The sequence below is a fragment of the Vibrio splendidus genome (genome assembly GCF_003345295.1).
Taxonomy (GTDB): Bacteria; Pseudomonadota; Gammaproteobacteria; order Enterobacterales; family Vibrionaceae; genus Vibrio; species Vibrio splendidus_K.
In genome coordinates this window covers 1901267-1958753 of record NZ_CP031056.1, presented here as the reverse complement: position 1 = coordinate 1958753, position 57487 = coordinate 1901267, and the positions used below count along the sequence as shown (strand labels likewise).

Below are 57487 nucleotides of genomic sequence, written 5' to 3'. Positions count from 1 at the left end.
CGAACTGCTCCGTGTTGGCAGGGGAGTCTCCGACCCAATTCATGGCAACCGGTAAAATGGTTAAGCCGATTAAGGTAACCACCACACCACTTACCACGGTCGGGAACAGTTTCCGAACCTTGTCCATATAGAAGCTGGCACCAATTACCACAAATGAGCCGATCAACGCCGAGCCCATAATGGCAGCGACGCCACCTTCGTTACCGATCGAAATCGCCACACCCAAAAAGGCAAAGCTTGAACCCATCACAACGGGCAGTCGAATGCCGACAGGGCCGAAACCAAGACATTGAGCGACGGTCACAATACCTGACGCCAGCAGCGCAGCATTGATCAGCGAGACGATCTCTGTGTTAGGTAGGCCGATAGAAGCGCCGACAATGAGGGGAACAGCCACAATGCCACCAATCGAGGCGAGCATGTGCTGTAATGCGAGTAGGAAGGTTAAGCCGTGAGGCGGTCTTTCATTTAGGGTGTACAGAAGTTTCATTTGATATTCCTCTGCCTGCGTTTCCGTTTACAGGCGATTGGCGGTCAAATAATGACTTCTACAAACTGCGTAGGGTCATAAAAAAGGTGCACTAACCGAGCGGAATGCGTCTGCACTCCGCTGATTAGCACTATTAGCTTTTTCTTAAAAATGTTGTTCTAGCATGTGTATTAATAGCTTGGCTTGTGAACAAACCAAGCACTCATTCTTGAGCCATCTCTAAATGACCGAATGTCTAAGCGACGGCTCAAGAACGATTTAATTAACCGATGAACACGAGCTTCGCGACAAAAATCGCGGCTAGGAAGTACATCGAAATTGATACGTCTTTTGTTTTGCCTGTCGCTAATTTCAATACCGTGTAGGTAATGAAACCCAGTGCGATACCATTTGCGATAGAGAATGTCAGTGGCATCATCAGGGCAGTAATAGCTGCAGGTGCACCGTTGGTGAAGTCTTTCCAATCAACGTGTTGCATGCTGCTCATCATTACGAACGCTACGTAAATCAGCGCGCCAGAGGTTGCGTAAGCGGGGATCATGCCTGCAAGTGGCGATAGGAAAATCGCCGCTAAGAACAACACGCCAACCACAATCGCTGATAAGCCAGTTCGCGCGCCTGCTGCAACGCCTGCGGCACTTTCTACGTAACTGGTGACTGGCGGACAACCCACACACGCACCTGCCACGCTTGAGATACTGTCGGCTTTCAGCGCTTTGCTTAGTCCTTCGATCTTGCCTGTCTCAGGGTTCGTCAGATTTGCACGCTCAGCCACGCCCATCAAAGTACCTGCGGTATCGAACATGTTGACGAAAAGGAAAGCCAAGATAACGCTGATCATCGAAACATCAAGCGCACCCATAATGTCCATTTTAAGGAACGTAGGCGCTAAGCTTGGTGGCGCTGCGAAGAAGCCGTTGTAATGAACTAAGCCAAGCATCATGCCGACCAGAGTCACACTCAAAATTCCGATTAACACGGCACCAAATATTTTACGCTCACTGAGTACCGCGATGATCAAGAAGGCGATAGCGGCCAGTAGAGCTTCAGGTTTAGTAAAATCCCCTAAAGAAACCAAAGTCGCTGGGTTTTCGACGACGATGCCCGCTGTTTTAAGGCCAATTAGACCTAAAAATAGGCCAACGCCCGCTGTCATGGCATAGCGCAGACTCACCGGAATACTTTCGATTATCCATTGTCGAACCTTGTAGAAACTCATCCCGACAAACAAGATGCCGGAGATAAACACCGCACCCAACGCCACTTCCCAGGTGTAGCCCATTTCGCTTACTACCGTGAATGAGAAGAAGGCATTCAAGCCCATGCCTGGTGCAAGGCCGACAGGCCAGTTCGCAAATAACCCCATTAACAAACAACCGATCGCAGCACCAATACAGGTTGCGACGAATACCGCCCCTGCATCCATACCCGATGCGGCCATAATTTGTGGGTTAACGAAGATAATGTAAGCCATAGTGGCGAAGGTAGTCACACCCCCCATTAATTCATCTTTCACGCTGCTTCCGTGGGCCTTAATTTTAAAGAGTTTCTCTAAAATTCCGTTATTCGCGTCTTGGTTGAGTATTTCTGTTTTACTCTCACTCATGTCAGCAAGTCCTTTTATGTTGTGATCCATTTATTGAATACAGCGAGATTTCAATATTAAGTTTTAAGGTTTTTTCCTAGCCGTTATTTCTTTAGTTATCTGTTGTTTAGTCATCAACTCTCTAACTAATAACGTTGTTAGTATTTTTATATGAGCGTGTTTAGTGAGCGCGCATCATTTAGATACACGCACGAATCTGTTTATTATTCGACGGTTGAGCCTAGTTCGAAGTTCTAGGTCACGGGACTAACTGCCCCGATAGGTGGAGAAACTGTACGGCGAGACGAGAAGAGGAACGTGATAATGCGCTTCTGGATCATCTAAGCCGAAACGAATCACCACATCGTCTAGGAAAGGCACGCCATCCAATTCCACACCCTTGCTTTTGTAGTAATCCGCTACGTAGAACACCAATTGATACTTCCCCGGACGGAAATCATTCCCTGCCAGAATCGGCGCATCGGTTCGGCCATCGGAGTTGGTGATCACCGTCGCCAGCTTTTCTGTTGAGTCTTCATTGACCTTATAAAGCTCTACTTTGATCTCTGTGCCCGGTAAGCCGTGCGTGGTGTCTAATACGTGTGTTGTTAATCTTCCCATAGTCCCTTAATAGCGCTTTTGGCGCTCCTCTGTTCCGTGGTTTATCTGTCTGCTTCGACCTTGCAAAGAATGCAACTGGTCACTTTGTTATCACTAACTATGTACGAACTGTACACAATTAGTAAAGCGAATTGTTGGAAAAATGTTAACCATTGTGTCGTTTTGTCTGACTTTATAGATCTTGATTATCGTTTTTTGGTGAGCTTGTGTTTTGTTAAGTTATTGTTTTTAAATGAATGAAGGGCGTAAATTTAACTTGAATAACAAAATCTTTACATTGAGATAAATAATTGTATACAATAAATGTACAGGGATAAGGTTGCTCTGTTTATCGATAATCCATTTGGTTGAATCATTTGGTGACTCACTTGAAGAGCGACTAAGCCAACCACTTATGTTAGGAGTACTTGGATGAATAAGGATTATTCAAGAAATTTGATCGGTTACGGAGCTAACCCTCCAAACCCTCAATGGCCAGGTAATGCGCGCGTCGCGGTTTCTTTTGTATTGAACTATGAAGAGGGCGGTGAGCGTTGTTTGTTACATGGAGACGACGAGTCTGAAGCTTTTCTTTCAGAGATCCCGTCCGCACAGCCGATCAAAGGCGAACGTCACATCAGCATGGAATCTATCTATGAATATGGTAGCCGTGTAGGTGTGTGGCGTGTTCTTCGCTTGTTCGATGAATATGAAATCCCACTGACCGTATTTGCTGTCGCAATGGCGATTGAGCGTCACCCAGACGTTGCCAAAGCCATGGTCGAAGCCGGTCACGAAATCTGTAGCCACGGTTATCGCTGGATAGACTATCAATACATTGATGAGTCTGAAGAGCGCGACCACATGACCAAAGCGATTGAAATCATCCAACAAGTGACGGGGCAACGCCCGCAAGGTTGGTACACAGGTCGAACGGGTCCAAATACGCGTCGTTTGGTTGCAGAAGAGGGCGGTTTTCTTTACGACTCGGATGCCTATGATGATGACCTGCCTTATTGGCACACCGAGACCGGTCATCCGCAACTGGTGATCCCTTACACACTCGATGTGAACGACATGCGTTTTTCAACCGCGCAAGGCTTCAACTCGGGTGAGCAGTTCTTCCTGTATCTGAAAGACACGTTTGACACCCTTTATATGGAAGGTGAAACCGCACCGAAAATGATGTCGGTTGGGCTTCACTGTCGTTTGATTGGTCGCCCCGGTCGTATTGCTGCATTAAGACGTTTCTTAGATTACGTCAAACAGCACGACAGAGTGTGGTTGTGTCGTCGAATTGATATTGCTAACCATTGGCACCAACATCATCCATATCAACCAAATAACGCTAATCATCAACCGCAAAAGTAGCAGTGAAGCAAGGAGGCTTAACGTGACTGAATTTCGATCATGCCGACCAACAACCATGGACCGCGATGCCTTTGTCGCTCATTTTGCTGATGTCTACGAACACAGCCCGTGGGTTGCAGAACTGGTGTATGACCAAGGTTTGAATGCCGAAGACGATCATATCGAGAATCTTCATCTGAAAATGGCATCGACCTTGTTAAGTGCAGACCAAGGCAAACAGTTGGCTTTGATCAACGCTCACCCGGATTTAGCCGGTCGAGCAGCCGTAAACGGCGAACTCACAGAGTCGTCGACCAAAGAACAAGCGGGGGCGGGCATCGACCAATGCAACGCCGAAGAATTTAAAAAATTCACTTCTTACAACAACAGCTACAAAAGTCGCTTCAATTTCCCTTTTATCATGGCGGTGAAGGGAGCCAATCGTTACCAAATTCTTGAGTCGTTCGAGATGCGATTAGGAAATGATAGTGAAACTGAGTTTGCTACGGCGATTCAAGAGATCAACAAGATCGCGATGTTTCGTCTCTGGGATATGTAAGTTAACGGAGTTAACAGCTATCTCAGCCCAGTCTTAGTGAGCTAACGGTTTGATTTGTAAAAGCATAAGCCACTAAGTTCTCATTTTATTATTACTTTATTAATTTCATAGGATTACACGGACATGACCCATAAATTTGAACAGTACATAAACCTTGCAGACGAAAAACTCGGCGCAGAAGCTACCTTCGCAACCGACGATTTTTTCGCGGATAAAAGCCGTCTACTCAGCCATGCGGCACCAGAGTGGAAAGACGACTTATACGATAATAACGGCAAGTGGATGGACGGCTGGGAAAGCAGACGTAAACGTGGTGAAGGTTATGATTACTGTGTCGTTCGCCTTGGCCTAGCTGGCACCATTGCTGGCGTTGATATTGATACCTCATTCTTCACAGGTAACTTCCCACCTTCGGCATCAATTGACGCGTGTTATTCACCACAAGGTGAGCCAACTGATTCAACAGAGTGGCAAGAAATTCTGCCTTCAATGGCATTACAGGGTGATCATCATCATCTTGAAGCAATCGAAAGTGACCAAGTATTTACGCACCTACGTTTGAACATCTATCCAGACGGCGGTGTCGCGCGCTTACGTGTTTATGGCCGACCAAGTGTCGATTGGGACGCAATAGATTCTCAGCAACAAGTTGACCTAGCATCTGTTGAACACGGTGGCCGAGCTCTGGCATGTAGCGACGAGCACTACGGCAACAAAGCCAACATTTTAGGCCCAGGTCGCGGTGAAAACATGGGTGATGGCTGGGAAACAGCACGTCGTCGAACACCGGGTAACGACTGGGTTATCGTGGCACTAGGCCACCCAGGTAACATCGAACGTATCGTAGTTGATACTGCCCACTTCAAAGGTAACTACCCTGACAGCTGCTCAATTCAAGCCGCTTATGTGAAAGGCGGTACCGACGATCAAGTAGAAACACAAAGCCTGTTCTGGCGTGAACTGTTGCCTGCACAAAAGCTGCAAGCGCACGAGATTCACGAATTCATTTCTGAGGTAAACGACCTTGGAGCGATTACTCACGTACGTGCAAACATATTCCCAGATGGTGGTATCAGCCGTTTGCGTCTGTTTGGTACGAAGGCGAAATAGGTAAGGAAGTCAGATATGAGTAATGGAATACGTCGTTTATCCATCGAACCGTTAACCAAGCAGGCTTTTGCAGAGTTTGGCGATGTTATCGAGTCCGATAATAGTGATTTCTTCATGATCAACAGTGGATCAACACGTCGCTACCACAAGCTAGCGACAACGGATGTGCAAGACCAAGACGGAGAAGCGATCATCAGCATCTTCCAAGCCACACCGTTGAGCTACCCACTGACCATCAAAATGTTAGAGCGTCATCCACTTGGATCTCAGGCATTCATTCCATTACTTGGTCAACCCTATTTAATTGTTGTTGCGCCAAAAGGCGATGATCCAACATTAGCCAATAGCCGAGCTTTCTTGAGCAACGGCCGTCAAGGAGTGAACTATCACAAAGGGGTGTGGCATCACCCAGTTCTTGCGCTTACTGATCAAGACCAGTTCTTGATCGTCGATAGAGGCGGCGAAGGGCACAATTGTGACGAAGTTTATTTCGACAGCGACCGAGTGGCATTGCATTTGGAAGACTTGCCAACGGACGACAACAAGGAAGAGCAACGCTTAGCTAAAGCGTTGTGATACAGGAGTTTATTATGGATCCGCATATTACAGAATGGTTGAATTTAGCAATACGCTGGGCTCACATGATTGTTGGTGTTGCGTGGATAGGCGCATCATTTTACTTTGTTTGGTTAGAGAACAACCTTAATCGAGTAAACCCAAAAACGGGCCTTTCAGGCGACTTGTGGGCGATTCACGGTGGTGGTATTTATCACCTAGAGAAGTACAAACTTGCGCCCCCAGAGATGCCAGAGCACCTGCACTGGTTCAAATGGGAAGCCTACTTCACGTGGATCACCGGTGTGTGTCTACTGGGTGTGGTTTACTACCTTAACGCTGAGATTTACCTGATCGCACCGGGCTCTGGCCTTGATTCAACAACGGCAATCGCGATTGGTATTGGGTCATTTGTTGCTGGTTGGTTTATCTACGACTTACTGTGTGACTCACCATTAGGTAAAACCCCCGTGTTGCTTGGTGTTGTGCTGTTTGTGCTGCTCGTCGCTGCGACATATGGCTTAACCCAAGTGTTCAGTGGCCGTGGTGCTTACATCCACGTGGGTGCCATCATTGGTACCATCATGGTGGGTAACGTATTCCGCGTTATCATGCCTGCACAGCGCAACTTGGTGAAAGCGATTGAAGAGAAGCGTGAACCGGATCCGGCATTGCCAGCGAAAGGTTTACTACGTTCTCGTCACAACAACTACATGACACTGCCAGTGCTGTTCATCATGATCAGTAACCACTTCCCAAGCACTTATGGCTCGGAATACAACTGGTTGATTCTTGCTGGCCTAGCGATCTTTAGCATCTTGGTGCGTCACTACTTCAACACCCGTCACGGTAGTCAGAAGTTTGCATGGACAGTACCTGTAGCGGCATTGGGTATGATCACGCTTGCGTTTGTGACCTCACCTTATGCGAAAAAGCAGATGACTCCGGTTGTGCAAGCACCTGTGGTTCAAGAAGTGCAAGTAAGCGCGACGGAATCGGCGACAGAAGAGGCTGTTTCGAACAGCACAGCTTCAACGACAGCTAGTTCTCAAGTTGCACCTGCAGATCACGCAATGCAAACGGCTAGCGCAGGTGTAAGCTTTGAAACCATTAACAAAGTCATTCAAGAGCGCTGTTCTGTGTGTCATTCATCAACCCCAAGCCACGCCGCTTTTGCTGCTGCGCCAGCCGGTGTGATGTTTGATACGCCAGAAGAGATCAAAGCCAACGTACCTAGGATTGTTGCTCAAACCGTAACAACTAAGGTGATGCCGCTCGGCAACATGACTCAAATGACCGACGAAGAACGCGCACTCATCGGCACTTGGGTTGAGCAAGGCGCTACGCTTCAATAGCAGTACTTTGTAATAACAGTACTCAGTATCCTTTACCTAAGAGCATGAGTCTTAGGTGAGGCTTAGGGAGAGTTTGGTTTCGGGCACGCGCCAAACTCATCCCACCCTGTTTCCCCGGTTCCTATAACCGGGGCTTTTTGTTTTTGGACAATCGGCAATAGGAAAGAGAAAACAGGTAACGTGGAGCTGAATATCGGTCGCTTTATTCGTTAAATCTGCGGAATGAAGATAGGCGAATTAAGCGGATTGGCGAGATTGAATATTACAAACCGCATAGCCGATACAGTGATAGATACAGTCGAGCACTTCTTGCTCTTCGCCTTGGATCTTGGATTGCAGCCCTTTGATGCCTTTCTCAGTTGGCATAATAGGACCAAATGCAATAATGGCTGCTACAAAATTCGGTTCGCTATCAATGGCTTTCTGCCAAGTCTTCGAAAACGCCGCGGTCGACTCGTAATTTAAGTGCTCATTGATGATCTTTGCAAACAGAGGCTCAAGCTCTTTGGCAATATCGGCTTTTCTGTCGAAGTGAGCATTAATCCCTGATTTAGACACACCAGCTTTTTTAGCGATATAAGCAAAGGTTGCCTTGTCGAAGCCTTCATTTAATGCGATATCAAATGCAGCATCGATGATCTTTTGTCGTGTAATAATCGCTTGTGCAGCGCTTGCTCTTCCCACTCTTGCCTCCGAACGTTGGATGATGGTTGTATTTTATGTGCCATCGATAATAAGCAGTCACAGGCCGTAGAATAAAGGCACATAGCTTGCGATACAATCGATCGTTGAGTAACTGAACATTAATGGGCCCAAACAGGCCTCATCGAGTTCATGCTATTGAAATTATACATTTAGCATACAAAATAGAGGTTGTTAACCTTTATTATTAAAAGGCTCGAAATGATGAGCAACTTGATACATTCCCCATTAAGCAGTCACAAACTGACTAGCGCCACTGATTACATCAACACGACGTTTTCAGCGAACAAGGCCGACCTGTCAGCCAAGCTAGATAGCCATAAGCAAATTGTTATCTCATCGTCGAATGGAACGGTATAAAAAAGGATTCAAGGGGAAGGGGTGGCCCTATGTTCAAATTTAGGAACCCAACTCCAATAGAGTTGAGCGGTTATTCTGACTTTTGGTTACGAAGTAGCTTGACGATAAGTGCGACTAAACGTAGACTGCAAAAATAAAGGGTGACACCCCTTATTTTGAGCGGATATAACAACAGCTCGTTGGCTTTGGCTAATTAATAATTAGCGATAAAACAAAAATTACGACCAAATAAAGGGTGTTAACCTTTAAATTATCATTGAATATTAGTGTGTTACTGATGATGTCAGAGTCGTCGAGGCTTATTTCTGGAGATAGTGATGGGAGAAGAAGTGGAACCAATTTACGTTTTTCTTGGTATTAGCAGCATCGTGATGACTGTTCTATGCATTGTCGCTGCATTTCTGGTCTATCGCATGATCAAAGGAGATATTGAGGATAGATGGTGATTTTCTCAGATTGAATCGTTGCCAAAGTAAGACACGACATTTCAACAACCATTTGCCAGCCCTCAACTAGGACATCAGCTTTAGATGAGGTTTCGGGGGAGTTTGATCGCAGGCATACGTCAGACTCATTTTCCCCATCTTCCCCCGGCTCCTATCGCCGGGGATTTTTTGCCAAAAAAGGGCGATACCCTTTAAGTCGAAAGGCCAACCGGAAACTAACAATGAAAACTACGTTAATCGCTGCAATGATCGCGGCACTATCAATTCCATCGATTGCTAACGCTAAAGGCTCAGAGTTTGGTTTAGGCCTTACTGCTGCTTACTCACCTAACGTTTACAAAGGTGGCGACACGGAAGTAACACCGTTCCCACTTCTGAGCTATGACAATGGCCATTTCTTCATTGAGGGTGTTCAAGCTGGCTACCGTTTGGCGCCAAAAGGTTCAGTGAGCAACATTGTGTTTTTCGCCGCGTATGACCCACGAACGCTTGAGGCTAGTGAATCTGACGATGCAGATATCAAAAAGCTCGATGATCGCGATTCTACCTTTATGGGGGGGCGGCCTACGTGCTTACTACCAATATTGGCGAGTTCCGTGTAGGCGCTGGCACTGACATTGGTAGTGTTCACAATGGCTTGTATGTAGAGACTCGATACAGCTATCACATGAACTTTGGCGCGTTTGGCCTTATTCCTGCGATTGGTTACTCGCTTAACAGTGACAAGCTTAACGAACATTTATACGGCGTATCTGCTGCTGAAGCGTCCAGAACTCGCTTCGATGAATTTAAGCCTGATTGGTCTGGCCGTTACTTCGTAGGCCTGTCTGGTTACATGTACTTATCTAAGCACTTGCGTCTAACTGGCGGTGTTCGCTACGAGAACCTGGACAGTGAAATTGAGAAGAGCCCTATCCTTGATAACACCACTTCAGTTATGGGTAATGTTGGCATTACCTACCTGTTTTAAATAATCCGATTACCAATGCAGGAACGAGTCCGTTGTTCCTGCCATTAGTTTCGTTCACTCAGCTAATCTTTTGATTGATCTATTCTGGATGAAAAAGCATTAACTACAAATTCAGTCACTGTGCTGATTTTTTCAATGCTGCATTGGCAAGATTTATATGCGTACTAAAGTTATATTCGCTGGTGTTACTTACTCCAGCAAGACAGAAATGATAACCACCAATATGGCCGCTGGGCTTAATTGTGATTTGGTTCTCTCTCGGCTCAGAAATGACTGGTCACTTGAGAACGCGCTTACTAAAAAGCATGGCAGTAACAACCCAGACCGAAGTCAATACAGATACAAAGGTAAGTATTACGATACACAAGAAGAGCTGATTGTAGCGAACAAGAACCCTCTCATTAGTTATCGTGGCGTCCTTAACAGGGTTAACCGTAATTGGAGCTTTGAAGACGCTTTGAACCTTCCAAGTGGTTCGAGAAAACCTAAATATTGATATGAAGAACTAAAACTAGCCAGATGCTGGTTTTTTATTAGGTACAGCAATGACTTTATTCAACGAACGCGGTAGCGCCATGAGACACGTATTAAGAACTCGCAACCTTGAAGACGCCCAACTAATGGTTGATGCGTTAAGTTCATTTGTTGAACACAAGAAAGCTCAAGGTGGCAAATAATGAAAAAGCTAACTACATGCTTAGTTGCTTCAGCGTTATTAGCTGGTTGCTCTATTGCTCCAAAAGATAATCTAGACGCCCTTTGTAGAGATAAGGTCATTGAAGTGGCTAGCGACTTCTTTGGTGGTGCAGATATCGACTTGCATGGTTCCCTAGTAACTCTATTGAACCACCAGTCAATCTCATACGATGGTATTGAGTATAACTATGACTCCAAGCGCAATGGTAAACCTGAAATCTTAAAAAAATCGGTTATCTGTTCGTACAACTATCGTAAGAACACCGTGTCTATTGTGATTGAGAAGAACGGCCGAGCTGGGAACGAGTTTAAGTTGTACAAGAACATTAAGGTGAATGGCTAAACATGTTTATCCTTACTTAAAGACAACATCACCAAACTATAACGCCACCACGAAACCTAACCATACCACCGTAAACACAAAACCCAACGATGAAATGAAAAATGTCATGCGTTGGGGAGCACTCTTAAATTTCTTGTTATGTAAATCCTAAAGTTGAACGACTGCCGTTCCGATACCTGTACTTCTAGCATTAGTAAATAGTTTATTATGATCACCTATATACAGGTTTGCGACTGCATCATATGTGGATTTACTCTCAATCGTCAGTGGTTCTAGGACTACTGTATAGTCATAACTATTGCGCCCAGAAATAACTTCATATTCATCACCATTGGTTATCAATTGAGAAATAAGGAAGTTATTTGAGTTCAGTCGAATTTTACCTTTGAACTGCGGGTCTGAGTGATAATAAATTTTGACCGTTAATTTACGATCCAACTTAGCATTTAACAATTCGATTGACTTAATAATGTGCTCTTGCTGTGTTTTCATAAGAGCGAGTTTCTTTGATTGTTTAGTCATTAAACTTTGGTTTCGTTTCTCGCTGGCTGTAGATCGTAAACTGTTTTCATTCTCGAACTCATCTAACTGAGAGCTCAATACGTATTCTTGAGCTTTAAGCTTAAGTAAGACTTCTGCTTCAACAACATGATTTGAATTAAAGGATTTCTCTGTTGTTACAACGTACTGTCCCAGCCTCAAATCTTCACTGAGGTGACCTTGTTCTTTTATTTGAGTTATTACAGTCGGTGTAATAAGTGACCCAATAATGGCATCCTTAAAAAACGCAGCAACGCCTATAATTGCTGACATGACTAAGCCAACGATTACTTCTTTCGGAATATCTTTCATTTTTCACCATTTACATAACGCCGCGCTCACCGGCAATTTTGGAACACAGCGCAAAAATTGTCCGAGTGCAGCGCCTTGTTAGCTTCACAGACCACCAGATACAATATCCCGTAGTGATTTTATTTGCCTTAAATGTTGCTATGCAGCCGCTACGGAAGAAATAGCAGCGAGTAGCGGGGATATTGCAGTTATTAAACTCGTAAATTCACACATTTTCAGTTTACTTGCCTCAAGTACGACCCAAGAACAGAGTTACCCTTAAAGTGCACCGTTTTGACCATATTCAAAAACTGCCCAAATTGATCTATATCTTCGTTTTGTGAAGAGTTGTTCTGCATAAAATCGAGCATTACAATATAAGCCTGCTGCTCTTCGATTGATATCGGTGACATAGCTCCACCCGACTCGTAAAGATTGTGAATATTTTCCATTCTCTTTAAGGCCGCTAATTGGTGTATTTTGGCAGCAATTTCAGGGTCATTTTCTGCTTTACTGACAAGAGTGTCTAAACCCGATTTCTTTTCGCTTATAGCAGCACGCATAAATAGGCCGCGAATGATTCCGTGAAGAATTGCCGTAATGAAAAAGCCAGCAATAGCTCCCCCAATACCTCCTGTTACTCCGCCAATTACAACTCCAAGAAATGGAAAAACTGATTTTGAGAACATCCCTATACCCCTAGTCCTTGTTTTTTATAAATGGAGAAATAATCAATACCCCAAGAAAAAACACGACCATTAAAGGCCACAACAAGGCTGAAATAGCAGGTGCCTCAGCAGTGGCAACCCATTTTCGGAATGGCCAATACAAAAATGCAGCGATTGCAAAATATACAGCAACCATAATTTTAATCTCCTTAATGATAATTCTTCGCCCAAAACTGAGAGGCTCGCAAGGAAAGCTAACGCCGCACTAAGCGGCCTAAATTGTGGGTTATAATGTGTAGCGAATCGAAATGTAACCTACTGTTTTAATTTAGTTTAAGTGCCTGGTTAGGAGAATGACGTATACGTTTGCCTAGATACAAGTGAGCCATCATTATGTATCGAAATCATTTCTTCGTTTTCAGTATCATAATCATTTTGTGTCAATTCATATGCGCTAAATAGGTCTTTATCAAGAGGAACCTCTGCAAATGGATTATAGTAAATATGTAAGCCATCTAAATGGCTTTCTTGATGCTTTGATGAGTGATACAAATGCATGTCTGAACCACAAATATAATCACCTGATGGAAAACGCATTGTAAAAAGGTCATTGCCTTTTCCTAACTGCGTATGTGAAGTTCCAAGCTTTTCTATACCTTCTTTTTCAAGAAAGACTGAACGCTCCATCTGCCTATACTTTGTAGCCCTAATGAAATTGCTTATACCACTTTGAACAACTGCCTTTCCAAACATTCCTGTAGTAGAGAAGATAACTGCACTTATCTCTTTATAAGAGTCATTTGTAAATATACCAAGTTCAATACGATTATCGTTATGGTTCATAATATGAGTTATTTTCTCACTTACCATTTCACTAATACTATTGCCTTTTGGAGGATTAATTCCATAAAGAACGCGATTGATCGCCATGTTGTTTTGTGTAAAAGATAAGTGGTTATCAAAAGGAGCGACAGCAACTACAAATGGATTACCTTTAACATGTTCAAGTGATGAATAAGGATGCTTTTTATCATTAGCACCTATAAACAAAGATTTTTTATCTTTTAGTTTTCCGATCAATTTTATAGTTGATTTATCTAAGAAATCTCCATTATCAGTATGAATAGATTCACTAAATGACTTAGTAGTGTAATACTCATCACTTTCGTTTAATTGATTATTTGCGGTGACAGCTTCAACACACACATGTCTTCCAGATGGGTGAGTCAAATTAAAATCTGGACTTTCTTTCGAATAATCAATGTCGAAGCCTAATTCCAAAAATGATTTGTTTAGATACAGTTCCCAAAGCGATGAATTAAAAGTAGTTTGAAACTCCTTAATAAATTTTTCAGACTCTCCTTTCCTGCCTAAAAGTCCATTTGACCACTCATTAATAACAGCTATTGCAGGTTGGTAAGTTTTATCTTGAATTACCCTTTTAAACAATGGGTGCAATCTTTTTTCTTTTACAATGGGAGTGAATAGATCCATATAGAACTCTTAGTTAATTGGATGATAAATTTTAAATTCGACTAATGCCCAATTAAGGTGCGACAACGCTATAACACCCAAACTAAACCATTGCGCCGTAGACACAATTTTCAAATCGGAGTGAAATCGCCAAGCGTTAGGAGTCACTCTTAAATTGTTTGTTAAATGGTGATAAGTTTAGCGATTTATTTTATAAAACAACCACGTATCACAAAATTACATTAATATCTCAAAGACTTTATCGACACTGCTCGGATTTATTTCTATTCCAAGTTCCTGCTGAAATATTTCCATATTCACAATAATGATCGGTTATAGATTTATTATTTAAATAGGTCGTTTTCCAATCTATTTCCCCATTTATGCTGTAATGATATATAACACCATCCACAACTTTCCCTTTAGCATATGGAGTCTCCATAGCTAACTGCCCATTGTGATGCCAAATAGTATGTGTCCCATCTAATCTTCCGTTTTTAAATTTGGCTTCGAACCACATTACGCCAGACTCATTCCATTTTGCTCGAACACCTTCGATTTTCCCTTTTTTATATACCGTTGTAGACCGTTTAATGCCAGAATCCCACCATTGAGTCTCAACCCCATCAGGAATACCCTGTTTGAGGAAAGCGATAGCTTTCTTTTTTCCATTACTGTGGAAGTCAATAACACCACCTGTATATAACTGATTTGTTTTTATTCGGTAAAAAAAACCATCTCGTTTTTCAATATCAGCTATTTTTACAATTTGACCTGCATTACTTACAGTAGGAAGTAATACGGTAAATATAAATATAAATATAAATATAAATATAAATATTAATTTTTTCATTTTTATCCTTTACTCATAGCTAACACTTCAACGGTGTTAGTAATCTGTTATTTTAGAACATTTCACTATGGAAATGTAATAACGCCATTTAACGATTTTAATATCGTGCCAGCACGAATTGGTGCATTCAGAACACCTAAAGAACTATATTTAACCAACTGAAACATATACATATAATTCATTTTAGACCCTGTTTCTAGTTGAAAAGCGTGCAAGCACACATTGCTTCCGGTTCTAGGCACATTATCAATAAAAAATTCCCTTAAGTTCTCTATTATTCAACAACTTAGAAATAGTTGAACAACATATTCGTGCGTAAGTGTGATTGAAGGGCTTGAAACTGAGTCCCTCTCTGGCTCACTTTGGGCATAAATAAGTCAACGTTGATCACGCTGATTCCAAGCATTGGTCTAATCATTTATAAGGTGCAGTGCACTTTATATTGAATTCTACACTTACTAACCAATTTAGGTCAAGGTGGCTGGTAGGAAAAAATCATATGTAGAAGATGTAAATTCGGTCTAACGTTGGCTATGAGAGCGTGTAGATCGCGTATCCGATACATTTGAAAACACACTATTCAGTCTCATTCTTCAGCGTTTTTATTTTGTTCATTAGTCCATCTAGCCCTTTGCGGGATGGAGTGATAGTCCCGCACGCTTTAACTGCTGCTTCAGTTTGAGTAGATTTGGCCAAGATTCGACATTATTAAGGAATGATATCTACACTAGATCAAAGATATAAATGGGGTCAGGTCCCTTTTTTTCTCTGACACGAAAGGGGCATTTATAATGCTAAGGATTAGCAACTGTCTCGATAAGTAATCACAAGTTCAAGACTCTGACTTAAGCTGATTTTCGGCATTTACTGGCGACATCGCAACTTGCGATGCGCAGGTTGCGATGTTAGTTAATGCCTTGTTTTAAAATGGAGACTCGATCTTTTCAGGCTCATTTCTTCCTAACCCTCCAGTAACAAATAACAATTTAAAACGCCCTCCACAGTACAGAATGCCATGGAAGGCTTTTCATCTTAGCGTTAGGTTAGATGTTGTCAGATAAGAACTGAATGACTCTGTCGCTGGCAGCTTTGTTGTCTGGACAGTGACCAAATTCATCAGATATATAGACTTCTCCCTTGCTAGATAGTGCAGCGGTTTTCTTCACATCGTCTGGCATCGCAACAGGGTCTTTTTTTGTGTTGATAGCAAGAAGAGGCACATCAATTCTCGCCTTTCCATCAAACAGCCCTTTGTTGTTGAGAGAAAACTGAGGAGCCATCAGTTCGAAATAAGACATATCTGAAACATCGCCACCAATTCTCGCAATGAAAGAATCTGATGACATTCGAGGGATAAACTTAAGTGTTTCAGTTTTGCCGATTGGTCCATCGACTAATGCGCATCGAGCAACAACGGCCTTTAAGCCTTCCTGATTAAGCGCAAAATCCAAAAGAGATGGGCCAGCGCCAGAGGAGCCTAAAACTCCGATACGAGTGCTATCCACAATTTTATTTGAACTAAGGAAGTTAAATGCCGCGACATGAGAAGCCCGCTCATAACCTACTTCTATATGGTTTTTATAATCTAGGCCTGCACCTGGGATATCAAACGTTAATACGGCATAACCTTTGTCGATTAACGGTTTAATACTGTGTTTGTGTTCGATTAGTGTTTTATCAACGCCGCCCGACCACATTATTGCAGGCAAGTTATTGGACCTTGTCGTTGGAAGGTGTAAAAGACCAACGATGCTTCGTCCGTCCTCTCTCTTCATCATAACCTTGTGCACCTTTTCACCGCGTATTGCTGCAGCTGTTAGGTACATTTCGACCGCTTTTTCCATTGCGACAATTTCATTAGGGCGTTGAAGGTTTGGGTAAGCAGCAACCAGATAAGCCGTTGATGCTCGATCGTAACTCTCCGCTAGATTATCCAGACGAGCTTGGACTTCAATGGCTTCTGCCGACTGGGTAAATTCGTAAGTCCAGAAACCTTGTCTATTCTCATTGTTACTGTCTAGCAATCCATCTGCTGTGCTCGATTTAAGGCGCTTCACAGTAGAAGTAAAGTCGGCCTTTTCTAATCCCATTTTTTCCCATTCATCAACACGAAGAGAACGGTAGAAATGGTCTTGGTTTTGCGCTAAATCCGATTTAAAAGCGGTATGCGCTGTCATATTGTCATCTTCCGCAAACACCGGTGCCGCTGCCGCGCAAGAGATAAGGCTCGCGAGTAGAATTTTCTTCATATCGATCTCCTAGAACTTATATGTCGCGCCAACACCAATAATGAGCTCAGATTTCTCGTAAAACTCGATGTTTGATGTTGTCACGTCGTAGCCTGTAAGCGCGTTGAATGAAACATTCTCCCAGCCCATTAATTTGTCAAACTCGTATGCAGCAAAAGCCCCAATTTTGCTGTCTTTTTGTTTTTTATTAAAAAAGGCGTGCGTACCATCGAAGCTGACTGAACTGTATTTTCCTGATAGAGCGAAAGCGTGGCGACCATAGAATGCTTTGTACGTTAGCTCAGTGCCAAACTCGGTATTAGACATCGCGTCGCCATCGGCAGAGAATGTTTTATACAATAGAGAAGGTTCAAGGATCGAATTAGAACTTAACTGATGAGTGTATGAAATCTTTGAGTAGATGCCATCGCCATTTCTATCCAAGGATTTAATGGCTGAGCCAGTTTGGAAAGAACCTGAACTTTCTTCATCAAGTTCAATTGTGTAATAGGCAAAGTCCGCAGAAAAATTTGAATCTAAAATGTTGTCGTACTTTGCGCGATAAGCACTACTTGAGAAATCGGTCACCTCGCGGTCATCACCAACAATAAATGGGTCTGCCCATGTTTCGCCACCTAAAGATGGTAGATAAGAAAATGCAATAGATGAGTTTTCACCAAAGCCGTGCTTGTAGCCTAGCTCTAAAACGAAATCACCGACTGCCACATCTTCTCTAGATGTACCAGCAAACACTTGGTGATTGTTGTCCAAACCGAATGTGTAACGAATTTGCCCAAGAGGAGCGGCAGCCAACCCCGACTCCGATTCCCCTTTGGTATTCAAGTCGCCCGTTTTTTTCTTTGTATCAGTATTGAAGTTTGATGTCTCAGAGGTCATTCCAATTAGACCTGACACCTCGCCACTGAACCCAGATTCACCAAGCTCGTTTGCGTTAACCGCAAAAGATACTGACAGTGCAATAGTCGTCAAAATTAGTTTTTTCATACGTTCTTTTCTATCCCCTTTAAAGTAAAGTGCAATGCATTTTAAGTTGGTAATGATAGGCAACGTGTTGTGAAAAATAAGTGAAATTAAGCGCATCTGATGACTCATTAAAAGTGACATCACCATAAAAATGTCCATCGCAACTTTTCGGATAAATGGCACCTAGTTAACTGCGTTATATCAAAACAACCTCCATTGTCCCCATAAGTGGGCAGTTATGTTTCTATTGCTTCTTCGGTTTAGTTGTCTAACTGTTGAGGCCAATTAGGCAACTTTCATTCTGACTAACCTCGTACTTCCAGTTGAGACAGCTAAAACGACTAAGCAATTTTCTTGACTTAGGTTGTCTCGATTTACCATTTTTCCCCTCTGGGATTTTTATTTAGTTGCATGTTTTTTAAATACGCCTTGCTCTAAAAAAAACATTATTATAAGGTGCGATGCACTTTATGTTGGTGGGGGATTATAGTTGAACGAGCTTAATGAATTATTAGAATCACTGAAGCCCTTCAATACAGGAACCTCTGAAGCGCACGAAGAATTTCAGGCGAACAGAGTACTTTCACCGGAGGAGCTCCTGTGTTTGATTTATCACGATTTGAAATCTTGGACTAAGGTCGAGCCTAATTCGGCCTCTGAAAAGTTACGAGATGCGCTTTACGTGCAGCTTAAACAAGTGCTTCCCGGTATTGAAAAAACTGAAAAGCCTAAAGATGTTGATATTGGTTGGATAATACAAGAGCACATCTGCGCAGAAACGGAAGATTACTCTTTTGGTGTTTACGAAGAGCCTGCTCTACTGCGTGTTCTTGTTCAACCGGGTCAGCCGATCCTCCCTTGCTTGGAAGATGAAGCTGTAGATTGTCAAACAGAGCCAGAACTATTGTTGTCGAAGTGCCCAGCTTTTGATCTAACGGATTCCAACAATAACGTTGAGCAGTGCTTATTGACGTTCTTTGATTATTACGCCTCGGCGCCGAAGGGAACCTTTCACTTAGGCTCCAAGCTCATCGATGATGTGGAACATTACATTACCGGTGACCTGGGGGGAGGGCGTTTATTCACTACGCCAGATGGTGAAGGTGGAATATCTGACAGTGGTGTGGTTATTGCGACCTTGATCATGTTTGATTTAGCCAAGCTCACAGGCGTGAGTGTGGTTGACAGTGATGATGCCTGCTCGTTTGAATGTATAGAGACCGAAGTAGGCAGTTACTACGAATGCACAACTATTGGTGATATAGCGTGCATATTGAATGACGTAAAATATAGAGTAATGAAAAATGATGAAAACGACCGCAGATGTTAAGCAAGCAGGTCATTGCCTATTTAGCATCCCACATGACGATACCTATCAGTTGGAGTACCCATACTTTGTTGACTTCTTCGCCAACAAGTCAAACATAGGCTTACCAGAGTTAATTGTTGGCAGCAACATGGTTTATGGATGGATGCCAACCATACTGAAAATCAAGTCAACTAATTTTGAACCTGCACTTAAGGCTTTGAATAAAGCAAAAGGTGGAGAAGTTCTAACTGATGAGGACTTCAAAGCCATTGTTGCGGTTGTAAACAACTCTTTAGTTGGTACTTCTAAGTTACTGCACTTTGTAAATCCAACCATTTATCCGATATGGGATAGTCGTGTCAGTCTTTGGCTTTTAGGCTCTAAAAGTAGCTCTCAACTTAACAGTATTCCCAATTACCGGAGTTACATGAGTTTGTGTGAACAATTGACTCGTGATGATGAATTCCTGAAATTAACCAGTCAGTTTGAACAACATATTGGTTATGCCGTTACGCCTGTTCGTGTTGCTGAGTTAATCATGTTTACCTCTGGCAGAGTGTAGGCGGCACTTTTTTGCGTGTCTGGACTTTAGACGCTGTTTGCGACAATTTTCCGAGTATTCAAGGGGAAGATGTCAGAGACGATTGAATCTAAGCTTTCAAAAGGGAAGGCTTAGATCTCTTGGGAAACTGAAGCGCCAGCGTCGTTTGATGACGAGAACCAATACGCAAAAGTCTCTCGTAGCAGCGATAAGCGAGGACTTATGGTTGAGCTAAGTCGATTGCCTGTCGAGGTGTACGATGAAATCGTCCAATTTATCTAAGTTTTATGGGTTGTGCCATTAAGTGAGATTTACAGGCGACGAGATGATGCAACAGAACCTATTACAATAAATATACATATAAATGCTTATAATTTGTTGGCTTTTTCATAATCTATCGCTTAGTGGTCATGAACATTTAACCATCGTACTAACCAATTTTTCCTTCAATCACTTGGTGTCAAAATAAATTTGAGTCAACGAAAATAAGTTTGACCGTTTATGGTTTAAGGGTTTATTATCGCCCACAAATAAAGTGCAGTGCACTTTATTTGGATCTAGCACGATATAAGCCATTTAAACTAATAAAAAATAGTGAATGAAAATATCTAACGGCGGGATCAAAACACGTTTTTTGTGCTATTGCGACCTCGTAGATTCCGTTTGCACTATCTGGCAGTAATTACATTCCATTACAAGTAGTTACATGAAAGTCGTGCTAGATGAAGCCAGCAGTGAATAACTATTAATTCAACTAGAAACTATCGGAATACACACGGTAAAACGAGAAGAAAAGCAATGTTAAGACTCACTCGAAAGGTTGGCCAATCTCTAACCATCACTGACGAAAACGGCACAATCGTAATGGAAGTAACAGTGTGCAAGATGAGCAGTGGACAGGTTGGCCTTGGTATCAGCAGTGACCGCGAAAAAAGCAAGATCTATCGCACCGAAACCATGACGTCAGAACAAACGGAAGCATTAAATAATAACGCTTTCCCCAATAGAGACTCCGGCCCTTTGGCTATTAAATCAAAGAGATGAAAAATGAAAAAGCTACTTATCGCACTTGCCATTATGGCGCCAATGTCTGCTAATGCTGGTGCACCAGCAAACGCAGGTAAAACATTCGCTCAAATAACAGCCTGTCACTTGGCTGGAGAGCTTGATGGCGGTGAAAAAGCTGGAGCTAACTTTGCAGTTATTGAAAAGTACAAAGTTGGTAAAAAAGGCGAGTGGTGGAAAAACCAAATGAAAAAGGCTCAAAAGAAGGAATTTCGCCGCTTGGATGACACCAACAAGTTAGAGCTAGCGATTATGTGCGGCATCATCAGGGATAAGTACCTTTAATGACACTATATGAATGCTTATTAGCGCTAAACATGACAGTGGGCGTAATCGTTATCTTATCTATCGTAGCGCTTTACCGATTTATCAAATTAAACATTGAGAACAGCAACAGACACTAGAATGGAAAAAGCGCTTATGTGAGTTGCAACAATTCCTTAAGTGGCCGGTAACTCCTTTTTTATTTGGTCATTTAAAGTGCGTCAAACCTTAAGTTTGGGTTTATGTAAAAATGACCGTATTTATCACTAGCGCTTTATCTACTCCAATCTCAACAGAGAGTTATCTGGTTAGTGGCAGTCACAAGAACGCAGACGTGAGCAAGGTTAGCTTCGATGTCGACGACTGCTGGTAACAACAGGATGGTAAGGGAACACCATTCACCAAAATTATTATCAAGTTGGCAAGTTCACAAATGAAAAAACTAACAGTCGCAATCACCGTTCCTTTTCTTTGCCTGGTAGCAAGCCAAGTACATGCAAAATCTAACAAAGGTGTGAGCATCTATGACGACACTTACGTCATGCAGACGTACACCACGGATATAAACCAAGCAGTTTATGACGAGGCCTATGGTAGCGATATGGATGAGCTTAAGGAAATGGAGATCAAATACCAATTCTCACTATCTATACCTGTAGTGCAACTAAAGTACAGTTCGCTAATGGCTAGCTATACACAATTGTCATTATGGCAACTTGGTAACAAAGAAGCTTCAGCGCCGTTTCGTGAAACCAATTACAAGCCCCAACTATTCATGATGCACCAGGGGAACTACGGTCCATTCAATAGCATCGAGTATGGATACCGCCATCAATCCAACGGCAAGGATGAGGGTACAAGCCGTTCCTGGGATATGGGTTTCTTAGCTCTAGAGCGAGTGAATACAAAGCTCGAATACGGATTACAAGGTTGGTATGCGGCAAGTCTTAGTGATAACCCGGATATTAAAGACTTCATACCTCCCTATGAGATTTGGGCGAAATACCACTCAGGCATTGGTTACATAAAGATCAAGTCGGCGTACAACTTCACTACTGATAAGGGCCATGTTGAATTGGGGTACACACTTCCTCTTAACAAGTTCATTGGCCTATATGCGCAAGTGTTCGAAGGTTATGGCGAGTCGCTTATCGATTACAACCACCGTCAAACAAGAATTGGATTAGGTGTGACCATAGCGCCAGATCTCAAGATTTTGTAAACACACAAAGTAACGGAATGGCTTCACCCCGCTATGGTCGATAGACCAAGCAATTGACTACTTACAGAACGGGAAGATCCACGAGTTTGTATCCAACCGTGACGACCAAAGGTTTGAGAAACGTTGAGCATTGAACGAATACACCGAAATTGGTGGGAGCGCATTCTTTTGACTGCGAAATTTAAAAACTCCCAAACGGGGGAAGTAATAAGGATTTGGCGCTTTTGAAATTAAATATCCATAAACCGAGCATTCAGCAAGACATTAAGAACGCAACCAGCTTTATGAACGGCGCTCTTAAAAATCAAGGCTTAACAGCGAGGGTTAACGGGCAAAGCCAGATTGAGGTTAAGACCAACAACGGCGTAGTTCTGAAGCGCATCGAGGGCGCGGAAGTGGCTAAGAAAATGAATGGGGTTAACATTTATGTTTAGACAAAAAAATAATGGCTTCACGTTAATCGAATTGATTGTAGTAATCGTAGTTCTTGCAGTGCTAGCCGTGTCAGCTCTGCCGCGTTTTCTAAATATTCAAGATGATGCGAAAGTCGCTGTCATGGATGGCGTTAAAGGTTCATTGAGTGGTGGAGTAGGCATAGCTTACGGAAAATTGGCAGCGAATGGACTGGAAACCAAAACTTATACAGGACAGCCAAGTGGTCTCGATCCAAACTATCCAGACCTAACTGATATATTCCCCGACTGCACTACCGCTAAATGTGCATTTTATCGTGGCTACCCAAGTGCAAGCCGGGAGTCTCTCGCTATTGTGATTAGTGGTGTTGGTGAGGGGGAAGAATTGAATTTTGCTGATCTCGATGAACAGTTAGTCAATATCGATGGTAAATGGGCAACGCAGATAGCGCTCACTGACACAAAAAACATCAATGGCAACATGTTGGTGAGTGGGAGCTGTCACGTGCTATACGCAATGTGGCTTAATGCTAATGAGCCACCAATAATCGAATTGGTGGGGTGCGAGTAATGTACTTGTTGTGATATGTCACTATTTTTACTAGAAAAACCGCTCTTAGGATTAGAAAGCCCAACACTCAACCATTATAACGGACGATCCTGTTGAACAAGTTTTTATTCACAACTCCCTGTCGCCCCATACGCACTAGACAATACAACAGAACCATCGGTTGTCATCAAATATTATGAAGAGTATTACATCACCTTCAATACCTAGCACACCTGACGATCACGATATCAAACACGACTAAGTACCCTAAGCCAAGTATGTATCGAGCTCTAAGGTAGTTGTTTTTGCTTAATTTAATCATTTATAACTCAGAAAATGAATAGGTAAGGTTAGCTAACCAATCTAAGAAAATTCATGGTAATTGCTAAAATAAAGTACGGCGCCCTTTATTTTAAGGTAAGATGTACTCTTACAAACATGTATTACTCGCAAAACCAAAAGAAACATAAAAATGAACAAGACAATTTTATCCGTAATGCTTACCACAGCCCTCGTTGGCTGTGGCTCTAGCGATGAGAAGCACTCGACCCCTCCAACTCCAACTCCAACGATTGTAACTGGCGTTGCGGCTACCGGTGCGCCTATCTATGGTGAGATAACAGTTTTAGATACGAATGGAACAACGCAAGAATACGCGGCAGTAGAAGGCGGTAATTTTAAGTTTGAGAAAAGCAGCATCGCAGCCCCTGCCATTGTTAAAGCTGTGGGAGCCGCTGGAGGAGGCAGTCATGAGATCTACTCTCTTATCTTAACTAATCATCAAGAGATTGGCGTATCGAACATTACCCCTTTCACACACATCTTGATCTCGAAGATGACAGGTAAACCCGCAGATGAAGTTTACTCTGATTTCAACACATACAAAGCAGAGCTAACTATTGAAGCTCTCCAATCTGCACAGCAAGAACTGAAACAAGTTCTCAAACCGCTTCTTGATGGTGCGAATATTGCTGACGATTTTGATCTTATAAGTTCAGAGTTTGAGGCTAACTACCAAGATATCGATGCTATTTTGGATTTAGTCGACATTACGATTTCTAATATCGGAGCAACGCTGACCTATAAAGGCGATACAGACTACTCAGTAACGCTGGCTTGGAATGAAAGCTGGAGCAATAAATCTTTTCATAACGGCGCAGTCGAATTAGGGCCTGAAGATGTCAAAGAGCCGCTTACCTACATCGTTGCAGCTGACAGTATTCTTGAATCTATGGTTATGCAAGAGACAAAGGATGAGTACTTAAAGTACGTTCACGAGGATGCGTTTTGGTTTGGGCAACCAAAGGGAGGTATGTTTGAGCAGCTTAAATCTATGCTCCCTAATGAAACGGACCCTATGAACCGCTATCGTGACTTTGTGATACAAGAAGTTGCCGATGATGACTCTTATCAACTGGCTTACACTGAGTGCTATCAAGACTCTCCTTTTGCAACATGTGGTCGCGCAAAAGCATGGTTTGCTAAGAATAGTGATGGTCAGATTCAGTTTATGGGTCGTAAAGATAAGCTACCTGTAAGCGTATCAGCAATCATTAAAGCGGGATTCTTTAATCCACACGACCGTACTCAAGGTAACTGGGCGATTGAAGTAGATGCCTTTCCGGATGCAAACACCATTTGCGGCAAGATTCCGTCTAATTATGACAATACTTCGTGGTTTGCGGGTATTCCAAAACTCGCAAAGATTTCGGATTACATGGAATTGGAAACGGTCACTGTTGCTGGGGATGGCATTGATGGCAACATTAACTTGGATAGTATTTATAAAGAAGTGACCGACGGAAAAATCACTGGATGTCACCTTGTTGATAGTAATTACGGTGAGCCACGAGGGGGTAATTCGTTTATGCCATACAGTTTAGTGATTGATGGCTATCAAGTTGACCCGAACTCAGTGATTAATGACAACGCGAAATACGAAGTCACATACAAATATAAAGACGGCTCGCCAGACACTAACGAACAAATCTCTATTGGTAAGGGAAAGCAATCGAGTGATGATATGAGCAAATACATTGCTGAGCTGACCGACAGCCGTACGAGTAGCGGTGATTTCTATATGAACTGGACTCGAGAATCTAAACTAGCGACGGATATTGATGTATGGGTTCAAGAGGTTGGTCAACCTGGGACTCAACGCGTGGCAGTTCCTGAAGGAAAGACATCTGTCAGTGCGACAACCTTCAATGAGATTAAGCAAGCTACATTAGTTACGTTTGACGAATATGGTCGAAGTATTAGTGTTGGGTATACGTTTGAAGAATAACACGTTATTCAATTAGGATAAGACGACTGTTGCTCACACCGACAGCATCTTGATTAAAGAAGCCTCCAATACCGGAGGCTTCTTTGTGTGCAAATGCGGCAGAGAACTTGATGTAACAGACAATCACAAGGAAAAAAGTCAGATGCCTTGTCGTTGTCTTTGATGGATAGCTTGTTTGGGGAATTAAATTTTTTCTCTCTAGCCTAAACAACAATATCTATTTGATGTAGCATAGATATCATTTCTTAAAAATGTCTAATCATGGCCAAATCTACCCAAGCAGAAGCAGCAATTACCCGCCAGAAAATAATAGATGCCGCTTTTAAAATATCAATCGAGAAAAGTTTTGACTTCGTCACATTGGGTGAACTTGCCAAGGTCGTTGGCATTACTCGCTCAGGGGTAAATTGCCACTTTAAAAAGAAAGAAGATCTTATAAAAGTTCTCGAACCTATTTTTGCGAAAATGCTAATAACACCACTAGATTTTAGTTCGACCGACGCATTTTATAAGTCATGGACGCAAACTCTAGATAGTGACCCTAATTTTAAAGCAGCAGTTAAAGCGTGCGGGCCTATCATTCCATCTCGTAAAGGGATTGATGGGTTAATAAATAAAATTGAAGCGCCAAAAATAGAAGCAGAAGAGTGCGTTTTTAAATGTATAGGGTACGCAACCTATACGCTCTCATAATATTTGTCATTGGTTGCGTTCTCTAGTCGCAACGGTGAACGTAAAACGTTTCGTCACTCGCTGTTTTCATCGTTATACTTTCCAAGTAACTCTCGAGCTTCTCGTATCTATGCTTATGGGCCGCAGAGTCCTTGATTATCTTTATGACCTGTTCTAAGGCTTTGATTAGATAGTCTTTGTTGAGCGTAATCCCCACTTGACCATCTTTGATTCCGTGAGTGTCAGCCATGAAAGTCAATACTTCTGCAGAGACACCTCCAATTCTCGCAAAATAGTGAAGTAAATGCTGACATGAGCTGTCACAAATCGAAAAGCTCAAGAACTCAGGGGGGCCAGAGTTTAGGTCAAACATCGATTAGGCAGCCTTTGTTGCATTAAATTTTTTACCAGTTGTTGATGGCCACTTTTAGCTATCTCCCAGGTTGGGTAACGGTTATGTAATTTGATTTTGTTACCACTGAAGATAATTGTTTCAAAGAACTCCGGCGTATAACCATCAGTTCTATGATCAAGGGATAGGAACGCGGTGCTAATCAGCACCTCGCCAATGCGATCTACAGCGAGAGCACAACCTAAACCGTTACCGCTTTCTCTTAGCCATGCCTCGTACTCTTCCTGAGTCGCTTGTATTACTTCCTTTCTCTTATCTAAAACGTGTAGCATTTAATTGCCTATAATGTTGGCCGAGCTTTTTACTCGTTCGCATAACTCTCTTGTGGTTTAAGGTGCACTGTACTTTATTTGGGTGATTATGAACTTTAATCCCAAACCGGTCAAACAAATATGATTTGAGTATCGGTTCAATAATACCTTTATGGAGGCATCATTAGGTCAAGCTGATATCCAAATAACACTAATTGGTCAAATCGTTCGATTCGTTTATAATGAACGAAAAGGAGAATATTATGCAATCACTTACAGCTAATACAGCTAAAACCAAATTTGGCGATTTGTTGATGAAAGTTCAACGTGAACCCATACAAATCAATAAGAACGGCTCGCCAGTTGCAGTGATGATGTCTTGTGAAGAGTATGAGCAACTTGAAGCCATGAAATTGATGTTCGTTAAATCACGCTTCGAACAAGCAGAAGCCGATGCTTTATCAGGTAACCTAGTCGATGGTAACGACTTCATGAATGCACTGGACCAAGGTAAGTTTGATTAATGACGCACTATAAGCTTTCTTCTGCAGCGCAATCTGATCTCATTGAGATTCGTCGCTATACATTAGAGCGATGGGGGCAAACACAATGGACCGCTTACTTTTCAGAATTAAAGCAATCAATGGAATTACTGGCTAGCAATAAGTTGCTCGGCATAGCGGTTTCAGAGTTGGGGCAAGATTACTTCCGTTTTCCTTTAAAGCACCATGTGATTTATTACACTCGAAAACAAGAGCACATCATTATTGCCGCGGTTCTTGGTAAGCACATGTCTCCGGCTAAGCACTTTTCATAGCTATCTTAGCCCTTTAGATAACTTGGAGTTAATCCATACCTCTTCATATAATCACGCGGCGTACTCGACGCTTCATCGATTAGTTTTAATCTACCGAAAGTCACCCCCTAAACTAAAACGCCTTGCTTTCCCCTTAAGGCTGTATCCGGAATTTGTTGACCACAGGTGAACAAACTGAGCAAGCAGATCTAGAAGCCTTGGATTTCAAACTGAATAAAGTTGTTAGTGTTGCTGTTCCTAGAAATCTCGATTTCAGTACCATCAAATAATTCCGAAGTAAGTTTAGTCTCGGTAACTATACGCTCAAATAAACAGCGCCAACACCAATCTTGGTGCTGTTTTTACTTTCCTCTTACACTCTTTTTTAATATCGAACCTAGTATCAAATTTCTCTTTGTTATACAGGCAAGTCTCTCATTATGAAGAACTTCTTTGATAGCGAACTCATGCTCTCTAGCTCCTTGAATTTCGTTTTGCTATCGCTTGGGCTAACGCTCCTTTTTCATCTTCCGATTTGGTGTGGGTTCAACTTGAGCCGACGAAAGTGGAAGCTCATGGATTATTTATGGCCATTTCTAGCGGGTATCGGGATGCTGGGTGCAGTATCTGAGATTCGTGCGAAAGTAGCGGGTGATTGGGTTGAAACCGAACAAACCAGAGCGGTGGCGATTTTAGAATCTGTTCAGCAGTTCTCTTTGGATAAATTAAGAAGTGATATCTGCACTGGTCAGCCGTCTTTAGATAATCATGCCCAGCACCATGAAGCGTGTTTGTGGTATTTGAATACGGCGATCACGTTCAAAGATGTCGATTTCACCTTGTTACCCAACGCATCGGATTTTACGGTTCCTGCGCCTAGCGTGTCGCTGGTTGAAAGTGATGCAGTGTGGGTGGATGGTATGTTGAGTCAGTATGAGAAGCAGAAAAACCAGTACATAAAAACCAGAGAAGCGCAGGTGAAGCAGCCACTAGAAAGCATCTTTTGGTATGTGAGTCCTTACTTAGTGTGTTTTGCTATTGCTTTACGTTTGACGAAAGTGACCGCAGAGCTCAAATTAGATAAGTGCGCATAGTTTGAGTTCTTAGTACTTATTACCCAGATAGAAAAGGTGAAGTAATGAATGTGAGTGAGTTTTCTCGGTTGGTGGGTTTGTCTGCCCATACGCTTCGCTACTATGAAAAAATCGGCTTGCTGAAAAATGTTCAGCGGAACAGTAGCGGCCATCGAGTCTATACATCGAAGGACGTCACTTGGATTGAGTTTGTGAAGCGGCTGAAAGACACCGCAATGCCACTGGATGAGATTTTAGAATACGCAAAGCTGAGGGAGTTAGGGCCAGAATCGACTTCTCAACGCCAAGTGTTGCTCGAACAACATCAACAGAATTTGCGAGCGCATATCGAAGAGCAGCAAAAGCACATGGCAGCGTTGGAAGAAAAAATTAGTTTGTATCGAGATGGAAAAGTCCGTTGACTTAGAGTCGACTCTAACTTGTAAGGTGTTCCTGTGAACTATAAATATAGGAACAGACTCATGAATCAATCACGTTTTGAAACTGGCTTAGAAAGGCTTAATCACATCGACGGAGAAGCAGGGCAACAGGTTATCGAAAGCCTGCAAGATATCTGCCCTGATCTTGCTAAATATACTATCGAGTATCCCTTCGGAGACATCTATTCACGCCCCAGTTTGGATTTGAAATCACGAGAGATCGCGACAGTCGCTGCACTTACCGCACTTGGCAATTGTGCCCCTCAGCTTAAGGTGCATTTAAATGCGGCGCTCAATGTTGGATGCAGCGAGGAAGAGATTAAAGAAGTGATACTGCAGATGTCGGTGTATGCGGGATTCCCTTCGGCACTAAATGGCATGTTCGAATTTAAAGAGGTGCTTGCGGAGAGAAGCGCTAACGAATAAGCCTGACGCAAGAAAAGTAAGCCCTTCAAAGCCTAGCGTCAGTATGAATCACTGACGCTATTTTTTGTTTATGGCGATTTTTCAGTGGAGCTTTCATCTATTAGTTAGAAATAGACAGCTAACTCGACAAAGACAGCGCGAATGATAACAAGATCGGCAAGGTAACCACGCTCAGGAAGTTGCCGAACAACACCATAGACGCGACCTTGGGTGGCTCTACATTGAACCTTTCTGCAAACAGGTAGTTCATCACGGCGGGTGGCAGCATGGTGAACAGCACCATCATTTGCAGGTGCAGCGTTGGCAGCGGGATAAAGAAGTAGATGATGGTAAAGGCGATGGCCCCAGTAAATAGTGATTGAGCCGTACACAATAAGCCGACTTTTAATCCGCTCAATCTCAAGTTGACCATTTGCGAGCCCAGCGACAATAGCATGATTGGCACGGCTGCTTGGCCGAGTAGTGATGTGGCTTCGTAGATTGGGTTCCACACACCAACTCCAGATAAGTTCAGCGTCATCGCTAATGCCGCGGCTAAGAATATCGGCATCTTGAGGATCTGTTTGATCGGATTACCTTCACTCAACAGCGCCAAGCCAACACTAATATGTACGCAAGCCGACACCACAAACAGCAATACAGCAGGGGCTAATGCGCTCTCGCCAAAGGTATAGGTGAATAGGGGAATCGCGAGGTTGCCACTGTTGCGAAACATGTGTGGCGGAGCCCAAGCTTTGAAGTTGAGCTTAAAGATCTTACAGATTGGTATCATCAATAAAGCGGGCACCAACACCGCGACCAAAGAGGCGGTGATGAGTGGCAGTTGTTCGGTGTCGAGAGGCATGGTGGTCAGTGATGCAAACACCAAAGCAGGAATACAGACATCCATGTTGATGCGATTGATCGGTTTGAAATCGGGCTTGAGCCAACGACCCACCGCAAAGCCAGCACTGGCTAAAGCAAAAACGGGAAACAGAATGCTGACGACCTGTTCGAACATAGAATTCCTTTCTAGATTGGGTGCTTCCATTCAGCTGAGAAACGAATGTTTTAGAGAGACGCCAAACGAAGCATAAAGTCGATATGTATAAACATTAACCTATCAATATAATGACTTGGCGTCACCGAAGATCGTTGTCTGTGAGCGGTTAATTTATATTTCTTTGAATGAAGCACAAAAAAGACCAGTGGCATCAGCAACTGGTCTTTAAAGGCTAGATAAATCTGGACGGATTATTTAATAAACGACGGTTGTCGCTGTCTAGCGATTGTTACTCGGTTTTAAATCTAGCTAACGAGCTTTTTGTAATCTTTGAAATTCACGTCGTAGGCTTTTTCGCCATAGATGTAAGTCTCGCTGACGGTTCTGTCGTCACCCAAGCTCATTAGTACAAACAGCTTCTCTTCAAGTTTGGTAGCTTGTTCCATTCTAAAGCGCATCAGCTGAGTTGCGTGTAGATCCAACACCACGAAATCCGCTTCTTTGCCCACTTCCAAGTTACCAATCTTGTCTTCTAAATGCAGCGAACGTGCACCGCCTAGTGTTGCCAAGAACAGCGACTTAGCCGGGTGCAACTTCTTATGCTGTAGCTGCATGATCTTGTACGCTTCACTCATTGTTTGCAGAATTGAGAAGCTAGTGCCTGCGCCCACATCTGTCCCCACGCCGACACGAATACCGTGATCTTCCATCTCTGGTAATCGGAACAACCCCGAGCCTAAGAAAAGGTTAGAAGTTGGGCAGAAAGCGATTGCCGAATCGGTATCTGCCAGGCGCTTACATTCGCAATCTGATAGGTGAATACCGTGCGCGAATACCGAACGTTTGTGCAGTAGACCATAGTGGTCATACACATCCAAATAGCTGTCGCGCTCTGGGAACAGTTCTAATACCCAATCGATCTCTTTCTTGTTTTCAGAAAGGTGAGTGTGCATGTACACATCTGGGTATTCTTCTAGCAGTCTACCTACCGTTTCGAGTTGTTCTGGTGTACTGGTTGGTGCGAAGCGAGGTGTTACGGCATAGTGCAAACGACCGCGCTTGTGCCATTTTTCGATCAGCTCTTTTGAGTCTGTATAGCCAGATTCTGGTGTGTCAGTCAGGTAATCAGGAGCATTGCGATCCATCAGCACCTTACCCGCGATCATGCGTAGGTTACGTTTCTCAGCTTCTTCAAAGAACACGTTAACCGACTCTTTGTGTACAGTGCCAAATACCAGTGCCGTGGTGGTGCCGTTGCTTGCCAATTCGTCTAGGAATAACTTCGCCACTTTGTGTGCGTAAACCGGGTTTTTGAAGCGCTTTTCTTCTGGGAAGGTGTAGTTCTCTAACCAATCAAGAAGCTGCTCACCGTAAGACGCGATCATCCCTGTTTGAGGGTAGTGGATGTGCGTATCAATAAAGCCAGAGGTGATCAGCTTGTCTTTGTATTGTTTTACTTCGAGTGTTTTAGGTTGGCGAGCCAATACTTCGTCGGCATGGCCTAAGTCGACGACATGGCCGTTCTCAACCACTAAAACACCGTCTTCAAAATAGTCGTAAGACTCATCGATACCGACGTCTTTTGGGTCGGCGACGCTGTGTAAAATACTGGCGCGATAAGCTTTGCGTTGGGTTGTCATGTTTACTTCCTTTTAATGACTTCAGCGACTTTATGGCCGCTAAAGCTTTGCGACTTGTGTTAGGCGATCTTCTCTTCCAATGGTGGTTCGCCTACGTCGCTTGGTTGACTGTGTTGAACGGTCAAATCCTGATTTCGATATTGTTTGGTTGGGCGCTTTTGTTCAAGTGCTTGGCCTTGATAGTGTGCGATCAATTCACCCGCAACCGACACCGCAATTTCCGCGGGATGTTTGCCATTCACGGCACTAATACCAATCGGGCAAAGCATAGTTTCAATTTTTTCTTGGCTGTAGCCACGCTGCTCTAAGCGGAAGTCGAATTTCTTACGCTTCGTAAGCGAACCAATCATGCCAAAGTAACGGCTATCTTCACGGTCAATAATCGCTTTGGTTAGGTCGAAATCGAGCTGGTGGTTGTGGGTCATCACAAGGTAATAACTGTTCGGTGGCATGTGTTTGACTTCACCGACTGGATCGTCGCTTACTAGCTTTTTCACACCGTGTGGCAGCGTTTCAGGGAATACTTCTTCACGTTCATCAATCCAGGTCACGCGGAAGGGTAGGGTTGCGACAATGTGCAGCAGCGCTTTGGCAACATGACCTCCGCCAAATAGCACAAGGTGGTTCTGCTGAGTGCCAATCGGCTCAAAGCTTAACGTTGCCATTCCGCCACAACATTGGCCTAAGCGAGCACCGAGGTTGAAGCGTTCCACTTTGAGTGATTTCTCGCTGGCAATCAGCATCTCGCGAGCCATTTTAGTGGCCACATGTTCAAGGTGACCACCACCAATCGTAGCGATGATTCGGTCACGAGTGACAAGCATTTTGGTGCCCGCATCGCGTGGAACGGAACCTCTGTCTTCGAGCACCGTCACCATTACACATGGCTCGTAGTTCTCTTCCAGTTTTGCCAGTTCGTGAATCCAATTATCCTTAAACATATGTCCTCCTAAATCCCTTTTTATGCTTCCTAAGCTATGTATAGGCGCCCTAAGCTATTTATTGCGATCTAAACGATCCACATGAGCCCTAAGCCGTTTCTGATTGAGCATCGACCGAGGTCGGAGTCGTTTCAGTCACTTCCTGAATCGCCATCAGAATACGCTCTGGCGTTGCAGGTGTGTTCAGCTTAGGAATCGCGCCATCGACAGCGACATAGCTAATGGCATCTTTCAGTGCGCTCCATACCGACATACCCAACATGAAAGGCGGTTCACCCACGGCTTTCGAGTTGAAGACGGTGTCTTCTGGGTTGCTGCGGTTTTCTAAAAGGTGCGTTCTGAAATCAATTGGCATATCGGCAATGGCTGGGATTTTGTAGCTCGCAGGGCCATTGGTCATCAAGCGGCCTTGTTGGTTCCACACCAACTCTTCCGTCGTTAACCAACCGACACCTTGCACAAAGCCACCTTCCACTTGGCCGATATCAATAGCTGGGTTCAGTGAAGCACCTACGTCATGCAAAATATCGACACGCAGAATCTTGTTTTCACCGGTTAGGGTATCGATGATAACCTCTGAACAAGATGCTCCGTATGCGTAGTAGTAGAACGGACGACCGCGTGCTTTCTCGTGATCGTAATAGATCTTCGGAGTGCGGTAGAAACCAGTGCTCGACAGCGAGATTTGGTTAAACCAAGCCAGTTCAACAAACGAGTTGAAGGTCATGATCTCATCGCGAATCTGCACCATACCGTTCTTAAATATCACCTCTTCAGGCCACACTTTGAAGTGCGAAGAAGCGAAGTCAATCAGGCGCTGCTTAATGGTCATTGCGGCGTTTTGCGCGGCCTTACCGTTGAGGTCGGTGCCCGATGAGGCTGCGGTTGGTGATGTGTTCGGAACTTTGTCTGTGTTTGTAGCGGTGATCTGGATACGTTCGACATCGACTTGGAACTCCTGTGCAACGATTTGTGCCACTTTGATGTTCAAGCCTTGCCCCATTTCCGTACCACCGTGATTCAAATGAATACTGCCATCGGTGTAGATATGGATGAGCGCACCTGCTTGGTTCAAGAAAGTCGCAGTAAACGAGATACCGAATTTCACGGGCGTGATAGCAAGGCCTTTCTTCAAGATAGGGCTTTGCTTGTTGAACTCAGCGATGTCTTTACGACGTGCGTGATAGTCACTGCTGCGTTCAAGCTGTTCGGTTATCTCAGGTAAAAAGTTGTCTTCAACGGTTTGGTAGTAATGGGTTGCGTTACGGCCTTCTTCGCCGTAGTAGTTCGCCTTACGTACTTCCAAAGGATCTTTTTTCAGGTAACGCGCAATCTCGTCCATGATGTGTTCGATGGTCATCATGCCTTGCGGGCCACCAAAGCCACGGTAGGCGGTATTCGATGCCGTGTTGGTTTTGCATCGATGGCCCACTACAGTTGCATCTCCTAGATAATAGGCGTTGTCTGAGTGGAACATCGCACGGTCGACAATAGAGCTTGATAAGTCTGGAGAGTAACCACAGTTACCTGCAACGGTAATATCGGCACCTTGAATCACACCATTGTCGTCAAAACCGATTGTGTATTGATTGTAGAACGGGTGACGTTTACCGGTTTGCTGCATGTCTTCACTGCGCAGCAAACGCATTTTGGTTGGTCGACCGGTAAGGTGTGCAATAACCGCAGCCATACATGCTGGAGAAGCCGCTTGAGTCTCTTTACCACCGAAACCACCGCCCATACGACGCATATCAATCACGACTTTGTGCATCGGTACGCCAATCACTTCCGCAACCAGTTTTTGAACTTCGGTCGGATTTTGAGTCGAGGTGTAAACGATCATGCCGCCGTCTTCGGTTGGCATTACGCTACTGATTTGGGTTTCTAGGTAGAAGTGCTCTTGACCGCCGATCTCTAGGTCACCAGAGATCACGTGTTTCGCTTTTGCCAGTGCGGCTTTTGAGTCCCCACGTTGTTGAGTGTGGCTCTCTGTCACGAAGTGTTCTTTCTCTAGTGCTTCTTTTACATCAAGAATCGCTGGTAGTTCTTCGTATTCAATAATGGCTGCATGTGCGGCTTTACGTGCCGTTTCCAAATCGTTGGCAGCCACGGCAATCACAGGTTGGCCGTAGTATTCTACTTTGCCGTCTGCAAGCAGTGGGTCACCCGGTAGGATGGCGCCGATATCTAGCTCACCCGGTACGTCTTTGGCTTGAATGGCAATCGCCACGCCTTCGAATTCGTAACACGGTGATAAATCTATCTTGGTGATGTTGGCGTGTGCTTGCGTGCTCAGGCGTGCGTAAACGTGCAGCTGATTTGGGAACTCTAGGCGGTCATCAATGTATACCGCTTCGCCCGTCACTTGCTTGGCTGCACTGTCGTGTTTTACGCTTTTGCCTACGCCAGTTTTTAGGTCTTGTTTTGCAATGGTAACCATCTCTTCGTGGGTCATCGCATGCTCGTGTGATTTAGACATAAGACGTTACCCTTGTTTCGATTTGGTTGTTTTTGTTCTGTTGTTCAATGAAGTAGCGACGCAACATATTGGCCGCCGACAATGAACGGTATTCTTGGCTTGCACGGAAATCAGAGAGCGGCTCAAAGTCGTTATACAGTTCCTGCATCGCTAACTTAATATTAGCGTCTGTCCACGGTTTGCCTAATAACGTATTTTCACAACGAGTTGCACGCTTAGGCGTTGCTGCCATACCGCCGAAAGCGATACGAGCGTAAGAAACCTTGCCATCTTCAATTTGAATATCAAACGCACCACACACCGCAGAGATGTCGTCGTCTAAACGTTTCGACACTTTGTAAGCTCGGAAGCTGTCGTTGGTTGGCTTAGGAATGATGATCTGTTCAATGAATTCACTCTCTTTTTGCGCCGTCACTTTGTAGCTGATGAAGTAATCTTCAATCGGCATCGTGCGTGACTCGTCGCCGCAACGAAGTTTGATCTTCGCGTTCAGGGCAATCAGCAGAGGAGGGGTGTCTCCGATAGGTGAAGCATTGGCTACATTACCGCCAATGGTACCTTGGTTACGCACTTGCAGCGAAGCAAAGCGGTGCAGTAGCTCACCAAAATCTGGGTAGTGTTTTTTCAGTAGTGCGTAAGAGTCACTGATAGGCAGGTTGGCACCTATGATTAAGTCGGTGTCGGTCTCTTCGCATACCTTCATATCTTCAACAAGGTTTACGCTGATCAGTGTTTCAATCTCACGATGGAATTGTGTCACTTCCAGTGCTAAATCCGTGCCGCCAGCAACCAGCTTAGCGTTCGGGTGCGCTTGAAAAAGCTTGGCCAACTCATCGGTGCTTTTCGGGGAAAAAGCGGTGAGGTGACCAAGGCGTAAGTTGGCCTCGGTGTCTTGAATATCTTCTAGCTTCTTGATGGTGTTGCGTTCAAGTTCTGCAAACTGGTCGATCAAAGGTTGGTCTGTTGAAAGCGACATCGCAGCATCAACAATTGGTCGGTAGCCAGTACAGCGACATAGGTTACCCGCCAGTGATTCCATGACGTCTTCTTTGCTCGCATCGGGTTTGTTCTTGCCTAGCGCAAACATCGACATGATGAAGCCCGGCGTGCAGTAACCACACTGTGAACCGTGAAAATCAACCACCGCTTTCTGTACAGGGTGCAGTGATTTATCTCGGTTTTGTAGATCTTCTACTGTGATTAGCTGTTTTCCGTGCAGCGCTGAAACGAACGTAAGGCAAGAGTTCACCGAGCGGTATTGCAGCTGCCCATCCACCACTTCACCTAAAACGACGGTACATGCGCCACAGTCACCCGACCCACAACCTTCTTTTGTACCCGTTTTATTAACCTTGGTACGAAGGTAGTTGAGCACTGTCATATTTGGCGACAGATTATCTTCACGTCTTATTTCCTGATTGAGCAAAAAAGTAATCAAGAGACCTCCTTGTAAATCGACATATTTCCATGTGTATTCTTTTTGACTTCTAGGTCAATAATTATCCATCCTGACCCTGTGGTCAACTATTTATTTACAAAAATGCAACAAATGGTCTTGTCGGATGATTGTGTACAATTTATTTTTGACTGTAGTTGTCTGTTTTATAAGGGGTTGAATTGAAGGTGAACAGTTTCTGGCGTGAATAAATTGATAGCTATGTATACAAGATAAAGGCGGGGTTTATGGCACTGTTGGAAGTGATTCTATAGAGGCTAAGATCGTTGTTGAGGCTAGAATAGACAGTGTTTTAGATGGATGTGAGCCGATCGTCGTCTTTATTTTTAGGTGAGAGGGCATAAAAAAGAGAAGTAAACGCAGGGGCTTACTTCTCTCCAGTTTTGTTAACAAAAAGCTGTTAACAAAAAGCTGTTAACAAAAAGTTGTTAACAGATGGTTATCAATCGTTTGTTGAATCTTCTATGACTTGCTCTTAAGCAGATCAGAGAAAACGACATGCAGGTCGCTCGATGCGGTGCTGCTGTCTAGGTTGAGCTTCGAACGAATGTGGCTTAGGTGCTCGTGCATCAATTCTACCGCTTGTTGTTCGTTGCCAGACTCAATCGCATCAAGCAATCCCGAATGTTCGTCTAGAGAGCAGTTCGAGTGGTTGCCGGTTTCGTACTGAGCGATCAGCAGTGAGGTTTGCGATACCAAGCTGCGTTGGAAAGCGAGCAGTGGTGCGTTCTCTGCCATTTCAGCCAGTTTGATGTGGAACTCTCCAGACAAACGTAAGCCAGAGCCGTAATCACCTTGGTCGAAAGCACAATTCTCTTTCGCGACCAATTTTCTGCACTCTTCGATTTGAGCTTTAGTTGCGTTTTTAACGGCTAGCTCAGTGATAGCAATTTCCATTACTTCACGTGCTTTAAATATTTGCTTAGCTTCATCAACTGTCGGCGCAGCAATCATTGCACCTCGGTTTGGACGGATCACCACAACTTGTTCTAAAGAGAGACGCAGCAAGGCACGACGGATAATGGTGCGGCTAACACTAAAGATTTCTGCTAAGGCTTCTTCGCTTAATTTGGTGGCTGGTGGCAACCTTTGTTCTAGTATCGCGTCGAAGATATGGCAGTAAACAACATCGTCTTGAGTCTGGCCTGTTACTTTCGTTTTTACACCTTTGGAGACAGAATTTTTGAGAGCTGTCATAGAGATAAGGGCCCTTGTTTAGTCGAGTTGGGTAAGTCGAGAATAATTCATGAGAGTTACTCTATATTGTATACATTTATCTATACAATGCCACCGGATGAAAGTGCGATGCACGCTTATTTGTTAATGACTTATAACATTTAGTTTGCAGTGAACTGTGTGCAATCTAGAGCTTTAAGTCATTCGCCCTAAAACTAGACGCGATTATCACCGCAGCTGTACGCAACGATCTGGCTTATTTCGCTTAAGCTACGACCTGATTGTTGTTGCCATTCGTTGAAGGCTTTACCCGCTGCCAGTTGTGCTCGCTTGGTGTTACGACCACTATCGACCACATCGGTACTGCGCAGATGCGCTTCAACGTCAGAAGATAAGATAAAAGTATCTTTGCCCATTTGGCGCAAGGTGTAAGCGCCAGTATTACCGCCCAATCGTTTACCGTGCTTTTTCAGGTAATCCCAAAGTTCTGTAATGCGTTCTGATGGCCACTCGGCAATCATTTGCGAGAATGAATCCGCCTCACGCTTGGCATTGTTAATCATGGTGGCATTGGCAGGGATGGTCATCACCTTGGTGAGGTGGCGAATAATACGTGGGTCTTGCGCTTTCTGCTCCCACATTTCATTCGGCAGCATCAGCATTTTTTCGATATTGAATTCAAAGAACACTTCTTCAAATTGCGGCCACTTCTTTCTCACCACATTCCACGAAATACCACATTGGAATACCTTTTCAGTAAAGGCTGCCAACCAACGGTCGTCTGTGATTTGTGATAGCTCAGCTTGTGAAAGGGGCGCACGAACAATCTTTTCGAGCTCGGCTGCTCCGCCTTTACGGTGAGCGGCACGTTGATAAATGGTGTCGAATTTTTCTTGGGTCATTGAAGGTTCCAAATTACATCTGTGTAGCCAATGCTTAATGATATGGGGTCAAATCTCGCAATTAAAACAATTCTGTTAACTAAAGTAAGTCTGTTAATTAAAACAATCTTATTAATCAAAACCAGCCTGATAATTAGAACAAACTAGCCGAGCTTTAATTCCATTTGATACAAGGGCCAGGTTTTGCCATTGAATTCTTTCACGCTTGGTTCTTTGTCGACCACCTGAAAGCCCGCTTTGTCGTAGCAGCGCTTTGCGCCGATATTCTGTTGAAAGACCGCTAAGCTGATGGTGGTGACATCAGGAATTTCTTTCGCTGCTTCTAATGCACTTTCTATCATGGATTGCCCAAGCCCTTTACCACGTTGGTTTGGGTGAATCGCAACTCGGCAGAAACGAAGTTCACTGTCTGACATACGTTGAAACTCCATAAAACCGAGCAAGTCATTAGCATTCGAGTTAGTGCTAGATATGGAGAATGTGTAAAGCTCGACATGGGGCTCTTGAGAACGTTCAATGATGGAGGCGGCTTCTAACGGCCAACCAAAGGTTCGTCCGCCCCATAGTACGTAGTCTTCGAGTGATGTAAACCAAGTGACGATCTCTTCAGCGTCGGATGCTTTAAAGCGGTTTATTTCCATATCCTTCTCTCTTCCTTATCGCGTGTCTCTTTTTTTAAGCCGTTAAACTTCGGCGCCCAATTGTTCAAGAAAGCCACGCATGTAGTCGGTGCGCTTGTTCGCTTCTAATTTGGCGGATTCTGTATTCATTGTTTCAGCCAACTTAAATAGCTTCACGTAGAAATGGTCGACGCTGTAATGCTTGTCATCCAAGTCACGATGTTCAGCGAATGGATCTTCGTGGTTATAGAGTTCAGCGTTAAAGCTTTGACCCACGTATAGACAGCGTGCAATGCCAATTGCACCGAGAGAATCGAGGCGATCCGCATCTTGGACTATTTGCGCTTCCAAGGTTTCAGGTGTGATGTTAGCGCTGTAGCTGTGCGTGACAATGGCATGATGGATTTCATCAAGATAGGACGCGGGATACTCGATAGATTTGAGGAAAGAGATAGCCTTGTCGGCCGCCATTTGTGAGCTTTGGGCTCTGTCTGGGTGATTCTTAGGAAAGGTGAAACAATCATGAAGGTAAGCGGCGGGTAAAACGACTTCAAGCTTAGCCTGCTCTTGAGTACACAAAGCCTTGGCGGTTTTGACTACGCGCTTGATGTGGCTGATGTCGTGCGCTGCGTCTTGTGTCATTTCTTGCTGTACAAAATCAAGTAGTTGGCTTTCAAATTTTTCTATCACGCGTCCCTTTCTCCATATGTAGACGTTATCAATGTTGTTTATCGATCAGTGTCGTTTCATATCGACTGTAACAGTTTCAAGCGCGAGTTTTTATCTTTTATAAAAGGAATATCAACAAAAAAACCGACTCTGTGAGTCGGCTTAATAGAGAGGCTTGTCTACGTATTTTAGGACGAAACAGATAAAAGCCTTATCAACGGTAATCAGAGCTTAAGCAGCGGCTTGTTGGAGCTGTGCTAACACATGGTGCAGGGAAGGGCTGATGGTGTGACCAAGCGCTTTTACTTCGTCACATGGCTCTACTAAATCAGGGATCTGGAAGCTGATCATGTTGGCTGCCATAGAAGCGCGAATGCCGTTGTTTGAATCTTCAAACGCTAGGCAAGTTTCAGGCGCAACACCTAGGCGTTCTGCCGCCAATAAATAGATCTCTGGGTGAGGCTTGCCGTGAGTCACTTCGCAGCCTGTGCTTAGTGAGGTGAAGTAAGAATCTAGGCCAGCCAGCTCAAGCTTCTTCTTCGCGATATCAAGTTGAGTTGAGGTTGCCACTGCGATTGGAATGTCATTCGACTTTAGCCACTCTAGCAACTCAATCACACCATCTTTTACTGGGATAGCTTGGTGCTTAACAATCGCACTGTAGCGGGTGCGCCATTCGTTGTTCAATGCTGGGTAATCTAACCCTTCGCCGTAGCCATTTCTAAAGATCTGTTCGATGGTTTTTGCGTTACAACCAATGATGCCTAGGTAAACATCCTGCAAAAACGGAACACCTTGCGCGTGACATGCTTCTTCAAAAACCTGCATACAAAGTCGCTCGGTGTCGAGCAGCAGTCCATCCATATCAAAAATAGCAGCTTGAAAATTCATATCCGTGGTTCTTTATGTGTTGTCATCATGAGGGCGAGTATTTTGACATAGTGTCTAAGGATAGGCGAGTCAGCGTTGAGTGATAATCAGCGGTGTTGGCTGTGTAACATGCTCCGGATTGACTTAAGGTGCGATTGTTTTGGGTTGGAATAATATCGTTCAGTTATGAGTCTGATGTTTGATAGGCCATGCGGTTCTAACAGACACAATAATGGCTATCATACATAACAAATCTAGGTTGAGTGCCTAGCTTCCTATTACAATTCATAAACTTACAGGCTTGGGAGCGTGACCATAATCTTATAAAAAACAATTTGCGTGAGCCTGCAATGATAGTGTGACCAAGCAATAAGTAAATGGCTGAGCTTAGGGACAAAATATAATTAGTCCATATTTTTAGCAAGGTTGCTTATGTTGTATTTTGAGTTTCTATTTTTATTAGTCGTACTTTATATCGGGTCTCGGTATGGCGGTATCGGCTTAGGTGTTGTTTCTGGGATTGGCTTGGTTATCGAGGTGTTTGTCTTCAAGATGCCACCAACGTCTCCACCTGTCACCGTCATGTTGATCATTCTCGCCGTTGTGACTTGTGCTTCGATTTTAGAAGCGGCGGGTGGTTTGAAATACATGTTGCAAGTAGCGGAAAGGGTGCTGAGAAAGAACCCGAAACGCGTCACCCTGATAGCACCGTTCGTGACTTACTCGATGACATTCCTATTGGGTACTGGCCACGCGGTTTACTCAATTATGCCAATCATCGGCGATGTTGCGTTGAAGAATGGTATTCGTCCTGAACGCCCAATGGCGGCAGCATCGGTGGCGTCTCAATTGGCGATTACGGCGTCTCCAATCTCGGCAGCAGTGGTTTATTACCTCGCACAACTTTCTGATATCCAACACTCTATTACTCTGCTTTCTATTTTGATGGTGACGGTTCCTGCAACGCTGTTCGGCACACTTTTGCTTTCTCTGTATAGCTTGAAACGTGGTAAAGAACTGAACGACGATCCTGAATACCAAGCGCGTCTAAAAGATCCTGAGTGGAAAAAACGCATCGAGAACACGACGGCGACCTCTTTGGATGAAGTGCTTCCAACTTCGGCTCGTAATGCAGTGTTGATTTTCCTACTTTCAATTGTGGTGATTGTTATCGTGGCGATGGTGCCTGAGATCAGAACTATCGTAGACGGCGACAAGCCAATCAAGATGTCGGTGATCATCCAAATGATGATGCTCTGTTTCGGCGGTATCATCTTGCTGGCAACCAAAACTGACCCACGTGATGTACCAAATGGTGTGGTATTCAAATCGGGTATGGTGGCAGCAATTGCTATCTTCGGTATCGCTTGGATGTCGGATACTTACTTCCAATATGCAATGCCTCAGTTCAAGTCTGGCATCGTGGAAATGGTAACGAATTACCCATGGACGTTTGCACTAGCGCTATTCATTGTATCGGTTGTGGTGAACTCGCAAGCCGCTACTGCACGTATGATGCTACCTGTTGGCCTTGGCTTAGGATTAGATCCAGCACTGCTTATCGGTTTGATGCCAGCAGTTTACGGCTACTTCTTCATACCGAACTATCCATCAGACATCGCAACGGTTAACTTCGATGTCTCTGGCACCACCAAGATTGGTAAGTGGTATTTCAACCACTCATTCATGTCGGTGGGTTTAATCGGTGTAGTAGGTGCATGTTGTTTAGGCTACGCACTGGCTCAGATTTTTATCGCTTAATTAAACTTGCAATAACGAGATAAGAAACGAAAAACAGCGCCTAAATTGGCGCTGTTTTTGTTTGTACTGTATTAATTCACTACTGTGCTTCGAAGTCAGGTTTCGAATCTAAAGCAATATTAACGTGGCTCAAAAGCCAAAGACTGAATCGCTTCTTCGATCGTTAGGAAGTGGATCTTCATCAGGCATACTTCTGCTTTCTGGAACTCGTGATTTCGAATCAGTTTGGTCACGTTTTCAACTGAATACTGCTCAGCTCGTTTCGCTAGAGACAGTTGATTTGATCTTGATTCAAGTGAGTAGCTGTCGCCCTCTGAATCAATCAGATAATCATCTTCGCCCAAGATCATGTCTGAGCATTCTGCTTGAAAATCGTGTTCGGATGCGACGTAAATAAGCTCATCGTCACCGTCGAGTTTTACCAAAGATGGCCAACTGATCATTACTGCCTCTAAATCATGGATGTTGAAGTTTGATTTTCGACTATAAACACTTTTCGTTGATGGATCATCTCTAACCTCTAATGACTCGAACGTTACTTACTTAGAGATCGACCCAACGGCGCGAAATAACCTTGAAGCGCTTCATAAATCTCTTTGCGATGCTTGAGGTCTGGATAGAGAGGGAACATATCCGGCTTGGTCGTGCCATCGACTAAGTAAGAGTTCTCGATATCTGAACAGGATTCAATCGTAGCTTCAAAGGCTCGCGCCATCATTTCTGTTGGTAGTGAGAAGTAACGAGCCGAAGTTGCCTTGTCTGCAATGACACTGCGTGCAACGTAGTCGTGTTTATCTAGGTTGTTGTCACTGAGTAGTGTGGCATCGAATACTGACATCAAACTTTCGTTTAATGGATGAGGTCGCACCTTTCTGTCGTGTAACCAACAGTCACTGGCAAACAAGATGTGTTTTCTTGGGCCTGAGGTGTCACCAATCTCAAAGGCCTTTTCGGCAATGTAGTGGTCAAATGCATGCCAGAACTCATGCGCTAACGCGCCAGCACCTGCGTTTTTAGCGAGGGCTAACTCTCTTTGGTTTGGCGCGTAGTGTGCTTGTACACCCTTTCTGCCACCACTGCCGAACGCTAAGCCTAGTGTACCGCGGAGGCCAATTGCTTCTGGCGGCAGAGCCAAGATGTAAGCTAAGTCTGCCAGCGAGTCGAATATCAGATTCGCGGCTAGCTCCTTCTCTTCTTTAGAAACCCAAGCTCCCACGCGAATGCTGCCCATACCGAAGGTCTGTTTGATGTCCATGAAAGACACCTGATCGCCATGTCGGTAGTCTGGGCCTTTGCGTGTTTTGTATTTAAAGTGAGTTAACTTCAAAAGAGTCCTTGGAAATGGCGGTAGATGTAGCTCAGATCGTTGTGCGCGCACTGAGTTAAGCTGAGAAAGTTAACACCTTTGTGACTAAATTACCGAACAAAATCAGCTTAAATTGAGCTCACGAGCTTCCCATGATGTTGGGTTTCCTTCACGAGTCAGCGGAAACAGAGACTTGTCTGGTTTGGCATAACTTAAGCGGTGAAGCCTTTGAGTGACATGGTAGCTGTCTAGCCCTGAAATCGTGACTAAATCTAGCGCTTCTAAATCAAGGTAGCCATCCGGCATCACGGCACGTTTGGGTGCTTGAATCGTAATGACCTCTCCAATTAGCATTTGCGTTTGATTACTCTCAATCGATATCTGTTCTTTCAAAACTAACCCTATTTTGAGACTGCTTTCCAAAACAAACGGCGCGGGAAACATGTCGTCATAATAAGGGGTGAGCCCGACGGCTTTGAATTCGGATGCCGACTTTGGATAACGAGCCGAGGTTTGATGCGCTTTTTGAACAAAGTCAGCGCCGATGCTGTTGATGGTGAAGTGCTGAGTTTCTTGGATATTCTCTAATGTGTGGCGACGACTCTCTGCTGGCCGAACTATGAAGCCAAACAAAGGTGGGTTTGACCCTAGATGAACCACAGAGCTCACCACAGCAAGATTTTCTAACCCTTGTTTGTCACAGGTACCAATCAGGTTTGCGCTCTTGAACCCCGATAAGGAGTTAATTAAGCGAGCGCGCTCTCGCTGATCCATCGCTTGTATATCTTTTCTTGAAAGGGTCATGTCCTTCATATCTTCTCTTCTTCTCATTTTTGTTTTCGACGACTTGTTCACTAACCAAATCATATTTACGCGGAAGCCCCCTCTAACGATCAGCTGAGCGTGTGCCTTTGCATAGATTTACGTATGTTGACGTCGCTTTACATCACGCAAGCTAAAGTAATGATGTCGTCTTTATGAGTGTTAAAAAATGAAAACAGTCCGCAATATCATCTGGGCAATGATTGCCACAATGTCAGCCTTTTGGTTTGCGATGGAACCGCAACTCTTCGCTTCAAGCAACTTATTTGAATGGCGCTCGGCCATGATTCAGTACTCGGGTATTTTGTCTCTGATGTTAATGTCCATCACCATGATCTTGGCGATGCGTTTGCCTATGGTTGAGAATTGGCTCAACGGTATGGATAAAGTGTATCGAGTCCACAAATGGGTGGGTATAGGTGGCGTTGCATTGGGTGTGACGCACTGGTTGTGGTACCAGATCCCTAAGTGGCTAGTGATGTCAGGTGTGTTGGCGAAACCTGTTCGCCATGATGGTTCCGGCCCTGCAAGAGCTTTGTCTGGTTGGGAAGCGTGGGTCAATGGGCTACACGGTTTCGCTGAAAATATTGGCGAGTGGGGTTTCTACCTATTGCTTGTTTTACTGGTGGCGTCGTTGTGGGCAGCAGTAAAATACAAACCGTTTAAATCGTCACATCGCTTGATGTCTGTCGCGTATCTTTTGATCGCGTTTCACTCGGTATTACTGCTCAAACATGCCTATTGGGGTCAGCCTATTTATTACCTAACGGTGGCGTTTGCTTTGGTTGGGTCTATCGCGGCGATTTACAGTTTGTTGGGTTTTGTAGGGCGTCGTAATCGTCACTCTGCTGCTGTTTCTTCCACTCGTTATTTTCCACAAGCTGAAGTGATGGAGTTGGTGCTAAAGCCCGATACATCTTGGCGAGGACACAAAGCAGGGCAGTTTGCGTACTTGCGCTTCGGCAATGAAGACCCGCACCCGTTTACCATTGTTTCGGGCAGCGAAGATTCAGAACTGCGCTTCTTGATTAAAGAATTGGGTGACTTTACTAATGGTCTTTATGATCGAGTAAATATGGGCGATGCTGTTACGGTGGAAGGGCCTTATGGTCGACTTGAGTTTGACTTAAGTAAGCCACAAATTTGGATTGCTGGAGGTGTCGGAATAGCGTCGTTTTTTGCAACGCTTGAAGCGCTCAAAACAGAGAAGACTCACTCTCACATCGAGCTATTCTATTGTACTCGTGGTGTCGATGAGCATTTAGTGGATGAGTTATGGCACCTTGCACATCAAGTTGGAGTGAATTTGAACGTGATAGACACCTTGCATTCACCTCGATTAAACGCTGAACGCATTGCTCACCAGTGTGGTGATTTAAACGAATATGAACTGTATTTCTGCGGGCCAGAGCGGTTCTCAACATCGCTTAAAAAAGAACTCGATGCGTGCAAGTTCAACGTTGATCAGAACTATCACGAAGAGTTGTTTGTGATGCGTTAAAAAGGCCGAAAGAGCTATTAATAGCGTCAAGTTTGGCTCTTTGCTGCGGGGCTGGAGCCGCTGTCCGATTTGTCGTTATTGATACCTGACTACAAGTACTCGTTAAAAAGGCAAAACTTGGTCAACTTTTTATTGCAGCGGTTTGCTATTGAGCGATACCATGTACGGCTGTTTTATTGGTAAAGATTGTAAAATGTCAGATGAAAAGCTCGCGTTAGAGTGGATGCGCCAACAAGCGCATAAAATTGATCCGTATGTTATAAATCCATCATTTGATGAGTGTGTCGAACTGCTTGAGCCTGCTTTCAAAAAAGGGAAAAGTGTCGCGCAGCTAAAATATCTATTATCAGAAGCGGATCGCCGAGCGGGAGCTGCAGAGCGTAAACATGCCGCCTTAAAGTTCGCCAAAGAAAAAAGCCCAAAGGCAGGCCAAAACCTTCGCCTTCAAAGCAAGCTTCAACAAGTTCAGTTGGCATTAAAGTTAGCGACGGGCGATAACAACATGACCATATCGCAGTTCTGTTCTGAGTATGATGTCAGTAAGCGAGACGGCAACGAAGCGTGGAATGAAAAGCTGGTTGAGCAGAATAATAAGAAGTGATTTTTTCGATGTCTTATTCTGCCTCGCTTGAGGCCCAATAGGATTTACTTACTCGTGAAAGTTTGCTCATAAAGTCATTTGAAATCCTACCAATAAATGTTGCTCAACTGTATTTCAAAAGCCTGAAAAGCATCTTTTCTTCTCAGGCTTTGCGAACAGCTAGTCACTCATCTTTTTCGTCTTAACCGTAAACCACAGCTAAAAGTATCGATGAGCGAATATCAGATATTAAGGTCGAATGTTATTGAAGCTGACTTTCTGCGTTCCATCTCCAAGTTTCTCCAACTTAACCACATCCCCTTGATAGTAATACGGTTCCATTGGCATATTGGTGTTGGTCGGTCTTGCGTAGTGCAATACAGCCAGTTTAGCGTCAACTTGCTGAGCATATAAATAGCCAATCAGCGCATGTTCAAATTGGTGATAGCCATTACCCCAATGGAAAGCTTTAGTACGCTTAGGATCAAGCCCAACGCCACCGTATTTGTGGTCGACCCATACATCATGAAAGGTCGGTAAGGTGTATTGCAGGACGTCTTTCATTGAACCATCGACCAGCGAAACCGTCATAGCCGCTTGATCAAGCTCAGCCCACTCCCATGATGACGCCCACTGGCTGTGCGGTCTGCTCTGCCAGCCCGTGATATCTTGCCCTTGCCACATCTTCTGAAGTCGCTCACCAAAGTAGTTAGATACATTGGCAAAGTCTTTCTGATATTGCGCCTGATCCAGAGTGTGTTTCATGCCGTCTAAACCAAACTCCGACCAATCGGAATTATTTAATGCATGACCGGTTAGATATGTCATCCAATACGCTTTGATGGTGTGTCCAAAATCGTTGTGATTGGCATTCGGCATCATCGCTGCTTTATCGTGAATAGCCCCGTAGAAGCGTTGTTCGCCTTCGGAGTGGTAGTTATTAATCATGGCTTGCGTGAGCCAGTTTAAGTCATCAAGCCATTTTGATTTGATGGGCTCTTTTAACAGAGGAGCGATTAACAGCATGTAACCGTTAATCTGATCAAGTTGCGCGACCAATTCACGTCGTGTGGCTTTGCCATCTTCACCGTCAGCAAGTATCCAAGCAAGGCCACTACCATCTTTAAGTCGATACTTTTCAAAGATAAATGCTTGTTGGGTGATGAGTGCTTCTTCTACCTTTTTGTCTTGCGTCAGGTAGTAGTACATGGCGAGGCCGACCAGCGCATACGCTTGATCTTGAGAAGTACGTTGCTGCCAATCCTGGCCCACTTTCCCCTCTTTGGTGTAGCCAATGAAGCCGCCATTTTGCTCATCTTCTAAGTGTTCAATAAGGTAGTAAGCCCCTTGCTTGGCTAGCTCTAATGCTTGTTTGTCTCCGGTAAGATGATAAAGCACGCCATAGGCATAGGTTTGACGCGATTTCATGCGCGTAAACTCTTTGCCAAAGTGTGGCGTGATCCATCCTTTGTCTAATTCAGGACAAACGTTAGACACATCGAGGAGTGTTCCATCATCACAGCGGAAAGTTGGGAAGTTGCCTATCGGTTCTCCCTGTGCGCTCGGCATTAACCAATAAGGTGCCAGCCCTTCAGAAGCATGATTGATCCAGTCTTCTCCAGAGGGAAGGGTGACATTGGCAGATACAGCGAAACTGGTCACGCTGAGTAATGCGATGGTTGCTCGTAACATGATGTTTATCTTAATGATTTGAATTTAGTTGAATATAAACAATCAGGTCTGCACATTGTGATTCGGCGATCACAATCGATCAAATTAAAGCACTTTAGAGGGAATGGTTCGCAAGCCATTGAGTTAATCGAATCTCATCTAGCATTATCCAAAATTAGAATAATTATTAATGACTATAAGTCATTGGATGAATTTTTGTCGTGTTCGTATACTCGGTTCAAACAAAGGATGTTTTTTGAACAATTGAATGTTTCACCTTTACGAAGAGATATGCTCAACATGAAAAAACTTCTATTAGCTTCGCTACTCACTATCAGCACAATGCCTGTTTATTCTCAATCGTTTGATGATACCGACGACATCCTTAATCGCGCATCGCAGATTGAAAACCTTGAATACAAAATGATGGTGCAGCGTGCCACTCAAACGGCGATTCATTATATGCCTGCCGTTACTCAGATTGATTTTTTGAAAGCAACCCGTCGTGATTTGAATGGCGACTACAATGACGTGGTTTACGTGAACGAACCTTTCGGCTCAGAAAAGGGGTTCCTCACTGCCAATGACACCACAGCTTATGCGTGGGCAACCACAACCTCTAAAAATGGCCCAGTCGTTATTGAAGTGCCTGCCGCGACTGACAAAGTAAATTACTTTGGCTCGGTCGTGAACCAATGGGAAGTACCGATCACGGATGTTGGCTACAAAGGTGCTGATGAAGGTGAAGGAGGCAAATATCTCTTCTTACCGCCAGGTTACAACAACGAGTTTGGTTCGAAGCTAGCGCTAGAAAGGCAAGGTTATCTGGTATTTGAAACCGACACTTATCTGTATGGTTTTTCATTCAGACCATCGTTAACGAATGGTGCGACAGATTTAGATGCGGGTAATTATGCGAAGAAAATCAAAATCTACAATCTTGTTGATGCTGAAAACCCACCCAAAACAGACTACTTAGATGCAACGGAAGTCGCGTATGACAGCCTCCCGTATTACAACGAGACGTTCTTTCAAGACATCAATGACGTTATCCAAGAGAACCCGGTCAGAGCTCAAGACAAGGCGATGGCGTCATTACTAAAAGATCTCGGTATCGAAAAAGGTAAAAAATTCGACCCAACAGATGAGCAGAAAAAAGCGATACGTGAAGGTGTATTGATGGCTTATGCGCACATGCAATCGAAATTCGTAGAGCCTGATCAGACGGTGAGTGCATTATGGAAAGATGAAAATGGCAAGCCTCTATCGCAATGGTCCTTCTGGAATTTTGGCCCTCAAGCTCAGCTTGGTTTCCCATTTGTGGATGAAAATGAGGTGTTAGTCGATAAGCGTGCAGCATCGTACTTCTACGTGACTTACTTGCCGAAGCAATTGGGCGGTTCAACCTTTTATTTAACGGGCTTACGTGATTCAAAAGGTGAGATGCTCGATGGCAAAGCGACATACAAGCTCAATGTGCCAGCCGACACGCCTGTTGAGGATTTTTGGTCAGCCATTGTTTACAACATGGAAACCAAAAACTTTGTTAAAGGAGTCGACCGAGTAGGACTATCGTCTAGAAATGCAGACACGATGAAAAAGAATCCAGATGGTTCTTACGATTTGTACTTCGGCCCAGAAGCACCAAAAGGACAAGAGGAAAACTGGGTTCCTACCGGTGGTGAAGATTACTTCTTACTGTTCCGACTTTACCGTCCAACATCGAAGACGTTCTTCAAAAACTGGATGCTTGAAGACATGGAAAAAATCAGTGGCTAACCAGCAATAAACGCTAACCCGTTTCTGGAAATAAATAGCCTAGAGCGTGACACCTAAGCGAAGAATATCAATTGGTGCGGCCTAGGCTATCTGAATCACTTTAGACAAGAGAAACTATTATGAAAAAATCGATTATTGCTACGTTGCTGATTACTTTAGGTTGTTCGTCTTTCGCATTTGCTGAACCTAAATTTAGTGCACAAGTACCAGAGAGCATCATCACGCCAAATAAGGTTGAGTCTACCTATCTAGGTGAACTGAATTATACCGATGGCGCACCGACAGCCGAAACACACACCAAGGTTCAAGATTTCGTTCAGGTATCCAATGCCGTTCGCGTTTTTCTATCTGGTATCCCAGTTGCTTCAATACAAGGATTATTGTTGGGGCACGAAAGCATCGGCATGAAGCCGAATCAAACCATCGCGATTTCTGAAGATAATCTAGACGCGAATAGCCTTTGGTTAACAGCGAATACGACCACACCGTATATCACATCAGAAATTGATGTAAGGAATGGCCCAGTTATTCTGGATATTCCTACTCCTGTGCTTGGTTTGCTCGACAATGCTGCGTTCAAATATGTAGACAGAATTGGCGTGACTCACCCAGACAACGTCGCTAAATCAGGTAAGTACTTCGTTCGCCATTCTTCGTGGAAAGGAGAAGTGCCAGAGGGATACATTGAGATTGTTAGTGAAGGTTATCAACATTGGTTGTTACTGCGCCTTGTGAGCTCTCCAGAAGAGATGAAAGAAAGCATTGAAGCATTAAAAGCGACCACAAAGCTTTACCCGTATGGAGAAGAGGATAATACAGAGTTTATGAACATTTCGGGTGTTGACTACAACACCATTCACGCTATGGACGCGATGTTTTACGATGAGGTAAATGCGCTAATTCAGTACGAACCTACTGCTATTTTTGATGCAGAATGGTTGTCGCTAGCCAAAGATATTGGGATAGAAAAAGGCCAGGAGTTTGCGCCTAATAAACGCATGCAGAAAATACTGTCGGAAGCGGCAAAAATAGCAACGGCTGAAGCACGTTCAACCTATTTCCATCCTAAAGAAGAAATGTTCCGCTACGATGATAGACAATGGTTTACTCCGCTAGTCTCAGGCCATGAATTTAAAGATGCGAATGGCGTGATTGACTCGGATATGCGAGCAACTTTCCACTTCATGGCGACGGGGATTACCCCTGATATGGTGACAAAAACTGTAGGCAAAGGGTCGGATTACTTATTGGCGACACGTGATGCAAACAAGGAAGTACTGGATGGTAGTCAACATTACACGGTGACACTGCCGCCAAATGCACCTGTAGAGAAGTTTTGGTCATTTATGATTTACGATAACCAGACGCGTTCTATGTTAGAAACGGATCAAAAGTCTGCGGGTATTGATGGTTTGAGTGACAGTATTCAGAAAAATGTCGATGGTTCTATAACCATACACTTTGCTCCCAATGCACCCAAAGGAATGGAAAATAACTGGGTTCAAACGACGGAAGGTAAGGGTTTTAATATTATTTTCCGCATGTATTCACCAACAGAAAAGTGGTTTGATAATTCATGGAAGCCAAGTGACTTTATTAAAGTAAACAAGTGATTCTATCAAAGTAGAATAGAAAGCTAATCTAGATTGGGTACCCCTGTAACTGGGGGTATCTTTTCATGTTATGGTAATTTCATTCTAAACAATGTCATTGTTCAATCTAGCTAGAGGGCTTATGCAAAAAGATATTTCATATCAGTTGAATCGAGTCGACTTAAATCTACTGGTGGCTTTTGATACGTTGCTTAAAGAACGTAATGTCACCAATGCTGCTAAGGCGTTGTTTGTTTCGCAGTCAGCCATGAGTCGGAGCTTAAAACGTTTGAGAGAAACGTTCGATGATCCTCTCTTCATTCGAACATCGACAGGGCTGACACCGACAGCTAAATCATTAGAGTTAGGCAAAGAACTGCAACACATTCTTCCGCAGTTGAGTGCGTTATTTCAGCGTAATCAATTTGATCCCCGAGAATGCAATGATACGTTTTCGATCTCCCTGCCTACTTTTCTGGGCAGTACCATTCTTCCTAATTTGGCTTTAGAGCTATTTGATGAAGCTCCGGATGTGAACTTGATAGAAATGGCAGCGAAAAGTAATCCTTATGATTTACTCGATAAAGGGAAGTTAGATTTTGCGATTCATTATTCGAGTTCGCTAGATCAAAAATACCAAGCGACAAAGTTAGGAACCATTTACCCCAAACTGTTTGTTCGGAGAGACCATCCTCTAGTAGGAATAAACGCTACGTTAGATGAAATCATGTGTTACCCGGTGCTCGCGATGAATGTAGAAGAAGACCACAAACAAGCATTTAACACCCCTCTTCAGCAAATATTGTTAGAGCTTGAAAGCAATAAACGACCAAAACTTAGAAGTACTCAAACTCATGTGTTAATGGAGATTGCATCTCGCTCAGATGCGGTGATTTTTGGTATGAACGCGTTGAGTTCACTACCTGATTTCGATAGTCGGTTTGTGGACATTTACGATTTCGTAGACAGTAAACAATATCACGTAGATCTCTATTTATTGCAGCATCAACGTACATTTACATCCGCTTCGCATCAGTGGATAGCGTCACGATTTAGTGGGTTGTTGGAAAATATACTCTGAAAATAAAATAGCGAATAGCTTCTTTGCTAAACGCCAATCAATAAAAAATTATCGAAAAGCGATAATTTTTTATTGATTGGCGTTTATTTTGATCTTAGTATCCTCCTGTCAATTCAACAGGAATATAAGTATGTCTAACATCCAAAAACAAAGCCGACGTGTACGTATGCTATTGCAATCCCTTTTTGTACTTACCCCTATAATGGTGTGCTACTTCTGGCTAACAGTTGAGACTCCCTATGACTTTATTAGTGCGACGGGCATTTTTTATCTTACCTACGACATCGGGTATTTCACGATGTTGCCGCTTACTATGACAACAAGAATCGTTGCTGCGTTCACAGGCTTATTGATGTCCAGTATCCTTATGTACGCACTGATGGTTCTGATACGTTTATTCCGTAACTATGAGCGAGGTGAAATCTTCTCTTTAGAAAACGCAATGTCCTACCAGAAGCTCGGATATAGCCTGTTTTATTGGGTATTAGGTTCAGTTATCTATGGTTCATTGATGTCAGTGATTCTGTCGTTCAATAATCCACCAGGTGAACGTATCTTTGAGATTAGTTTTGTTGGTATGGACTTTTTAACACTGATATTGGGTATAATTATTTTGATCATCTCATGGGTGATGAAAGAAGGTTATATTCTGGCTGACGAACATAGCCAAACCATTTAAAGGACTTGTCATGACTATCCGCATTAATTTAGACATTATGATGGCCAAACGAAAAATGCGATTGAAGACATTGGCAAAAGAAGTTGGGATTACTGAAGCCAACTTATCAGTATTAAAAAATGGTAAAGCTAAAGCGGTAAGGCTATCGACACTCGATAAGCTGTGTGAAGTTTTAGAGTGCCAACCTGGTGATATTTTGGAGTTTGAACCGAATGATCATCAAGACAGCGTTGCTGAAGAGTAGCCGGTAAGGAAATCGCTTTCTAATTATCTAATAATGAACGAGTCTCGATGCCCTTATCGAGACTCATTGCTAACTATTTATACAGTCTCGCCTGCCTCATCCTCTTCAACCACATCGGTTTCTAAGCTTGCCTCTGCCAACCATTTTTGTATTGATGGGCTGTTAAGCACGCGTTGTTGATACTGTGATGCCTTTTCGGAAAGTTGTATTCCATAGGTTTCTACACGTAAAGCCACAGGTGCAAACATCGCATCGGCAATAGACCATTCACCAAACAACCATCCCTCTGGGTACAGATCCATTTGCGCTGACCAGATGGCATCGATACGAGCGATGTCTTTCAGTGCATCTTCACTGAGTGTGAGCTTTCGTTGTGCGCGGCAATTCATTGGCGTTTCATTTCTGACGGCAAAAAATCCAGAGTGCATTTCTGCGGAAATAGCTCGGGCATGGGCGCGTTCTTTCATTGAACTAGGCCATGCTGCGCCGTTCAAGTGGGCGTCGTTAACGTATTCGAGAATGGCCAACGAATCCCACACGGCAACGTCACCATCAACTAAGGTTGGAACCTTGGCCGTTGGTGTCACTTTCGCCAGAGTGTCGTAGAAATCAGAGGTGAAAAGTTTAAGCTTGATGACTTCTGCATTCAGGTTGTAATTATCGAAAATTAACCAAGCGCGCAGTGACCAAGTTGAGTAGTTCTGGTTTCCAATATAAAGCTGCATCGTTGCTTCCTTGCGTTTAGTGGGTATGCTTTTGAGCTTAGGGGATTGTATTGCGAGGCACTAACGGATAATTTTGATGCAATACATTAATAAAAACGATGGGTGGTGATTTCAATATGGACATTGATGCGTTGCGAGGCTTTCTCGCGTTTGTAGAAACCAGTAGCTTCACGCGTGCTGCGAAACAGATCAACCGCACCCAATCGGCATTCAGTGCTCAGATGCGTAAGTTGGAAGAAGAACTCAACGTCACTCTTTTCCAAAAAGAAGGACGTAATTTAATACTCACTGAAGCGGGCTTAGCGCTGCGTTCTCATGCCGAACAGTTGGTCGCGCTCCACAATACAGCCCTCAAGCAAGTAAAGCGTTACGAAGACAAACAACCTCTACGACTCGGCTGCCCTGAAGACTACAACGACACCATTCTGCCGAAAGTGATTCGCCTGTTGCAGAAAGCAGAACCCACCTGTTCTATTCAAGTATTCAGCCTGCCCAGCATTACGCTGAGAGAGTGGTTGGATGACGGCCGTTTAGATGCCGCAATTGTCACCCGAGCGCCCGACAGCGAAGAGGGGTATTGGCTGACTCATGATGTCGGAGTGTGGATTAGCAGCCCTGAGTTTGTGTTTGATGGTTCCAAGCCTGTTCCATTAGCCTTGTTTCAAACAGACTGTAAATATCATGCTGCAGCAGTGAATGGTTTAACCAAGCAAGGTACGTCTTATCAGTTGCTGGCGTGCAGTAATACGGCTTCTGCGCAGCGAGCAATTGTTAAAGCGGGTTTAGCGATTGGTGCTATGGGTAGGCTCAGCGTGACTCCGGATTTGAAAATTCTTGAAGACATGCCGCCGTTACCAGCAGTGGATATTGTGCTGATCCTTGCGAGTACGCATCACCCCGTATTAGACAAAGAAGTGCTCAATCAACTTGTCGAGTTAGATTCTGAGTAGCTTTATTTATATTGGGATAGTTTGGTTAGGACAGTTTTGTTAAGCGATCTTTGTTAGATGAACTTTGATAAATGAAATGCAATCGATGAGTTTGAAGTTGAGTACGAATTAAGAAATGCATAGGCCGAGAACATCGCGTTTCTCCGAAAATATGGTGTTTCTCGGCCTAGTTATTGTGAGACGTTGTTGGTAATTAAGAAAGCTTGAACTTGCTTAACTCACCGTGCAAATCTCCGGCTTTCACTGTCAGCTCATTACTTATTGCTACTGAGGATGTCATGGTGCCCATCACTTCCACAGCGGTGTCATTGATGATCACTACATTGCGGTTAATCTCTTCTGACACTGAGCTTTGCTCTTCAGCAGCCGAAGCAATCTGATTGTTCATGTCATTAATCACTTCAATCGCTTGGTTGATTTCTGATAAAGCGAGATGTGCTGCTTGGGTTTCGCCTTTGGTGTCATTCGCTTGCTTCTGGCTTTGCTCCATCAATATCACGATAGATTGAGTCTCTTGCTCTAGGCGAGCCAGCATCGAGCGAATCTCTTCTGTCGAGCCTTGAGTGCGATTGGCGAGGTTACGTACTTCATCTGCCACGACAGCAAAGCCTCGTCCTGCTTCACCCGCACGTGCAGCCTCAATAGCGGCATTGAGCGCAAGTAGGTTGGTTTGTTCTGCAATACCACCAATCTCGCTCAAGATGCCTTGAATAGCAGTACTCGAATCGACCAAATTTTGCGTTTGTTGCTGTGCGTCATTGACCTGAACAGCCAAGCTGTCTACAGCGCTGGCGGCATTGTCCATGCGTGTCATGCCATTAAGGCTGTTGCTTTGTACTTGGCTTGCTGCTGCGGCTGCTTGAACGGCTGAGCTTGCCACTTCTTGCGCAGTCGCACTCATTTCATTAATGGCTGTGGCAAGTGAGTTCACCTCGTTAACCTGAGAGTTCAACTGGTCACGTGAAACTTCAGCACGAGCTTGGCCTTCTGTTGCGTTTTTATCTACTTGGTCGGCCGTTACCATCACGGTAAGTAGCATCTCTTGCATACGAGATAGGAAGGTATTGAACCAGTGTGCAAGCTGAGCGGTTTCATCTTCTCCTTTCACTTCAATGCGGTAAGTTAAGTCGCCTTCGCCTTGTGCAGCATCTTTAAAACGCTCTACTAAATTGTTTAGAACCT

General features: G+C 44.0%; 60 protein-coding genes and 1 pseudogene (2 of these 61 cut by a window edge). 33 read left to right on the top strand and 28 right to left on the bottom strand.

Going from position 1 to position 57487, the window contains the following annotated elements; translation table 11 throughout:
* The 3 genes from DUN60_RS24295 to uraH form a co-directional block, all read right to left on the bottom strand.
* Positions 1 to 490, bottom strand: partial view of a nucleobase:cation symporter-2 family protein gene (locus DUN60_RS24295; RefSeq protein ID WP_114635736.1) — the beginning only. Its footprint begins 962 nt before the window's first position; only the first 490 of its 1452 coding nucleotides appear in the window; the start codon lies at positions 488 to 490; the stop codon falls past the left edge of the window.
* A gap of 262 nt (positions 491 to 752) precedes the next feature.
* Complete coding sequence (locus tag DUN60_RS24290) at positions 753 to 2096, bottom strand: NCS2 family permease (protein WP_017075241.1); 1344 nt, start codon at positions 2094 to 2096, stop codon at positions 753 to 755.
* 246 nt (positions 2097 to 2342) lie between these two features.
* Positions 2343 to 2696, bottom strand: a complete 354-nt coding sequence (uraH, locus tag DUN60_RS24285) for a hydroxyisourate hydrolase (protein ID WP_017075240.1) — start codon at positions 2694 to 2696, stop codon at positions 2343 to 2345.
* 411 nt (positions 2697 to 3107) lie between these two features.
* Here uraH and puuE point away from each other — a divergent pair, with 411 nt between their 5' ends.
* From puuE to DUN60_RS24260, 5 genes are all read left to right on the top strand, one after another.
* Complete coding sequence (gene puuE, locus DUN60_RS24280) at positions 3108 to 4046, top strand: allantoinase PuuE (protein ID WP_114635735.1); 939 nt, start codon at positions 3108 to 3110, stop codon at positions 4044 to 4046.
* A 22-nt stretch (positions 4047 to 4068) separates the two neighbouring features.
* Positions 4069 to 4584 (top strand): 2-oxo-4-hydroxy-4-carboxy-5-ureidoimidazoline decarboxylase, encoded by a 516-nt coding sequence (gene uraD, locus DUN60_RS24275; RefSeq protein ID WP_114635734.1) that lies wholly within the window; start codon positions 4069 to 4071, stop codon positions 4582 to 4584.
* A 123-nt stretch (positions 4585 to 4707) separates the two neighbouring features.
* Entirely contained in the window at positions 4708 to 5694 is a 987-nt protein-coding gene (gene alc, locus DUN60_RS24270) for an allantoicase (protein ID WP_114635733.1), read from the top strand.
* Positions 5695 to 5709: 15 nt separating this feature from the next.
* Entirely contained in the window at positions 5710 to 6270 is a 561-nt protein-coding gene (locus tag DUN60_RS24265; RefSeq protein ID WP_114635732.1) for an ureidoglycolate lyase, read from the top strand.
* A 14-nt stretch (positions 6271 to 6284) separates the two neighbouring features.
* Entirely contained in the window at positions 6285 to 7604 is a 1320-nt protein-coding gene (locus DUN60_RS24260; protein ID WP_114635731.1) for a urate hydroxylase PuuD, read from the top strand.
* Between the two features lie 237 nt (positions 7605 to 7841).
* Here the strand turns inward: DUN60_RS24260 and DUN60_RS24255 are convergent, their stop codons facing one another.
* Positions 7842 to 8288 (bottom strand): TetR/AcrR family transcriptional regulator, encoded by a 447-nt coding sequence (locus tag DUN60_RS24255; RefSeq protein ID WP_048658945.1) that lies wholly within the window; start codon positions 8286 to 8288, stop codon positions 7842 to 7844.
* Between the two features lie 222 nt (positions 8289 to 8510).
* Between DUN60_RS24255 and DUN60_RS24495 the strand changes: the two genes are divergently transcribed.
* The 5 genes and pseudogenes from DUN60_RS24495 (at position 8511) to DUN60_RS24240 (ending at position 11121) form a co-directional block, all read left to right on the top strand.
* Positions 8511 to 8666 carry a hypothetical protein gene (locus DUN60_RS24495; RefSeq protein ID WP_162808253.1) on the top strand — a complete coding sequence of 52 codons (156 nt, stop codon included), beginning with the start codon at positions 8511 to 8513 and terminating at the stop codon, positions 8664 to 8666.
* Positions 8667 to 9333: 667 nt separating this feature from the next.
* A pseudogene (locus tag DUN60_RS25045) lies at positions 9334 to 10082 on the top strand (MipA/OmpV family protein).
* 157 nt (positions 10083 to 10239) lie between these two features.
* The gene (locus tag DUN60_RS24245) at positions 10240 to 10578 is read left to right on the top strand and encodes a hypothetical protein (protein ID WP_114635730.1); all 339 of its coding nucleotides are present in this window, start codon (positions 10240 to 10242) and stop codon (positions 10576 to 10578) included.
* Between the two features lie 49 nt (positions 10579 to 10627).
* Positions 10628 to 10759, top strand: coding sequence for a hypothetical protein (locus DUN60_RS24950; protein ID WP_279627921.1), 132 nt, complete (start codon positions 10628 to 10630; stop codon positions 10757 to 10759).
* Entirely contained in the window at positions 10759 to 11121 is a 363-nt protein-coding gene (locus tag DUN60_RS24240) for a hypothetical protein (protein ID WP_114635729.1), read from the top strand. The genes DUN60_RS24950 and DUN60_RS24240 overlap by 1 nt, the downstream gene beginning before the upstream one ends.
* A gap of 147 nt (positions 11122 to 11268) precedes the next feature.
* Here DUN60_RS24240 and DUN60_RS24235 read toward each other — a convergent pair whose 3' ends face one another.
* The 7 genes from DUN60_RS24235 to DUN60_RS24210 all read right to left on the bottom strand — a co-directional run bounded on the left by DUN60_RS24235 (position 11269) and on the right by DUN60_RS24210 (position 18179).
* Positions 11269 to 11973 (bottom strand): hypothetical protein, encoded by a 705-nt coding sequence (locus tag DUN60_RS24235; RefSeq protein ID WP_114635728.1) that lies wholly within the window; start codon positions 11971 to 11973, stop codon positions 11269 to 11271.
* 215 nt (positions 11974 to 12188) lie between these two features.
* Positions 12189 to 12641, bottom strand: a complete 453-nt coding sequence (locus DUN60_RS24230) for a hypothetical protein (protein ID WP_114635727.1) — start codon at positions 12639 to 12641, stop codon at positions 12189 to 12191.
* 10 nt (positions 12642 to 12651) lie between these two features.
* Positions 12652 to 12816, bottom strand: coding sequence for a hypothetical protein (locus DUN60_RS24490; protein WP_155758799.1), 165 nt, complete (start codon positions 12814 to 12816; stop codon positions 12652 to 12654).
* Positions 12817 to 12965: 149 nt separating this feature from the next.
* The gene (locus tag DUN60_RS24225; protein WP_114635726.1) at positions 12966 to 14114 is read right to left on the bottom strand and encodes a hypothetical protein; all 1149 of its coding nucleotides are present in this window, start codon (positions 14112 to 14114) and stop codon (positions 12966 to 12968) included.
* Positions 14115 to 14352: 238 nt separating this feature from the next.
* Positions 14353 to 14946 (bottom strand): toxin-antitoxin system YwqK family antitoxin, encoded by a 594-nt coding sequence (locus DUN60_RS24220; RefSeq protein ID WP_114635725.1) that lies wholly within the window; start codon positions 14944 to 14946, stop codon positions 14353 to 14355.
* Between the two features lie 1043 nt (positions 14947 to 15989).
* Positions 15990 to 17195: an alpha/beta hydrolase gene (locus tag DUN60_RS24215; RefSeq protein WP_114635724.1), complete on the bottom strand. Its 1206-nt coding sequence runs from the start codon at positions 17193 to 17195 to the stop codon at positions 15990 to 15992.
* Between the two features lie 9 nt (positions 17196 to 17204).
* Entirely contained in the window at positions 17205 to 18179 is a 975-nt protein-coding gene (locus tag DUN60_RS24210; protein ID WP_162808252.1) for a DUF2860 domain-containing protein, read from the bottom strand.
* A gap of 583 nt (positions 18180 to 18762) precedes the next feature.
* Between DUN60_RS24210 and DUN60_RS24205 the strand changes: the two genes are divergently transcribed.
* From DUN60_RS24205 to DUN60_RS24165, 9 genes are all read left to right on the top strand, one after another.
* The gene (locus DUN60_RS24205; RefSeq protein WP_162808251.1) at positions 18763 to 19488 is read left to right on the top strand and encodes a hypothetical protein; all 726 of its coding nucleotides are present in this window, start codon (positions 18763 to 18765) and stop codon (positions 19486 to 19488) included.
* The gene (locus DUN60_RS24200) at positions 19463 to 20029 is read left to right on the top strand and encodes a hypothetical protein (protein ID WP_208638369.1); all 567 of its coding nucleotides are present in this window, start codon (positions 19463 to 19465) and stop codon (positions 20027 to 20029) included. Before DUN60_RS24205 ends, DUN60_RS24200 begins: the two co-directional genes overlap by 26 nt.
* A 777-nt stretch (positions 20030 to 20806) precedes the next feature.
* Positions 20807 to 21052, top strand: coding sequence for a carbon storage regulator (locus tag DUN60_RS24195; RefSeq protein ID WP_114635720.1), 246 nt, complete (start codon positions 20807 to 20809; stop codon positions 21050 to 21052).
* A 3-nt stretch (positions 21053 to 21055) separates the two neighbouring features.
* On the top strand, positions 21056 to 21358 hold the full coding sequence (locus tag DUN60_RS24190; RefSeq protein WP_114635719.1) for a hypothetical protein: 303 nt from the start codon (positions 21056 to 21058) through the stop codon (positions 21356 to 21358).
* Between the two features lie 412 nt (positions 21359 to 21770).
* On the top strand, positions 21771 to 22559 hold the full coding sequence (locus tag DUN60_RS24185; RefSeq protein WP_114635718.1) for a phospholipase A: 789 nt from the start codon (positions 21771 to 21773) through the stop codon (positions 22557 to 22559).
* Between the two features lie 224 nt (positions 22560 to 22783).
* Positions 22784 to 22993, top strand: coding sequence for a hypothetical protein (locus DUN60_RS24180; RefSeq protein ID WP_114635717.1), 210 nt, complete (start codon positions 22784 to 22786; stop codon positions 22991 to 22993).
* Entirely contained in the window at positions 22986 to 23543 is a 558-nt protein-coding gene (locus DUN60_RS24945; protein WP_162808250.1) for a prepilin-type N-terminal cleavage/methylation domain-containing protein, read from the top strand. The genes DUN60_RS24180 and DUN60_RS24945 overlap by 8 nt, the downstream gene beginning before the upstream one ends.
* Positions 23544 to 23994: 451 nt before the next feature.
* Positions 23995 to 25809: a hypothetical protein gene (locus DUN60_RS24170; protein WP_114635715.1), complete on the top strand. Its 1815-nt coding sequence runs from the start codon at positions 23995 to 23997 to the stop codon at positions 25807 to 25809.
* Between the two features lie 261 nt (positions 25810 to 26070).
* Positions 26071 to 26502 carry a TetR family transcriptional regulator gene (locus tag DUN60_RS24165; protein ID WP_114635714.1) on the top strand — a complete coding sequence of 144 codons (432 nt, stop codon included), beginning with the start codon at positions 26071 to 26073 and terminating at the stop codon, positions 26500 to 26502.
* 339 nt (positions 26503 to 26841) lie between these two features.
* Here the strand turns inward: DUN60_RS24165 and DUN60_RS24155 are convergent, their stop codons facing one another.
* On the bottom strand, positions 26842 to 27165 hold the full coding sequence (locus DUN60_RS24155; RefSeq protein ID WP_114635712.1) for a hypothetical protein: 324 nt from the start codon (positions 27163 to 27165) through the stop codon (positions 26842 to 26844).
* Positions 27166 to 27407: 242 nt separating this feature from the next.
* Here DUN60_RS24155 and DUN60_RS24150 point away from each other — a divergent pair, with 242 nt between their 5' ends.
* The 5 genes from DUN60_RS24150 (at position 27408) to DUN60_RS24130 (ending at position 29879) form a co-directional block, all read left to right on the top strand.
* A complete protein-coding gene (locus DUN60_RS24150; RefSeq protein WP_065206367.1) occupies positions 27408 to 27668 on the top strand; it encodes a type II toxin-antitoxin system Phd/YefM family antitoxin in 261 nt (86 codons plus the stop codon).
* Entirely contained in the window at positions 27668 to 27961 is a 294-nt protein-coding gene (locus DUN60_RS24145; RefSeq protein ID WP_114635711.1) for a type II toxin-antitoxin system RelE/ParE family toxin, read from the top strand. The genes DUN60_RS24150 and DUN60_RS24145 overlap by 1 nt, the downstream gene beginning before the upstream one ends.
* A gap of 554 nt (positions 27962 to 28515) precedes the next feature.
* Complete coding sequence (locus DUN60_RS24140; RefSeq protein ID WP_065206365.1) at positions 28516 to 29034, top strand: hypothetical protein; 519 nt, start codon at positions 28516 to 28518, stop codon at positions 29032 to 29034.
* Between the two features lie 44 nt (positions 29035 to 29078).
* Positions 29079 to 29435, top strand: a complete 357-nt coding sequence (locus tag DUN60_RS24135; RefSeq protein WP_114635710.1) for a MerR family transcriptional regulator — start codon at positions 29079 to 29081, stop codon at positions 29433 to 29435.
* A gap of 60 nt (positions 29436 to 29495) precedes the next feature.
* Positions 29496 to 29879: a carboxymuconolactone decarboxylase family protein gene (locus tag DUN60_RS24130; RefSeq protein WP_114635709.1), complete on the top strand. Its 384-nt coding sequence runs from the start codon at positions 29496 to 29498 to the stop codon at positions 29877 to 29879.
* Positions 29880 to 29997: 118 nt separating this feature from the next.
* Here the strand turns inward: DUN60_RS24130 and DUN60_RS24125 are convergent, their stop codons facing one another.
* From DUN60_RS24125 to DUN60_RS24080, 10 genes are all read right to left on the bottom strand, one after another.
* Entirely contained in the window at positions 29998 to 30879 is an 882-nt protein-coding gene (locus tag DUN60_RS24125; RefSeq protein WP_114635708.1) for an AEC family transporter, read from the bottom strand.
* A gap of 287 nt (positions 30880 to 31166) precedes the next feature.
* A complete protein-coding gene (gene guaD / locus DUN60_RS24120; RefSeq protein ID WP_114635707.1) occupies positions 31167 to 32501 on the bottom strand; it encodes a guanine deaminase in 1335 nt (444 codons plus the stop codon).
* A 59-nt stretch (positions 32502 to 32560) separates the two neighbouring features.
* Positions 32561 to 33442: a xanthine dehydrogenase accessory protein XdhC gene (gene xdhC, locus DUN60_RS24115; protein WP_114635706.1), complete on the bottom strand. Its 882-nt coding sequence runs from the start codon at positions 33440 to 33442 to the stop codon at positions 32561 to 32563.
* 88 nt (positions 33443 to 33530) lie between these two features.
* Positions 33531 to 35921, bottom strand: coding sequence for a xanthine dehydrogenase molybdopterin binding subunit (xdhB, locus tag DUN60_RS24110; RefSeq protein ID WP_114635705.1), 2391 nt, complete (start codon positions 35919 to 35921; stop codon positions 33531 to 33533).
* Entirely contained in the window at positions 35914 to 37302 is a 1389-nt protein-coding gene (xdhA, locus tag DUN60_RS24105) for a xanthine dehydrogenase small subunit (protein ID WP_235588163.1), read from the bottom strand. Before xdhA ends, xdhB begins: the two co-directional genes overlap by 8 nt.
* A 537-nt stretch (positions 37303 to 37839) precedes the next feature.
* Complete coding sequence (locus DUN60_RS24100; protein ID WP_102436766.1) at positions 37840 to 38574, bottom strand: GntR family transcriptional regulator; 735 nt, start codon at positions 38572 to 38574, stop codon at positions 37840 to 37842.
* A gap of 194 nt (positions 38575 to 38768) precedes the next feature.
* Positions 38769 to 39455, bottom strand: a complete 687-nt coding sequence (locus DUN60_RS24095; protein ID WP_114635704.1) for a DNA-3-methyladenine glycosylase I — start codon at positions 39453 to 39455, stop codon at positions 38769 to 38771.
* 143 nt (positions 39456 to 39598) lie between these two features.
* The gene (locus DUN60_RS24090) at positions 39599 to 40096 is read right to left on the bottom strand and encodes a GNAT family N-acetyltransferase (protein ID WP_114635703.1); all 498 of its coding nucleotides are present in this window, start codon (positions 40094 to 40096) and stop codon (positions 39599 to 39601) included.
* A gap of 42 nt (positions 40097 to 40138) precedes the next feature.
* A complete protein-coding gene (locus tag DUN60_RS24085; RefSeq protein WP_114635702.1) occupies positions 40139 to 40765 on the bottom strand; it encodes an HD domain-containing protein in 627 nt (208 codons plus the stop codon).
* A gap of 210 nt (positions 40766 to 40975) precedes the next feature.
* Positions 40976 to 41635 (bottom strand): HAD family hydrolase, encoded by a 660-nt coding sequence (locus tag DUN60_RS24080; protein WP_017075212.1) that lies wholly within the window; start codon positions 41633 to 41635, stop codon positions 40976 to 40978.
* A gap of 411 nt (positions 41636 to 42046) precedes the next feature.
* Here DUN60_RS24080 and DUN60_RS24075 point away from each other — a divergent pair, with 411 nt between their 5' ends.
* Positions 42047 to 43375: an anaerobic C4-dicarboxylate transporter gene (locus tag DUN60_RS24075; RefSeq protein ID WP_114635701.1), complete on the top strand. Its 1329-nt coding sequence runs from the start codon at positions 42047 to 42049 to the stop codon at positions 43373 to 43375.
* 119 nt (positions 43376 to 43494) lie between these two features.
* On the opposite strand, the gene DUN60_RS24070 is transcribed toward DUN60_RS24075, so the two are convergent.
* The 3 genes from DUN60_RS24070 to DUN60_RS24060 all read right to left on the bottom strand — a co-directional run bounded on the left by DUN60_RS24070 (position 43495) and on the right by DUN60_RS24060 (position 45494).
* Positions 43495 to 43818, bottom strand: coding sequence for a DUF4144 domain-containing protein (locus tag DUN60_RS24070; protein ID WP_114635700.1), 324 nt, complete (start codon positions 43816 to 43818; stop codon positions 43495 to 43497).
* 92 nt (positions 43819 to 43910) lie between these two features.
* Complete coding sequence (locus tag DUN60_RS24065) at positions 43911 to 44702, bottom strand: CLCA_X family protein (RefSeq protein ID WP_114635699.1); 792 nt, start codon at positions 44700 to 44702, stop codon at positions 43911 to 43913.
* Positions 44703 to 44804: 102 nt separating this feature from the next.
* Positions 44805 to 45494 (bottom strand): flavin reductase family protein, encoded by a 690-nt coding sequence (locus tag DUN60_RS24060; protein WP_114635698.1) that lies wholly within the window; start codon positions 45492 to 45494, stop codon positions 44805 to 44807.
* 178 nt (positions 45495 to 45672) lie between these two features.
* Between DUN60_RS24060 and DUN60_RS24055 the strand changes: the two genes are divergently transcribed.
* Both DUN60_RS24055 and DUN60_RS24050 read left to right on the top strand, forming a co-directional pair.
* Positions 45673 to 47004, top strand: coding sequence for a ferredoxin reductase family protein (locus DUN60_RS24055; RefSeq protein ID WP_114635697.1), 1332 nt, complete (start codon positions 45673 to 45675; stop codon positions 47002 to 47004).
* A gap of 193 nt (positions 47005 to 47197) precedes the next feature.
* Positions 47198 to 47605, top strand: a complete 408-nt coding sequence (locus DUN60_RS24050; protein ID WP_102456263.1) for a hypothetical protein — start codon at positions 47198 to 47200, stop codon at positions 47603 to 47605.
* 228 nt (positions 47606 to 47833) lie between these two features.
* On the opposite strand, the gene DUN60_RS24045 is transcribed toward DUN60_RS24050, so the two are convergent.
* Complete coding sequence (locus tag DUN60_RS24045; protein WP_114635696.1) at positions 47834 to 49276, bottom strand: AGE family epimerase/isomerase; 1443 nt, start codon at positions 49274 to 49276, stop codon at positions 47834 to 47836.
* 279 nt (positions 49277 to 49555) lie between these two features.
* Here DUN60_RS24045 and DUN60_RS24040 point away from each other — a divergent pair, with 279 nt between their 5' ends.
* The 5 genes from DUN60_RS24040 to DUN60_RS24020 all read left to right on the top strand — a co-directional run bounded on the left by DUN60_RS24040 (position 49556) and on the right by DUN60_RS24020 (position 54630).
* Positions 49556 to 51034, top strand: a complete 1479-nt coding sequence (locus tag DUN60_RS24040) for a DUF1214 domain-containing protein (protein WP_114635785.1) — start codon at positions 49556 to 49558, stop codon at positions 51032 to 51034.
* Between the two features lie 119 nt (positions 51035 to 51153).
* The gene (locus tag DUN60_RS24035) at positions 51154 to 52647 is read left to right on the top strand and encodes a DUF1254 domain-containing protein (RefSeq protein WP_114635695.1); all 1494 of its coding nucleotides are present in this window, start codon (positions 51154 to 51156) and stop codon (positions 52645 to 52647) included.
* A 121-nt stretch (positions 52648 to 52768) separates the two neighbouring features.
* Positions 52769 to 53707 (top strand): LysR family transcriptional regulator, encoded by a 939-nt coding sequence (locus DUN60_RS24030; RefSeq protein WP_114635784.1) that lies wholly within the window; start codon positions 52769 to 52771, stop codon positions 53705 to 53707.
* 130 nt (positions 53708 to 53837) lie between these two features.
* Positions 53838 to 54386: a DUF2975 domain-containing protein gene (locus DUN60_RS24025; protein ID WP_054546226.1), complete on the top strand. Its 549-nt coding sequence runs from the start codon at positions 53838 to 53840 to the stop codon at positions 54384 to 54386.
* A 10-nt stretch (positions 54387 to 54396) separates the two neighbouring features.
* Complete coding sequence (locus DUN60_RS24020; protein WP_017054877.1) at positions 54397 to 54630, top strand: helix-turn-helix domain-containing protein; 234 nt, start codon at positions 54397 to 54399, stop codon at positions 54628 to 54630.
* Between the two features lie 77 nt (positions 54631 to 54707).
* Here the strand turns inward: DUN60_RS24020 and DUN60_RS24015 are convergent, their stop codons facing one another.
* On the bottom strand, positions 54708 to 55355 hold the full coding sequence (locus DUN60_RS24015) for a glutathione S-transferase family protein (protein ID WP_114635694.1): 648 nt from the start codon (positions 55353 to 55355) through the stop codon (positions 54708 to 54710).
* Between the two features lie 98 nt (positions 55356 to 55453).
* Here DUN60_RS24015 and DUN60_RS24010 point away from each other — a divergent pair, with 98 nt between their 5' ends.
* Entirely contained in the window at positions 55454 to 56305 is an 852-nt protein-coding gene (locus DUN60_RS24010; protein ID WP_114635693.1) for a LysR family transcriptional regulator, read from the top strand.
* A gap of 193 nt (positions 56306 to 56498) precedes the next feature.
* On the opposite strand, the gene DUN60_RS24005 is transcribed toward DUN60_RS24010, so the two are convergent.
* On the bottom strand, positions 56499 to 57487 hold the 3' portion of the coding sequence (locus DUN60_RS24005) for a methyl-accepting chemotaxis protein (protein WP_114635692.1). 1126 nt of this gene lie beyond the right edge of the window; only the last 989 of its 2115 coding nucleotides appear in the window; the start codon falls outside the window, past its right edge; it ends in the stop codon at positions 56499 to 56501.

Excerpts from the sequence above, each read along its gene's own strand:
- DUN60_RS24055 (WP_114635697.1), top strand. The coding sequence starts at position 45,673 with ATGAAAACAGTCCGCAATATCATCTGGGCAATGATTGCCACAATGTCA.
- puuE (WP_114635735.1), top strand. The coding sequence starts at position 3,108 with ATGAATAAGGATTATTCAAGAAATTTGATCGGTTACGGAGCTAACCCT.
- DUN60_RS24020 (WP_017054877.1), top strand. The coding sequence starts at position 54,397 with ATGACTATCCGCATTAATTTAGACATTATGATGGCCAAACGAAAAATG.
- DUN60_RS24140 (WP_065206365.1), top strand. The coding sequence starts at position 28,516 with ATGGATTATTTATGGCCATTTCTAGCGGGTATCGGGATGCTGGGTGCA.
- DUN60_RS24135 (WP_114635710.1), top strand. The coding sequence starts at position 29,079 with ATGAATGTGAGTGAGTTTTCTCGGTTGGTGGGTTTGTCTGCCCATACG.
- DUN60_RS24060 (WP_114635698.1), bottom strand. The coding sequence starts at position 45,494 with ATGAAGGACATGACCCTTTCAAGAAAAGATATACAAGCGATGGATCAG.
- DUN60_RS24010 (WP_114635693.1), top strand. The coding sequence starts at position 55,454 with ATGGGTGGTGATTTCAATATGGACATTGATGCGTTGCGAGGCTTTCTC.
- DUN60_RS24145 (WP_114635711.1), top strand. The coding sequence starts at position 27,668 with ATGACGCACTATAAGCTTTCTTCTGCAGCGCAATCTGATCTCATTGAG.
- alc (WP_114635733.1), top strand. The coding sequence starts at position 4,708 with ATGACCCATAAATTTGAACAGTACATAAACCTTGCAGACGAAAAACTC.
- DUN60_RS24290 (WP_017075241.1), bottom strand. The coding sequence starts at position 2,096 with ATGAGTGAGAGTAAAACAGAAATACTCAACCAAGACGCGAATAACGGA.
- DUN60_RS24045 (WP_114635696.1), bottom strand. The coding sequence starts at position 49,276 with ATGTTACGAGCAACCATCGCATTACTCAGCGTGACCAGTTTCGCTGTA.
- xdhA (WP_235588163.1), bottom strand. The coding sequence starts at position 37,302 with ATGACAGTGCTCAACTACCTTCGTACCAAGGTTAATAAAACGGGTACA.
- DUN60_RS24025 (WP_054546226.1), top strand. The coding sequence starts at position 53,838 with ATGTCTAACATCCAAAAACAAAGCCGACGTGTACGTATGCTATTGCAA.
- DUN60_RS24235 (WP_114635728.1), bottom strand. The coding sequence starts at position 11,973 with ATGAAAGATATTCCGAAAGAAGTAATCGTTGGCTTAGTCATGTCAGCA.
- guaD (WP_114635707.1), bottom strand. The coding sequence starts at position 32,501 with ATGACAACCCAACGCAAAGCTTATCGCGCCAGTATTTTACACAGCGTC.
- DUN60_RS24490 (WP_155758799.1), bottom strand. The coding sequence starts at position 12,816 with ATGGTTGCTGTATATTTTGCAATCGCTGCATTTTTGTATTGGCCATTC.
- DUN60_RS24945 (WP_162808250.1), top strand. The coding sequence starts at position 22,986 with ATGTTTAGACAAAAAAATAATGGCTTCACGTTAATCGAATTGATTGTA.
- DUN60_RS24080 (WP_017075212.1), bottom strand. The coding sequence starts at position 41,635 with ATGAATTTTCAAGCTGCTATTTTTGATATGGATGGACTGCTGCTCGAC.
- DUN60_RS24030 (WP_114635784.1), top strand. The coding sequence starts at position 52,769 with ATGCAAAAAGATATTTCATATCAGTTGAATCGAGTCGACTTAAATCTA.
- DUN60_RS24215 (WP_114635724.1), bottom strand. The coding sequence starts at position 17,195 with ATGAAGAAAATTCTACTCGCGAGCCTTATCTCTTGCGCGGCAGCGGCA.
- xdhB (WP_114635705.1), bottom strand. The coding sequence starts at position 35,921 with ATGTCTAAATCACACGAGCATGCGATGACCCACGAAGAGATGGTTACC.
- DUN60_RS24245 (WP_114635730.1), top strand. The coding sequence starts at position 10,240 with ATGCGTACTAAAGTTATATTCGCTGGTGTTACTTACTCCAGCAAGACA.
- DUN60_RS24170 (WP_114635715.1), top strand. The coding sequence starts at position 23,995 with ATGAACAAGACAATTTTATCCGTAATGCTTACCACAGCCCTCGTTGGC.
- DUN60_RS24220 (WP_114635725.1), bottom strand. The coding sequence starts at position 14,946 with ATGAAAAAATTAATATTTATATTTATATTTATATTTATATTTATATTT.
- DUN60_RS24210 (WP_162808252.1), bottom strand. The coding sequence starts at position 18,179 with ATGAAAAAACTAATTTTGACGACTATTGCACTGTCAGTATCTTTTGCG.
- DUN60_RS24150 (WP_065206367.1), top strand. The coding sequence starts at position 27,408 with ATGCAATCACTTACAGCTAATACAGCTAAAACCAAATTTGGCGATTTG.
- DUN60_RS24125 (WP_114635708.1), bottom strand. The coding sequence starts at position 30,879 with ATGTTCGAACAGGTCGTCAGCATTCTGTTTCCCGTTTTTGCTTTAGCC.
- DUN60_RS24495 (WP_162808253.1), top strand. The coding sequence starts at position 8,511 with ATGAGCAACTTGATACATTCCCCATTAAGCAGTCACAAACTGACTAGC.
- DUN60_RS24040 (WP_114635785.1), top strand. The coding sequence starts at position 49,556 with ATGAAAAAACTTCTATTAGCTTCGCTACTCACTATCAGCACAATGCCT.
- DUN60_RS24225 (WP_114635726.1), bottom strand. The coding sequence starts at position 14,114 with ATGGATCTATTCACTCCCATTGTAAAAGAAAAAAGATTGCACCCATTG.
- DUN60_RS24240 (WP_114635729.1), top strand. The coding sequence starts at position 10,759 with ATGAAAAAGCTAACTACATGCTTAGTTGCTTCAGCGTTATTAGCTGGT.
- DUN60_RS24200 (WP_208638369.1), top strand. The coding sequence starts at position 19,463 with ATGATGAAAACGACCGCAGATGTTAAGCAAGCAGGTCATTGCCTATTT.
- DUN60_RS24265 (WP_114635732.1), top strand. The coding sequence starts at position 5,710 with ATGAGTAATGGAATACGTCGTTTATCCATCGAACCGTTAACCAAGCAG.
- DUN60_RS24035 (WP_114635695.1), top strand. The coding sequence starts at position 51,154 with ATGAAAAAATCGATTATTGCTACGTTGCTGATTACTTTAGGTTGTTCG.
- DUN60_RS24050 (WP_102456263.1), top strand. The coding sequence starts at position 47,198 with ATGTCAGATGAAAAGCTCGCGTTAGAGTGGATGCGCCAACAAGCGCAT.
- DUN60_RS24075 (WP_114635701.1), top strand. The coding sequence starts at position 42,047 with ATGTTGTATTTTGAGTTTCTATTTTTATTAGTCGTACTTTATATCGGG.
- DUN60_RS24165 (WP_114635714.1), top strand. The coding sequence starts at position 26,071 with ATGGCCAAATCTACCCAAGCAGAAGCAGCAATTACCCGCCAGAAAATA.
- uraH (WP_017075240.1), bottom strand. The coding sequence starts at position 2,696 with ATGGGAAGATTAACAACACACGTATTAGACACCACGCACGGCTTACCG.
- DUN60_RS24195 (WP_114635720.1), top strand. The coding sequence starts at position 20,807 with ATGTTAAGACTCACTCGAAAGGTTGGCCAATCTCTAACCATCACTGAC.
- DUN60_RS24095 (WP_114635704.1), bottom strand. The coding sequence starts at position 39,455 with ATGACCCAAGAAAAATTCGACACCATTTATCAACGTGCCGCTCACCGT.
- DUN60_RS24130 (WP_114635709.1), top strand. The coding sequence starts at position 29,496 with ATGAATCAATCACGTTTTGAAACTGGCTTAGAAAGGCTTAATCACATC.
- DUN60_RS24230 (WP_114635727.1), bottom strand. The coding sequence starts at position 12,641 with ATGTTCTCAAAATCAGTTTTTCCATTTCTTGGAGTTGTAATTGGCGGA.
- DUN60_RS24015 (WP_114635694.1), bottom strand. The coding sequence starts at position 55,355 with ATGCAGCTTTATATTGGAAACCAGAACTACTCAACTTGGTCACTGCGC.
- DUN60_RS24260 (WP_114635731.1), top strand. The coding sequence starts at position 6,285 with ATGGATCCGCATATTACAGAATGGTTGAATTTAGCAATACGCTGGGCT.
- xdhC (WP_114635706.1), bottom strand. The coding sequence starts at position 33,442 with ATGTTTAAGGATAATTGGATTCACGAACTGGCAAAACTGGAAGAGAAC.
- DUN60_RS24155 (WP_114635712.1), bottom strand. The coding sequence starts at position 27,165 with ATGCTACACGTTTTAGATAAGAGAAAGGAAGTAATACAAGCGACTCAG.
- DUN60_RS24950 (WP_279627921.1), top strand. The coding sequence starts at position 10,628 with ATGACTTTATTCAACGAACGCGGTAGCGCCATGAGACACGTATTAAGA.
- DUN60_RS24100 (WP_102436766.1), bottom strand. The coding sequence starts at position 38,574 with ATGACAGCTCTCAAAAATTCTGTCTCCAAAGGTGTAAAAACGAAAGTA.
- DUN60_RS24090 (WP_114635703.1), bottom strand. The coding sequence starts at position 40,096 with ATGGAAATAAACCGCTTTAAAGCATCCGACGCTGAAGAGATCGTCACT.
- DUN60_RS24185 (WP_114635718.1), top strand. The coding sequence starts at position 21,771 with ATGAAAAAACTAACAGTCGCAATCACCGTTCCTTTTCTTTGCCTGGTA.
- DUN60_RS24070 (WP_114635700.1), bottom strand. The coding sequence starts at position 43,818 with ATGATCAGTTGGCCATCTTTGGTAAAACTCGACGGTGACGATGAGCTT.
- DUN60_RS24190 (WP_114635719.1), top strand. The coding sequence starts at position 21,056 with ATGAAAAAGCTACTTATCGCACTTGCCATTATGGCGCCAATGTCTGCT.